The organism is Burkholderia singularis (assembly GCF_001718875.1).
In the GTDB taxonomy this organism is placed as follows: Bacteria; Pseudomonadota; Gammaproteobacteria; order Burkholderiales; family Burkholderiaceae; genus Burkholderia; species Burkholderia singularis.
The window spans coordinates 3099782-3157452 of the sequence record NZ_CP013448.1 but is presented as its reverse complement, the minus strand read 5'-3'; the positions used below and the strand labels follow the sequence as shown (position 1 = coordinate 3157452).

The 57671-nt window shown below is 67.1% G+C and carries 43 protein-coding genes and 1 pseudogene (2 of these 44 running past the window's edge); 18 read left to right on the top strand and 26 right to left on the bottom strand.

What is annotated here, in order from left to right; genetic code table 11:
* The 3 genes in view from cobD to cobU are tightly spaced (each overlapping or abutting the next) and all read right to left on the bottom strand, a layout consistent with a single transcriptional unit that may run on beyond the window.
* Nucleotides 1–519: the 5' portion of a threonine-phosphate decarboxylase CobD gene (cobD, locus tag AQ611_RS13940; RefSeq protein ID WP_069234855.1), read on the bottom strand. 507 nt of this gene lie to the left of the window's left edge; the window shows 519 of its 1026 coding nt (coding positions 1–519); the start codon lies at nucleotides 517–519; its stop codon lies beyond the left edge, outside the window.
* A complete protein-coding gene (gene cbiB / locus AQ611_RS13935) occupies nucleotides 512–1456 on the bottom strand; it encodes an adenosylcobinamide-phosphate synthase CbiB (protein WP_069234854.1) in 945 nt (314 codons plus the stop codon). The genes cobD and cbiB overlap by 8 nt, the downstream gene beginning before the upstream one ends.
* Nucleotides 1450–2007, bottom strand: coding sequence for a bifunctional adenosylcobinamide kinase/adenosylcobinamide-phosphate guanylyltransferase (gene cobU, locus AQ611_RS13930; RefSeq protein ID WP_069234853.1), 558 nt, complete (start codon nucleotides 2005–2007; stop codon nucleotides 1450–1452). Before cobU ends, cbiB begins: the two co-directional genes overlap by 7 nt.
* A 553-nt stretch (nucleotides 2008–2560) precedes the next feature.
* On the opposite strand from cobU, the gene AQ611_RS13925 reads away from it, so the two are divergent.
* Entirely contained in the window at nucleotides 2561–4084 is a 1524-nt protein-coding gene (locus AQ611_RS13925; RefSeq protein WP_069235312.1) for a cobyric acid synthase, read from the top strand.
* Nucleotides 4085–4445: 361 nt separating this feature from the next.
* Here AQ611_RS13925 and AQ611_RS13920 read toward each other — a convergent pair whose 3' ends face one another.
* The 3 genes from AQ611_RS13920 to AQ611_RS25590 all read right to left on the bottom strand — a co-directional run bounded on the left by AQ611_RS13920 (nucleotide 4446) and on the right by AQ611_RS25590 (nucleotide 7225).
* Nucleotides 4446–5339 (bottom strand): DMT family transporter, encoded by an 894-nt coding sequence (locus AQ611_RS13920; protein ID WP_069234852.1) that lies wholly within the window; start codon nucleotides 5337–5339, stop codon nucleotides 4446–4448.
* 111 nt (nucleotides 5340–5450) lie between these two features.
* On the bottom strand, nucleotides 5451–6566 hold the full coding sequence (gene asd, locus AQ611_RS13915; protein WP_069234851.1) for an aspartate-semialdehyde dehydrogenase: 1116 nt from the start codon (nucleotides 6564–6566) through the stop codon (nucleotides 5451–5453).
* A gap of 320 nt (nucleotides 6567–6886) precedes the next feature.
* A complete protein-coding gene (locus AQ611_RS25590; protein WP_146011760.1) occupies nucleotides 6887–7225 on the bottom strand; it encodes a hypothetical protein in 339 nt (112 codons plus the stop codon).
* A gap of 450 nt (nucleotides 7226–7675) precedes the next feature.
* Between AQ611_RS25590 and AQ611_RS13910 the strand changes: the two are divergent.
* Nucleotides 7676–8062: pseudogene (locus AQ611_RS13910) on the top strand (LysR family transcriptional regulator); the annotation flags it as partial.
* Between the two features lie 334 nt (nucleotides 8063–8396).
* On the top strand, nucleotides 8397–9032 hold the full coding sequence (locus tag AQ611_RS13905) for a ParA family protein (protein WP_069234850.1): 636 nt from the start codon (nucleotides 8397–8399) through the stop codon (nucleotides 9030–9032).
* A 298-nt stretch (nucleotides 9033–9330) separates the two neighbouring features.
* Here AQ611_RS13905 and panD read toward each other — a convergent pair whose 3' ends face one another.
* The 4 genes from panD to AQ611_RS13885 form a co-directional block, all read right to left on the bottom strand.
* The gene (gene panD, locus AQ611_RS13900; RefSeq protein WP_069234849.1) at nucleotides 9331–9717 is read right to left on the bottom strand and encodes an aspartate 1-decarboxylase; all 387 of its coding nucleotides are present in this window, start codon (nucleotides 9715–9717) and stop codon (nucleotides 9331–9333) included.
* Between the two features lie 55 nt (nucleotides 9718–9772).
* Nucleotides 9773–10612, bottom strand: a complete 840-nt coding sequence (panC, locus tag AQ611_RS13895; protein ID WP_069235311.1) for a pantoate--beta-alanine ligase — start codon at nucleotides 10610–10612, stop codon at nucleotides 9773–9775.
* Nucleotides 10613–11189: 577 nt separating this feature from the next.
* Entirely contained in the window at nucleotides 11190–12074 is an 885-nt protein-coding gene (locus AQ611_RS13890) for a segregation and condensation protein A (RefSeq protein ID WP_069234848.1), read from the bottom strand.
* A 4-nt stretch (nucleotides 12075–12078) separates the two neighbouring features.
* Nucleotides 12079–12267: a DUF3460 family protein gene (locus tag AQ611_RS13885; protein WP_059520589.1), complete on the bottom strand. Its 189-nt coding sequence runs from the start codon at nucleotides 12265–12267 to the stop codon at nucleotides 12079–12081.
* Nucleotides 12268–12521: 254 nt separating this feature from the next.
* Between AQ611_RS13885 and AQ611_RS13880 the strand changes: the two genes are divergently transcribed.
* The gene (locus AQ611_RS13880) at nucleotides 12522–14378 is read left to right on the top strand and encodes an autotransporter assembly complex protein TamA (RefSeq protein WP_083237325.1); all 1857 of its coding nucleotides are present in this window, start codon (nucleotides 12522–12524) and stop codon (nucleotides 14376–14378) included.
* A 14-nt stretch (nucleotides 14379–14392) separates the two neighbouring features.
* Nucleotides 14393–18526 carry a translocation/assembly module TamB domain-containing protein gene (locus AQ611_RS13875; protein WP_069234847.1) on the top strand — a complete coding sequence of 1378 codons (4134 nt, stop codon included), beginning with the start codon at nucleotides 14393–14395 and terminating at the stop codon, nucleotides 18524–18526.
* A gap of 145 nt (nucleotides 18527–18671) precedes the next feature.
* On the opposite strand, the gene metG is transcribed toward AQ611_RS13875, so the two are convergent.
* Both metG and AQ611_RS13865 read right to left on the bottom strand, forming a co-directional pair.
* Nucleotides 18672–20834, bottom strand: coding sequence for a methionine--tRNA ligase (gene metG / locus AQ611_RS13870; protein WP_069234846.1), 2163 nt, complete (start codon nucleotides 20832–20834; stop codon nucleotides 18672–18674).
* A 916-nt stretch (nucleotides 20835–21750) separates the two neighbouring features.
* Nucleotides 21751–22398, bottom strand: coding sequence for a YiaD family glycine zipper/OmpA-like lipoprotein (locus tag AQ611_RS13865; RefSeq protein WP_059520588.1), 648 nt, complete (start codon nucleotides 22396–22398; stop codon nucleotides 21751–21753).
* 369 nt (nucleotides 22399–22767) lie between these two features.
* Between AQ611_RS13865 and apbC the strand changes: the two genes are divergently transcribed.
* The 5 genes from apbC (at nucleotide 22768) to AQ611_RS13840 (ending at nucleotide 28392) form a co-directional block, all read left to right on the top strand.
* Nucleotides 22768–23856 (top strand): iron-sulfur cluster carrier protein ApbC, encoded by a 1089-nt coding sequence (gene apbC / locus AQ611_RS13860; protein ID WP_059520388.1) that lies wholly within the window; start codon nucleotides 22768–22770, stop codon nucleotides 23854–23856.
* Nucleotides 23857–23988: 132 nt separating this feature from the next.
* Complete coding sequence (locus AQ611_RS13855; protein ID WP_059520587.1) at nucleotides 23989–24528, top strand: superoxide dismutase family protein; 540 nt, start codon at nucleotides 23989–23991, stop codon at nucleotides 24526–24528.
* Nucleotides 24529–24673: 145 nt separating this feature from the next.
* Nucleotides 24674–25243 carry a dCTP deaminase gene (gene dcd, locus AQ611_RS13850; protein WP_006398615.1) on the top strand — a complete coding sequence of 190 codons (570 nt, stop codon included), beginning with the start codon at nucleotides 24674–24676 and terminating at the stop codon, nucleotides 25241–25243.
* 90 nt (nucleotides 25244–25333) lie between these two features.
* Nucleotides 25334–27613, top strand: coding sequence for an arginine/lysine/ornithine decarboxylase (locus tag AQ611_RS13845; RefSeq protein WP_059520387.1), 2280 nt, complete (start codon nucleotides 25334–25336; stop codon nucleotides 27611–27613).
* A 2-nt stretch (nucleotides 27614–27615) separates the two neighbouring features.
* Complete coding sequence (locus AQ611_RS13840; RefSeq protein WP_069234845.1) at nucleotides 27616–28392, top strand: lysozyme inhibitor LprI family protein; 777 nt, start codon at nucleotides 27616–27618, stop codon at nucleotides 28390–28392.
* On the opposite strand, the gene AQ611_RS13835 is transcribed toward AQ611_RS13840, so the two are convergent.
* From AQ611_RS13835 to AQ611_RS13815, 5 genes are all read right to left on the bottom strand, one after another.
* Nucleotides 28389–28793, bottom strand: a complete 405-nt coding sequence (locus AQ611_RS13835) for a hypothetical protein (protein WP_059520385.1) — start codon at nucleotides 28791–28793, stop codon at nucleotides 28389–28391. The genes AQ611_RS13840 and AQ611_RS13835 overlap by 4 nt on opposite strands.
* 303 nt (nucleotides 28794–29096) lie before the next feature.
* Entirely contained in the window at nucleotides 29097–30533 is a 1437-nt protein-coding gene (argH, locus tag AQ611_RS13830) for an argininosuccinate lyase (RefSeq protein ID WP_069234844.1), read from the bottom strand.
* A 299-nt stretch (nucleotides 30534–30832) separates the two neighbouring features.
* Nucleotides 30833–33337 (bottom strand): fimbria/pilus outer membrane usher protein, encoded by a 2505-nt coding sequence (locus AQ611_RS13825; RefSeq protein WP_069234843.1) that lies wholly within the window; start codon nucleotides 33335–33337, stop codon nucleotides 30833–30835.
* 42 nt (nucleotides 33338–33379) lie between these two features.
* Entirely contained in the window at nucleotides 33380–34069 is a 690-nt protein-coding gene (locus tag AQ611_RS13820; protein ID WP_231935974.1) for a fimbrial biogenesis chaperone, read from the bottom strand.
* A 60-nt stretch (nucleotides 34070–34129) separates the two neighbouring features.
* Nucleotides 34130–34663 (bottom strand): Csu type fimbrial protein, encoded by a 534-nt coding sequence (locus tag AQ611_RS13815; protein ID WP_059520383.1) that lies wholly within the window; start codon nucleotides 34661–34663, stop codon nucleotides 34130–34132.
* A 428-nt stretch (nucleotides 34664–35091) separates the two neighbouring features.
* Between AQ611_RS13815 and AQ611_RS13810 the strand changes: the two genes are divergently transcribed.
* Entirely contained in the window at nucleotides 35092–36078 is a 987-nt protein-coding gene (locus tag AQ611_RS13810) for a Csu type fimbrial protein (protein ID WP_069235309.1), read from the top strand.
* A 201-nt stretch (nucleotides 36079–36279) separates the two neighbouring features.
* Here the strand turns inward: AQ611_RS13810 and AQ611_RS13800 are convergent, their stop codons facing one another.
* A complete protein-coding gene (locus tag AQ611_RS13800; protein WP_059520382.1) occupies nucleotides 36280–37086 on the bottom strand; it encodes a helix-turn-helix transcriptional regulator in 807 nt (268 codons plus the stop codon).
* A gap of 220 nt (nucleotides 37087–37306) precedes the next feature.
* Here AQ611_RS13800 and AQ611_RS13795 point away from each other — a divergent pair, with 220 nt between their 5' ends.
* Nucleotides 37307–38062, top strand: a complete 756-nt coding sequence (locus AQ611_RS13795; protein WP_059520381.1) for a class I SAM-dependent methyltransferase — start codon at nucleotides 37307–37309, stop codon at nucleotides 38060–38062.
* Nucleotides 38063–38333: 271 nt separating this feature from the next.
* On the opposite strand, the gene ppc is transcribed toward AQ611_RS13795, so the two are convergent.
* Entirely contained in the window at nucleotides 38334–41309 is a 2976-nt protein-coding gene (gene ppc / locus AQ611_RS13790) for a phosphoenolpyruvate carboxylase (RefSeq protein ID WP_069234840.1), read from the bottom strand.
* 429 nt (nucleotides 41310–41738) lie between these two features.
* Here ppc and hemC point away from each other — a divergent pair, with 429 nt between their 5' ends.
* From hemC to AQ611_RS13775, 3 genes are read left to right on the top strand one after another with little or no spacing between them, the layout of a single operon-like run.
* Nucleotides 41739–42725, top strand: coding sequence for a hydroxymethylbilane synthase (gene hemC, locus AQ611_RS13785; RefSeq protein WP_069234839.1), 987 nt, complete (start codon nucleotides 41739–41741; stop codon nucleotides 42723–42725).
* Nucleotides 42722–44698: a fused uroporphyrinogen-III synthase HemD/membrane protein HemX gene (hemDX, locus tag AQ611_RS13780; protein WP_069234838.1), complete on the top strand. Its 1977-nt coding sequence runs from the start codon at nucleotides 42722–42724 to the stop codon at nucleotides 44696–44698. The genes hemC and hemDX overlap by 4 nt, the downstream gene beginning before the upstream one ends.
* A 4-nt stretch (nucleotides 44699–44702) precedes the next feature.
* Nucleotides 44703–45893, top strand: a complete 1191-nt coding sequence (locus AQ611_RS13775; RefSeq protein WP_059520375.1) for a heme biosynthesis protein HemY — start codon at nucleotides 44703–44705, stop codon at nucleotides 45891–45893.
* 111 nt (nucleotides 45894–46004) lie between these two features.
* Here AQ611_RS13775 and AQ611_RS13770 read toward each other — a convergent pair whose 3' ends face one another.
* The 3 genes from AQ611_RS13770 to AQ611_RS13760 form a co-directional block, all read right to left on the bottom strand.
* Nucleotides 46005–47312 carry an MFS transporter gene (locus AQ611_RS13770; protein WP_069234837.1) on the bottom strand — a complete coding sequence of 436 codons (1308 nt, stop codon included), beginning with the start codon at nucleotides 47310–47312 and terminating at the stop codon, nucleotides 46005–46007.
* A gap of 166 nt (nucleotides 47313–47478) precedes the next feature.
* On the bottom strand, nucleotides 47479–48237 hold the full coding sequence (locus tag AQ611_RS13765; protein ID WP_069234836.1) for an SDR family oxidoreductase: 759 nt from the start codon (nucleotides 48235–48237) through the stop codon (nucleotides 47479–47481).
* A gap of 63 nt (nucleotides 48238–48300) precedes the next feature.
* The gene (locus AQ611_RS13760; RefSeq protein ID WP_069234835.1) at nucleotides 48301–49740 is read right to left on the bottom strand and encodes an aldehyde dehydrogenase family protein; all 1440 of its coding nucleotides are present in this window, start codon (nucleotides 49738–49740) and stop codon (nucleotides 48301–48303) included.
* A 220-nt stretch (nucleotides 49741–49960) separates the two neighbouring features.
* Here AQ611_RS13760 and ppa point away from each other — a divergent pair, with 220 nt between their 5' ends.
* The gene (ppa, locus tag AQ611_RS13755) at nucleotides 49961–50488 is read left to right on the top strand and encodes an inorganic diphosphatase (RefSeq protein ID WP_059520583.1); all 528 of its coding nucleotides are present in this window, start codon (nucleotides 49961–49963) and stop codon (nucleotides 50486–50488) included.
* Between the two features lie 55 nt (nucleotides 50489–50543).
* On the opposite strand, the gene AQ611_RS25585 is transcribed toward ppa, so the two are convergent.
* From AQ611_RS25585 to AQ611_RS13740, 3 genes are all read right to left on the bottom strand, one after another.
* On the bottom strand, nucleotides 50544–51401 hold the full coding sequence (locus tag AQ611_RS25585) for a GIY-YIG nuclease family protein (protein ID WP_156789225.1): 858 nt from the start codon (nucleotides 51399–51401) through the stop codon (nucleotides 50544–50546).
* Nucleotides 51402–51515: 114 nt separating this feature from the next.
* Nucleotides 51516–52910: a DHA2 family efflux MFS transporter permease subunit gene (locus AQ611_RS13745; RefSeq protein WP_069234833.1), complete on the bottom strand. Its 1395-nt coding sequence runs from the start codon at nucleotides 52908–52910 to the stop codon at nucleotides 51516–51518.
* Nucleotides 52911–53783: 873 nt separating this feature from the next.
* A complete protein-coding gene (locus AQ611_RS13740; protein WP_069234832.1) occupies nucleotides 53784–55049 on the bottom strand; it encodes a GNAT family N-acetyltransferase in 1266 nt (421 codons plus the stop codon).
* Between the two features lie 156 nt (nucleotides 55050–55205).
* Between AQ611_RS13740 and AQ611_RS13735 the strand changes: the two genes are divergently transcribed.
* Together AQ611_RS13735 and AQ611_RS13730 are read left to right on the top strand one after the other, a co-directional pair.
* Complete coding sequence (locus AQ611_RS13735) at nucleotides 55206–56906, top strand: NAD+ synthase (protein WP_069234831.1); 1701 nt, start codon at nucleotides 55206–55208, stop codon at nucleotides 56904–56906.
* Nucleotides 56907–56964: 58 nt separating this feature from the next.
* Nucleotides 56965–57303 (top strand): P-II family nitrogen regulator, encoded by a 339-nt coding sequence (locus tag AQ611_RS13730; protein WP_059520367.1) that lies wholly within the window; start codon nucleotides 56965–56967, stop codon nucleotides 57301–57303.
* A 300-nt stretch (nucleotides 57304–57603) separates the two neighbouring features.
* Here the strand turns inward: AQ611_RS13730 and AQ611_RS13720 are convergent, their stop codons facing one another.
* Nucleotides 57604–57671, bottom strand: the 3' end of a protein-coding gene (locus AQ611_RS13720) for a porin (RefSeq protein ID WP_059520582.1). The gene runs 1039 nt beyond the window's last position; 68 of the gene's 1107 nt are visible here — the last part of the coding sequence; its start codon lies beyond the right edge, outside the window; it ends in the stop codon at nucleotides 57604–57606.

Sequence of the window (57671 nt, the reverse complement as noted above, 5' to 3'; positions counted from 1 at the left end):
TGCTTCGTCGACGATCAGCGCGCCGCCGCGCGCGGCGAGTTGCGCGTGCCAGCGCAGCAGCCGCGCGCGTTCGATGCGCTCGGCGCTCGGATTGTTCGGATTCGCGACGATCGCATACGTGAGCGATTCGGGCAGCGCGTCGCTGCGGCAATCGAGCGGCGCGAGCGCGTGGCCGTGACGCTCGAATGCCGGCGCGTATTCGCTGTATGTGAGCGGCGCGACGCCCGCGACACCGCGCGCGAACAGCGCGGGCAGCGCGCGGATCGCGGCCTGACTGCCGGCGACGGGCAGCACGTGCGCGGCGCTCGGCGCGCCATAGTAGCGCGCGGCGTGCCCGGCAAGCACGCCGTCGTCCTCGGGCAGCCGGCGCCATGCGTCGGCGGGCACGGGCGGCACGGGATAGCCGAGCGGATTGATGCCGGTCGACAAGTCGAGCCACGCGTCGCGCGCGATGCCGTAGCGCTGCGCGGCCTCGTGCAGATTGCCGCCGTGAACGATCGCGGGCCGGGCGTCAGACATGGCCGAACGTGTTCGACAGCGCCGCGCCGATAATCAGCAACGCGAGCCAAAGCGCCATCGTGCGCGCGACGAGCGACAGCGCGGCGGCAACGTGCGCGGGCGCGGCGGGCGCGCCCGCGCCGAGCAGCGGGCGGGTTTCGAGCTGGCCGTGATAGACGGCGGGCCCGCCGATCACGACGTTCAGGCTGCCGGCGCCGGCAGCCATCACGGGGCCGGCGTTCGGGCTGTCCCAGAGCCGCGCTTGGCGGCGCCAGCAGCGCCACGCGTTCGCGGTGTCGCCGAGCAGCGCGTAGCTCGCCGCGGTCAGGCGCGCGGGCAGCCAGTTGAGCGCGTCGTCGATGCGCGCCGCGGCCCAGCCGAAACGGGCGAAGCGCGGCGTCCGGTAGCCCCACATCGCATCGAGCGTGTTCGCGAGCCGGAAGAGGAGCGCGCCGGGGCCGCCCGCGACGGCGAACCAGAACAGCGCGCCGAAGATCGCGTCGTTGCCGTTCTCCAGCGCCGATTCGACCGCCGCGCGCGACAGCGCCGCTTCGTCGGCGGCGCTGGTATCGCGCGATACGATGCGCGCGGTCAACGCTCGCGCGGCGGCGAGGTCGCGCCGCGCGAGCGCGGCGGCGATCGGCGCGACGTGCTCGGCAAGGCTGCGCGCGCCGAGCGCGAACCACAGCAGCGCGACATGCAGCGCGGCGGCAAGCGGCCACGGCAGGATCGCGATGAGCGCGGCGGCGAGCGCGACGGGCGGCGCGACGGCCGCGAGCCACGCGGCGGCGCCGGCGAGCCGGCCGCACCGCCCGGTGTTCAGTAGGCGTTCGATGCGCACGGCGAGTCGGCCGAAGCCGACGAGCGGATGCGCGGAGCGCGGCTCGCCGACGAGCCGGTCGACGATGCAGCCGGCCAGCGCGAGTAGCGCGACGGCTATGGGCGACAACATCAGCATTGCGCACCGCCCGCCGGTTTGACGCGAACCGGCAGCCCGGCGACGAGCAGCGTCACGCGCGTCGCGAGCGCGGCGATGCGCTGGTTGACGCGGCCGAGCGTATCGACGAAGCGCCGCGTTTGCGCGCCGAGCGGCACGACGCCCAGACCGATTTCGTTGCTGACGACGATCACCTGCGCGCGCGTCGCGCGCAGCGCCGTTTCGAGTTCGGCGATGCGTGCGTCGGCGAGCGCGTCGTCGACGCCCGGGCCGTCGGCGGGGCACAGCAAATTCGTGAGCCAAAGCGTCAGGCAATCGACGAGCACGCACGCATCCGGCGCGTCGAGCCGCGCGATCGCCAACGCGAGTTCGACAGGCGCTTCGACGAGCGCCCAGTCGGCCGGCCGGCGCGCGCGATGATGCGCGACGCGCGCGGCGAACTCGTCGTCGCCGATGCGGGCGGTCGCGATATAGGTGACGGGCCGGCCGCTTTCGGCGGCGAGCCGTTCGGCATGCGCGCTCTTGCCCGAGCGCGCGCCGCCGAGAACGAAGGTGAGGTCGCGCGGAGTCATCGCGTGATTGTAGCGGGCCGCGCGATAATGCGGCTTGCGTGATGTGGCGTGCACGAAGGCGGACGGGTTCGAGGGCGCTTTGCGCGACGCACCGAAGGGGTGTTTCGCGTGCGGTTGCAGTGCGTGTTTTGATCGAGGCGGGGGCAGACGTCATCGTCGAGCGATGTTGTGACGCAGGCGTCGATCGTTTCGATTCGCGCTTGGTTGGCGCTTGGTTTATGTTCGAACCGTGCTCGAAGTCGTGCTTAACCTGGGCCCTATCCGCGCTCAACCGGTGGGCGGATCGCGCCTGGGGCACACTTGGGCCGCTTGGGGCCGCACGCGAGTTGCTCCCGGACCGCCACCGGATCACGCTCGGACCGCACGCAATCCGCGCCCGGGTGCCGCGCATCGAACCGGCATGCCGCTCGGCGGTTCCACGCTCGCGGCCCGGTTCACCGCGCCGTTTTACCGACCCGTTTCGCAACCCGTTTCGCAACCCGTTTCGCAACCCGTTTCGCAACCCGTTTCACCAACCGATTTTGCCGATTCCCATTTCGTCCGCACCGATACGATGACTGCTCACGCTTTTGCTTCGCTTCCACGCCCGCGCGGCACGCTGATGATCCAAGGTACGACGTCCGACGCGGGCAAGAGCACGCTGGTCGCGGGCCTGTGCCGGCTCGCGCGCCGCGCGGGCGTGCGCGTCGCGCCGTTCAAGCCGCAAAATATGGCGCTCAACAGCGCGGTCACCGCCGACGGCGGCGAGATCGGCCGCGCGCAGGCATTGCAGGCGCTCGCGGCCGGCATCGACGCGCATACCGACCTGAACCCGGTGCTGCTCAAGCCCACCGGCGATCGCGGCGCGCAGGTCATCATCCACGGCAAGGCGCGCATGAATCTCGACGCGCGCGCGTATCACGGCTACAAGCCCGTCGCGATGCAAGCCGTGCTCGAATCGTACCGCCGGTTGCAACGCGGTTATGACGCGTTGATCGTCGAGGGCGCGGGCAGTCCCGCCGAAATCAATCTGCGCGAGGGCGACATCGCGAACATGGGGTTTGCCGAAGCCGTCGACTGTCCGGTCGTGCTGGTCGCGGACATCGATCGCGGCGGCGTGTTCGCGCATCTCGTCGGCACGCTCGCGTGCTTGTCGGCGAGCGAGCGTGCGCGCGTGCGCGGCTTCGTGATCAACCGGTTTCGCGGCGATCCCGCGCTGCTCGAACCGGGGCTGCGCTGGCTCGAGCAGCACACGGGCAAGCCCGTGTTCGGCGTGCTGCCGTATCTGCACGGGCTCATGCTCGACGCGGAGGACATGCTGCCGAAGGCCGCGCGCTCGGCCGCGGCGGGCGGCGACGCCGGCGTGCTGCGCGTCGTCGTGCCCGCGCTGCCGCGAATCAGCAACCATACCGATTTCGATCCGCTGCGCGCGCATCCGCGCATCGACTTCACGTATTGGAAGAGCGGCCCGGTGCCGGCCGCCGACCTGCTGATCCTGCCCGGCTCGAAGCACGTGCTCGCCGATCTCGCGTGGCTGCGCGAGGGGGGGTGGGAGGCCGTCGTCAAGCGCCATCTGCGCTACGGCGGCAAGCTGATCGGCATCTGCGGCGGCATGCAGATGCTCGGCGCGACGCTCGACGATCCGCACGGCGTCGAGGGCGCGGCGGGTGCGGCAAGCGCGGGCTTCGGCTTGCTCGATTACGCGACGACGCTCACGCGCGAGAAAACGCTCGTCAACGTGACGGGGCGGCTTGCGGGTCGGCTTGCATCAGGCGGCGCGCCCGCGCGCGTCGCGGGCTACGAGATCCACATGGGGCAGACCCGCGGGCCGGCGCTCGCGTCGCCCGCGCTCATGCTTGCCGGGCCCGACGGCGAGCGACCGGACGGCGCGGTGTCGGCGGACGGACAGATTCTCGCGACCTACGTGCACGGCCTTTTCGACACGCCCGACGCGTGCGCGGCGCTGACCGAATGGGCGGGGCTGGATGGCGCGGAGCCGGTCGATTATCCGGCGCTGCGCGAGGCATCGCTGGAGCGGCTGGCGGATACGCTCGCCGAGCATTTGGATATCGAGCGGGTGTTCGGCGCGTTTGCGTGAGGGCGGGGTGCGGCGAGCTGATGGGGCGCAGCGCAGGTTCGGACGGCGCCCCGGATGGGCGATCTTCGGGTGGCGCTCCCGAATCCCGGAGCGTCGACGACTGTGAGTTCAAGGCCTGCGATTTGAGCCGCCCGTGTGCATTGTCAGACATGGCCTGATGGTTGGGCGGTTAGTGCCATCGAGGCGGCGAGCGGGCATGGCGTCGCAACGCCAGCAATTTCGATGCGCTCTTGGCCTGAGTGACGCAATGGCCGTTGCGAGATGTTGGCGATAGCGGCCGTATCGACAGTCGCCGGTATTGGCTCGGCAGCGTTGAGCCGAGTTCCGACGCTGACGGCGACGGCCCGGCCGAACGAATGCGTCAGCGGCGACCGAGCGTATTGACGAGTGCCACACCGGCAATCGCGAGCGCGCCTCCCGCGAGCGTGAGCCAACCCGGTGTTTCGCCTGTCAGCGCGACGGCCAGCCCGGTCGCGACCGGTGGTACCAAATAGAGAAAGTTCGCCGCACGACTCGCGCCGAAGTGCGCTTGCGCGCTGCCCCAGGTCGCATAGCCGATTGCAGCCGGAAAGATGCCGAGATAGACCACGGCCAGCGTGACGCTTGCCGGCGCGGCTGCTGCTTGACGCAGTGCTGTGGGCAGCCATGGCGCGAGACAGACCGCGCCGAAGCATACGACGAGCGCCGCGCAGACCGGCCCGCCGTACGCAACGACGGCTGGACGCTGCAAGATGAAGAATGCCGCTTGACAGGCGGCCGCAGCCAGCACGAGCGTCGCACCGTTGCCGAAGCGAAGCCCGCCGGGCTGCCCGGACGCGATCACCGCAATGCCGGCAAAGCTGATCGCGGTGCCGGCCCATGCCCAGAACCGGAAACGCTCGCCGAGAAACAGAATCGCGAGCAACGCGGTAATGACGGGAACCGTGTTGACGATGAAGCTCGCTGCTCCTGCCGATACGGTTTGCTGGCCAATGTTGAGCAGCATGTTGTAGGCGGCGACGCCGAACGCTGCGCAGGCGACGAGCCGCGGAATGTGCCGGCTGCTTGGCAGATGCGGCCTGCGCCACGCGATCCAAGCAAGCATCAGCACGGCGGCGATGCTGAAGCGCAATGCGGCGAGCGGAATCGGCTCGAATCCGCGCAGACCGATCCGGATGAACGGAAATGCGCTGGCCCAGAGGAGGACGGTGATGAGGGCGGCTGCGGTGCCGGAAATCGAGGAGGAGATCGCGATGGAAGGCTGATTCGAATTCATCGGTGATAGTCGACGCAGGTCGTACAGTGTTCGGCCATGCGTAAATTGCGGCGGACACCGTTCGCGCGCGAGCGAGTGTCCGCCAGAACCGCACGGGTAACGAGCGCGATTTCAGCGTTCGAGCAAAATACCCAGCATCCGCCGCAGCGGTTCGGCGGCGCCCCACAAAAGCTGATCTCCGACGGTAAACACGCTGTACAGATTGTCCGCGAGCCCGAGCTTGCGCAGACGCCCGACGCCGACCTTCAACGTGCCGCTCACGGCCGCGGGCGACAACCGCTGCAACGTATCCGTCCTGAGATTCGGCACGTACTCGACCCATTCGTGCGCGTTTTGGATGATCGACTCGAGCCGATGAACGGGCAGATCCTCCTTCAGCTTCAGCGTGACGGCAGCCGCATGGCTTTGCAGCACGGGCACGCGGATGCACAGGCCGTCGACGCCGATCGTGCCAGGCGGCAGGCCAAGGATCTTGTTGGTTTCGACTTCGCCCTTCCACTCCTCGCGGCTGATGCCGTTGCCGAGATCCGCGTCGATCCACGGAATCAGGCTGCCCGCCAGCGCGACGCCGCCGAACGCATCGCGCGGCAACGCGGGATCGGCAAGCGCGTCGCGCGCCTGCGCGACGAGGTCGATGACCGGCGTGCCCGGATCGTCGAGCGCGTTTCGCACCTTGTCCGACAGATGCGCCATCTGCGACAGCAATTCGCGCACGTTCGCGGCGCCCGCGCCGGACGCGGCCTGATAGGTCATCGTGCTGAGCCAGTCGACGAGGCCCTCTCTGAACAGACCGGCCAAGCCGAGCAGCGTCAGCGTGATCGAGCAATTGCCGCCGATGAAGTTCTTGATGCCGGAATCGAGCCCCGCGTGGATCTGCTCGTGATTGAGCGGGTCGAGCACGATGATCGAATCGGCGTCCATCCGCTTCGCCGATGCGGCGTCGATCCAGTAGCCGCTCCAGCCGCCGCCGCGCAGATCGTTGTAGACCGCCTTCGTATAATCGCCGCCTTGGCAACTGACGATGACGTCCATGTCGGCGAGTTGCGGAATCGACGTGGCATCGAGCAACGTGCGCCGGGCGCCGAGCGCGTCGACATGCTCGGCGCCGGCCGACGACGTGCTGAAGTAATAAGGCGAAATGCGCTTGAAATCTCCTTCGTCGAGCATCCGCTTGACGAGCACCGAGCCCACCATGCCGCGCCAGCCGATCAAGCCCACTTTTTTCATTTGTTGCTCCTACAGGTAAAGGTTATAGGGCCCGGGTGGGCAATTCGTCGGTTTCGCCGCTGCGCGCCTGGTTTCGGCGCCGCCATCGCCGCGTTGACGCTCTTGTGTTGGCCCGGGGTTGAATCGGTGCGCTATCCGCGTTGATGCGTTTGCCCGGGAGCCGTGCTTCGCTTTGCGCGGGCCATGCATCGAAGTGGATTTTCAAGTGATGCGATTCGGCGAGAATACTTTGTCGCCAATTGATCGTCTATCGGTTGTTCCCGCGATGAAGGGAACCCTACGCGTCGCGTAATGCGGAGCGAGTAAATGATCGCAAGCGGTCAGCCGATCGGCAAGCTGGGGGGACGACGTGCGACATGACGATCAGATCTGGAAAATCCGCCGATTTTTAAGTGAATTCGTGCATTCATGACGATGATGAATAGAGTGGAATGTGGGCTGACTTTCGACATGATTTTTCCGAACTTAAATAATGAAGAAAATTGCGGATTGCGCATCACGTTGCTCCGGTATATAAAGCAAAAAAATGGCGCGCCCGTTGTGGGCGCGCCCTGGGCATGGCGCACCTTCCCAAAAAACGGCGCTTCTCCTTGGGCCGCAAGGAGGTGGCGAGAGAGGCAGGGCCCGCCACAGTAGACGCCGCAAACCGATATCGTCATCGCCTCTCTAAGGCTCGCTTGCGTTTTATAGATCGCCCGTGCCGGAGGCGTTTGACGCAGAGGGGCTGAAGCTGAGGCCCGGCATTCGAATTCTTCGCTTTAAGTCGGGTTTTCCACTCGCAGAAAATGGTTTGATGCATCTTGGCACGGAAGCGTTGCCGATTAACTTTGAATGCCGTATCGACAAACCGAGGCGCGAGGTCCATGCGGATGCCGGGAACGGCCCGATGCGTTGCGCATGAAAAGCCGTGCGCTTATTTTCGTGAGGGCGAGTCGTGCACAGTGAGACTATTTGCATTAGAAGATCTGTTATTTCACGGCATCGTTGTGAATTCGAGCAATGTGCCGACGGTTTTTCCCAAGGCGCCGGAAACCCGTGACTCATGCTTTGATCCACTATTTTTGCGCAGCGGCCCACTGTTAAGCTAGCGCATAAATCGCTAGTGAGATATGAACGTGAAACACAGCTCGACTGCGCGGCCACCGCTTGCGAACCTTGAAACCGTCTGCCTGGTCGCCCGGGAAGGATCGCTCAGCGCTGCCGCGAGCGTGAGCGGCATCACGCATGGCGCGGTCAGCCGCCGCATCAGCGCCGTGGAAAACTGGCTCGGCATTCCGCTCTTCGAGCGTCATGGCCGTGGCGTTCGCTTGACTCCCGACGGCCAGCGTTTCGTGGGGCGCATCGAGGAGGCGTTCAGCATCATCGACAACGCAGCGGTCCAATGGCATGCGCATGGCCGCGCTCGTCAGGTGAAGATGAGCGTTCTGCCCGCGTTTGCCGAGCTTTGGCTTTTCGAACGCCTGGGTGCGCTCGAAGCGGGCCCTCCGCCGCTGAGAAGGTAGATAGACGCCGGCGCGACGTCACGCGTCGCGTCGCTTGGCAACGCATCGTGAATGCGATGCGCGCCGTCTGCGATGCCGGTCGAGCGGTATGGCACCGGCGCGCAGATCGAGTGCGAAGGGTGACACGCGATAGTGGTCAGGCCCCATATAGAATGGCGCAGGTGCTCGACGCCGGAACGTTCCGGCGGCCGACCGTTCGTCCGATCAACGCGACGGTCGCTTCGGCGCAACGTCATTTGCCGATATCATCGCTCCCTGTATCCGCTTTTTTTCGCGGCGCGGCGGCGCACGCTCGCCGCCGCGCCGCGCGGCTTCCTCGGGGGAATTCATGACGGTGATCGTGGTGGCGAATCCGAAGGGCGGCGTTGGCAAGAGCACGCTGTCCACCAATCTGGCTGGGTATTTTGCGGCGCAGGGCGCGTGGACCGCGCTGGCCGATCTCGACCGGCAGCAGTCCGCGCATACGTGGCTCGACCTGCGCCCGGCGGCGCTGCCCGTGATCGAGACCTGGGCGCTCGATCCCGATACTCCGTCCAAGCCGCCGCGCGGCCTCGAATACGCGATCGTCGATACGCCGGCCGGCTTGCACGGCAACCGCCTGAACGTCGCGCTCGAGTTTGCCGATAAGGTGATCGTGCCGCTACAGCCGTCGATGTTCGATATTCTTGCGACGCAGCAATTCCTTCAGCGGCTCGCCAGCGAGAAGGCGGTAAAAAAGGGGACGATCGAGGTCGGCGTTGTCGGGATGCGGGTCGATGCGCGCACGCGCTCGGCCGAGCAGCTTCACCGTTTCGTCGAAGGGCTCGATTTGCCCGTGCTCGGCTACCTTCGCGACACGCAGAACTATGTCCAACTTGCCGCACATGGGCTGACGCTTTGGGATGTTGCGAAAAGCCGCGTCGACAAGGATCTCGAACAATGGCTGCCGATTGTCGAGTGGGCGGAGCGGAAAAAGGCGCGATAGCGGCGCATTCGGACGGCGGCATGCCGCCGGGGCAGGATGGGGCGATAGATCTGCGACCTGCCTGCCGAGGCGTTTGATCAGCGCATCATCACAGCGCGATCGCGAATGGCGCTCGCGCAGCGCGGGCGGGCACCGCGAAAAGCGTTTGTCTGCCCGGGAGGTCCGGCGGCGCGTCGCACGTCGCTCGAATGGCGGACCGGGTCACGGCGCGCCGCGCGTCGCGCGTCGTGAGCCGCAAAAAGTGCGGCATCCCGAAGCGCGGGTATCGGCCGGCGCCGCGCCGAGCGCGGCAGCATGGTTACGTCCAGGTCTGCGTCGGCACGTGATCGCGGCTGCCCTTGATCTTGTTATGCTCGTCGACGAACACCAGGTCCGGTTTCCAGCCCGCTTTCAATTCCGCGTCGTCGATCATCGCAAACGCCGCGATGATGACGAGGTCGCCCAGCTGCGCGCGGCGCGCGGCGGAGCCGTTCAGCGAGATCATCCCGCTGCCGCGCTCGCCCTTGATCGCGTAGGTCGAGAAGCGCTCGCCGTTGTTGATGTTCCAGATGTCGATCCGCTCGTTTTCGACGATGTTCGCGGCTTCGAGCAGATCCTCGTCGATCGCGCATGAGCCTTCGTAATGCAGTTCGCAATGCGTGACTGTCGCGCGGTGGATCTTCGATTTCAGCATGTGGCGCTGCATGGTGGCTCCTGGGTGCAACTCGCTCAATATAACGTCGGGTTCGCGCAGACGCGCGTCAGATTTCGAGATTGTCGATGAGGCGCGTCGCGCCGAGCTTGGCCGCCGCAAGCACGACGAGCGGCTCGCCGGCATCGATTTCGGCGTCTGTCGGCGCGACGAGGTTCGCGCGCCGGCGGATCGACACGTAATCGGGCTGCCAGCCGCGCGCGGCAAGCGTATCGTGCGCGTCGCGCTCGAGCGCCGCGAGATCGCGCGTGCCGCCGAGCACCGCTTCGCGCACGCGCGCGAGCGTCTTTTGCAACTCAGGCGCTTGCGCGCGCTCGGCGGGGCTCAGATAGCGGTTGCGCGACGACAGGGCGAGGCCATCGGCATCGCGCACGGTTTCGGCCGCGATGATCTCGACGGGCAGCGCAAGCTGCTGGCACATGCGGCGCACGATCATGAGCTGCTGATAATCCTTTTTGCCGAATACCGCGACGCGCGGTTGCACGCACGCCATCAGCTTCGTGACGACCGTGCACACGCCGGTGAAGAAACCGGGGCGGAATTCGCCCTCGAGGATGTCGCCGAGATCATGCGGCGGCTGCACCCGGTATTCCTGCGGTTCGGGATACATGTCGCGCTCGGTTGGCGCGAACAGCACGTAGACGTTTTCCTTTTGCAGTTTCTCGATGTCGTCCTGCAGCGTGCGCGGATATTTGTCGAAATCCTCGTTCGGGCCGAATTGCAGGCGGTTCACGAAGATGCTCGCGACGACGGGGTCGCCGTGCTGGCGCGCGAGCCGCATCAACGACAGATGGCCTTCATGCAGGTTGCCCATCGTCGGCACGAAGGCCGTGCGGTTCTGGCCGCGCAACTGGTCGCGCAATTCCTGGATCGAGCTGATGACTTTCATGAGTTCGCGGTTCCTCGCGCGGTCGGTGCGTGCGCCGCGTGGGAGCGGCAAGGCAGGGTAAACGTCGCGCGACGCCGGCGGGGCGTCGGGCGTGGGCGATTGTAGAGGATTTGCTGTTTTAACGCATCGATAAAAGCACGATCGTTCATTTTAATCGGACGGATGAGCGCGACAACGTCGATCAGCGAATGGAAAATGGGGCTGAATCGAAACGGCGCCGACCATTTGTCTGGCTGGGCGCTTAGCCGGATGGTCCGCGGCGGTGGAGACGGCAGGCGCGGGCAGGCCGGCGGCGGAGGATGTGCGTCGAAGTCGAACCGCCAAGCGGACGGCGGCGGCCACGTCAGACGAAAGCGCCGAACGGCAGCGGCTACGGTTACGGCAAACCGCAATAGCGAGCGGAAAACGGCAAAAGGGCGGCGGACCCACACACGGATGGCCGCGACGATACATTCGGCGGACAACCGCGTCATGCCAAATGATGGCGGCCGGCATTGCGCGGCGATCGTAGGCGGCACGCGGCGTGCCATGCGCCACGTGCCGCACGCACACGCCGCGCCTGAACCTCGAACTCCACTCAGGCGGGCAGATACGCGAGCCGCACGTAGATCGGCGCGAACGGCTCGGCTTGCGTGATTTCGACGAGCGATTCGCGCGCGAGTTCGAGCATCGCGATGAAGTTGACGACGACGACGGGCACGCCGCGCGACGTATCGAACAGATCGGCGAATTCCATGAAGCGCGCGTTCTGCAGCTTGCGCAGGATCAGGCTCATATGCTCGCGCACCGACAGCTCCTCGCGCGAAATTTTATGGTGCTGAACGAGCTTCGCGCGTTTGAGCACATCGGCCCATGCGACGCGCAGGTCGTCGGCGTTCACGTCGGGAAAGCGCGGCGTGATGCTCTGCTCGATGTACACCTCGGCGCGCAGGAAATCGCGGCCGAGCTGCGGGAGCTGGTCGAGACGTTGCGCGGCGAGCTTCATCTGCTCGTATTCGAGCAGGCGCCGCACGAGTTCGGCACGCGGGTCCTCCGCTTCCTCGCCGGTGTCCGCCTTCTTCACCGGCAGCAGCATGCGCGACTTGATCTCGATCAGCATCGCCGCCATCAGCAGATATTCGGCCGCGAGTTCGAGATTCGATTCGCGGATCTGGTCGACATAGCCGAGATATTGCGCGGTGACTTCCGCCATCGGGATGTCGAGCACGTTGAAATTCTGCTTGCGGATCAGGTACAGCAGCAGGTCGAGCGGGCCTTCGAACGTCTCGAGAAAGACTTCGAGCGCGTCGGGCGGAATGTACAGATCCTGCGGCAGCTTGAAGAGCGGCTCGCCGTACAGGCGCGCGAACGCCGCGACGCCGTCGACCGTGTCCGGCGTCGAATCGGTGCCCGCGGGCGCGGCGAGCGCGTCTTCGGGCGGCGCGCCCGCGGCGCCCGCGCTGGCCTCGTCGGCGGCGCTCACGGCGTCAGAAGTTTTGATAGTAGACGTAAGGGGTCTGTTGCACGCGCGATTGCTGCTGCTCGGCGCGCTCGTCGAGATCGATCGGCTGCTTGTCCCACAGGAGCGCGCGCCCCTTGCGCTGCTCTTCTTCGAGCGTCGGCTTTTGCTGCTTCAACTGATTCAGGAATTGCGTGATGTCGGACTGGTACGGCATGGCTGGCTTTCCGTTCAAGGCAGGCGTTCAAGGCAGGCGTTCAAGGCAGGCGTTCAAGGCGGGCAGGCGCCCGCGAATACGATCGGTCGAATTCTACCGCAACGTGGGGAACGGTCGGCGGCAAAACAGCGTCGAAAGCGCGGCCGCCGCATTTCGCGATGCGGTGCAACGCGGCCTGTCATACGGTTCGCGGGCGCTGCAGTGTGGTCAAATGGCGGTGGTCCGAAGAAACATTCTTGTCACGGAGGTCATGTTTGGCTGGGCGGGTATCACGGCAGCAAGCGCTCGCGCGCGCCGCACGCGGCGTGCCGGGGTGGGATTTCGCGGAGCCCGCCGGCGGCGGCCTCGCGCTTCGTTTCGCGCCGCGTCCGCTTGCGCGGCTCGGTTTGCGGGTGTTTTTCGCCGGCTGCGCGAGCGTGTCTTTCGCCATGCCGGCTTGCGCGAAATACACAGTCGAAATCGATGCGCCGCGCTCGGTCAAAAGTTTGCTCAAGCAGCATCTCGACCTCGCCCGTTTCGCGAAACGCGACGACCTGAGCGAGGATCAGTTCGAATTCCTCGTGACGGCCGCGCCGCAGCAAGTGCGCGATCTCACGGCGACGGCCGGCTATTTTTCGCCTGTGGTGCGTACCGACGTGCGCACCACGGACGGCAAGCGCAAGGTGACGGTGGCGGTCGATCCGGGGCCGCAGACGAGCGTGTCGGCGGTCGATCTGACATTTGCCGGGCCCGTCGAACAAGAAGACCCGAAGCAGGAGGCGGCGGCGCGCGGGGCGTTTTCGCTGAAACCGGGCGACGCGTTCACGCAATCCGGCTGGGACGACGCGAAGCAGGCAGCGCTCACGCAGTTGCAGTCGCGCCGTTATCTCGGCGCGAAGATCGCGTCGTCCGAAGCACGGATCGATCCGCGCACGCGCAGCGCGAAGCTCGCGGTGACATTCGACAGCGGCCCGACGTTTACGCTTGGCGAGCTGGACGTGTCCGGTGTGCGCCGCTATCCGGAGAAGATCGTGCGCAACGTGAATCCGCTCGCGGCCGGCGAGATTTACGATGCGAGGCGCATCGCCGAGTTGCAGCGGCAGGTGCAGAACACGCCGTATTACGCGAGCGTGGCGATCGACGTGTCGAGCGACGTGGAGCATCCGCAGCATTCGCCGGTCCACGTGAAGGTCAGCGAATATCCGTACAACAACGTGCGCGGCGGGATTGGCTACGCGACCGACACGGGCCCGCATGTTCAAGGCTCGTACACGTACCTGAACACGTTCGGCGCCGCGTGGCCGCTGTCGTTTTCGGGGCGGGTCGACCAGATCCAGCAGTACGGGCAGATCCAGCTGTCGATGCCGCCGGGCGCGCGCGGGTGGACGAACAGCGCGCTCGCGTCGTACACGAACACCAACGTGTCGGACACGCGGATCTACAGCGCGCGGGCGGGCCTGCAACGCACCCGCAACGGCCAGTTCATCGATTATTCGTATTCGCTGATGTTCTACCAGGACCGGCTCGACCGCAACGGCGCCAGCCCGACCACGAGCCGCGCGCTCGTGCCGCAGTGGGCATGGACGCGGCGCAACGTCGACGATCCGCTGTTTCCGCGCTCGGGCAACCTGTTGCACGCGGAGGCGGGCTTCGCGGTGAAGGGCGTGCTCACCGACCAGACGTTCATCCGCGGCTACGCGCGCGGCCAGCAATACGTGCCGATCGGCAAGCGCGACCTGTTCGTGTTCCGCGCGGAGCTGGGCGGCGTGTTTACGAGCGGCAGCTCGTCCGGCGTGCCGGCGTCGCTGCTGTTTCGCGCGGGCGGCTCGAACTCGGTGCGCGGCTATGGCTATCAGAGCATCGGCAACACCGTCAACGGCTCGACGCTGCCGACCAAATATCTGATGACGGGCACGGCCGAATATCAGCACTGGTTCAACCGCGACTGGGGCGCCGCGACGTTCTTCGACATCGGCACAGCCACCGACGCATGGGGTGAGAAGGTGTTCTATCCGGGCGCGGGCGTCGGCGTGCGCTGGCGCAGCCCGGTCGGCCCAGTCAATTTCGATCTCGCATATGGACTGAAAAACAAGAGCGTGCGTCCGTATTTGACGCTTGGCATCGCATTCTGATTTTTTGATTTCGCATGACGAAGGACGTGTCCGAACCGACCCCCGACCACGCGCCGAGCGGCGCTCCAGCCGGCTCGACGCCCGACGCGCAAACGCCCGACGGCGGCGGCCCGCGCGCGCCGCGGCCGAAGCGCTCGCGCGCGCGCCGCGCGTGCGCCGCGCTCGGCTGGACGGCACTCGTCGCGCTTGCGCTCGTCGTCGCGGCGGCGGGGGCGCTCGTTGCCGCCGCGACGACGCAGCGCGGCACGCAGCTTGCGTGGCACGCGGCCGTGAAGCTGCTCGGCGGGCGCCTGTCGGGCACGCTCGACGGCGGCGCGCTTGCCACCGGCGTGAGGCTGTCGCATTTCGCGTGGACGAGTCCGGACGGCTCGGGCACCGAAGTGCGGATCGACCGGATCGCGGGCCGCTGGGCGCTCACGCGCGCACCGTTGCGGCTCGCGATCGCGTCGCTGCGCGCGGGCACGATCGACGTGCGGATCGCGCCGTCGCCGCCGTCGCCCGCCTCCACGCCGCGCGATCTGCGCCTGCCGCTGCAACTCGCGATCGACGATCTGCGCTTCGACAAGCTGTTGATCCACGATGCCGGCTCGACGACCGAACTGAATCGGCTGATCCTGCGCGGCAGGAGCGACGGCCGCATCCACGACGCGACGCTCGAGCGCCTCGATACGCCGTTCGGCGCGCTGAGCGCGCGGGCCCGGCTCGACGGCGTGCGGCCGTTTCCGATCGACGGCGACGCAACTTACGCCGGCAAGCTCGCGGGCGAACCGGTGGATGCGCGCGCACGCGTGTCGGGCTCGCTCGAGGCGCTCGTCGCCGAGCTTGACGCATCGGGCATGAAGCTCGCGGGGCGCGCGCATGTCGAAGCCGCGCCGTTCGCCGACGTGCCGCTCAAGCGCGTGAGCGCCGCGTTCGATCACGTGAATCCGCGCGCGCTGTCGCCGGGCGCGCCCGTTGCCGATCTCGCGGTGCGGGCCCAGCTCGAGCCCGCGACGCCCGATCCGAAGGCGCCGAACGCGTTTGTCGTCGCCGGGCCGGTGTCGGTCGTCAATGCGAAGCCCGGCACGCTCGGCGACGGCCTGCTGCCGCTCGTCGACGCGCACGCGAACGTGCGGCTCGACGCGAATGCGCAGCGCATCGACGCGCTTGCCGTGCGCACGATCCGCGACGGCAGCGTGACAGGCGGCGGCGCGCTCGCGCACGGCCGCGGGCGGTTCGATCTGAAGGTCGCGAATCTCGATCTGAACGCGTTCGTCGCCGCGCTCAGGCCGATGCGGCTCGCGGGGCCGGTCGGCGTCGCGCTCGAACCCGGCAAGCAGAACATCGATTTCGATCTCGCCGACGCGAAGCTCGCGCTCGGCGCCAAGGCGAAGGTCGCGCTCGACGCACGGCAGACCACGATTTCCGATGCGCGCGTGACGGCCGGCAAGGGACGCGTCGAACTTGCGGGCGTGCTCAAGCACGATGCGCGCTCCACGTACGATCTGAAGGCGAAGCTCGTCGATTTCGATCCGCTCGCGCTCGCCGCGGCTGGCTCGGCATCGGGAGCCAAGCGTGGCGGCAGCGGCGGCGCGCACGGGTCGAATCCGGCTGCGGGCGCGCCCGCGCGCGAGGCGGGGCGCGGCAGCCGGCCCGTACAGGCCGCGGCCGGCCCGCGCGCGGGCCACGCGCGCGTGAACGGCACGCTTGCCGCGACCGGCGCGTTTGCGCCCGGCTTTTCGACGAAAGCACAGTTCAAGCTCGGCGATAGCGTCTACGACGGCTTGCCGATGACGGGCGAGGGCACGGTGCAGGTGGCGGGCGAGCGCATCCTGCCGAGCAACGCGAATCTGTCGATCGCGGGCAACCAGGTCGATCTGCGCGGCAGCTTCGGCGCGCCGGGCGACCGGCTGCGCTTCGACGTCGACGCGCCGCAGCTCGATCGTCTCGGCTTCGGCCTCGCCGGCCTCGTGCGGGCGCACGGCGATCTCACGGGCTCGTTCGCACACCCGAACGTGAGCGCGGAGTACACGGCAAGCGGCGTCGTGTTCGGCTCGAACCGGATCGGCGCGGCGCAAGGCCGCGCGGACATCCGCGACGGCGCGCAAGGCGCACTCGTGTTGAGCGCCGACGCAAGCGATCTCGCATTCGGCGGCATCGGCCTGAAGACACTGTCCGCGCGCCTCAATGGCACGCGCGCGAAGCACACGTTCGATGCGGCCGCGCTCGGCAATGCGGACGGCCGTGCGATCAACTTCACCGTCGCGGCCAACGGGGGCCTCGTCGATACGCGCGACGGCGTGCGCTGGGACGGCACCGTCACGCGCTTGTCGAACCGCGGCACGCCGTCGGTGTCGCTCGACGCGCCGGTCACGGTGTCGGCGGGCGCGCAGCGCGTGATGCTGTCCGCGGCGAAGCTGTCGATCGAGGGCGCGCTGCTCGATCTGAAGTCGTTCGCGCTCGAGCACGGCCGGCTGCGCACGGCCGGCTCGATCACCAATCTGTCGGTTGCGCGCGCGCTCGAAATCCGCGCGGAGCTGACGGGCCAGCGCTCGCCGTTGCGTACCGATTTGATCCTTGACGGCGATTGGGATATCGCGCTCGCCGACGCCGCATCCGGGCATCTGCAGATCAAGCGCAGGAGCGGCGACGTGACGCTCGAAACCGGCCGGGGGATCGCAGCGCTCGGCATTGCCGATCTATCGGCGCGCGCGGCGTTCGCGCCGGGCAATCGGCTCAACGTGACGGCGCATGCGCAGGCCACCCGGATCGGCACGCTCGATGCGAACGCCGCGGTGCCTTTCGCGCTGCGCGACGGCGTGTTCGGCATCGCGCAGGATGCGCCGCTCGCGGGCCGCATCGATGCCGATATTCCCGCACTCAAGGTCACGGGCGGCCTGTTCGGGCCGAGCTATCTGCTCGACGGGCGCGCGTCGCTCAGGCTCCTGCTTGCCGGCACGCCGGCCAAGCCGAATCTGTCGGGCATGCTCACGGGCGACAATCTGTCGGCCACGCTCGTCGATCAGGGCGTGCAGTTGAAGGACGGGATCGTGCGCGTGAAGCTGACCGAGAATCTCGTCGAGTTCCAGCAGGTGGAGTTTCATGGCGGCAACGGCACGCTGCGCGCGCTCGGCCGCGTGCGGCTCGACGGCAGCGAACCCGATCTGACGGCGAGCATCGTCGCCGACAAGCTTGAGCTGTTCGCGGCGCCGGACCGCAAGCTGTCGCTGTCGGGCAATGCGACCGTCGGGAACGACGCGCCGCGCGGCGGCATCGCGATCAACGGCAAGTTCGCCGTCGATCATGCGCTGTTCGACTTGCCGGAGGCCGCCGCGCCCCATCTGTCCGACGACGTGGTGATCGTGCGGCCGGGCAGCATCGAGCGCGGCGACGTGAAGTCCGGCACCGCGGCGGCGAAGTCCGTAGCGGCGTCCGACAAGCGCGCGCCGTCGCTCGCGCCGCGCGCGAACATCGACATTTCGCTCGGCGACGATTTCCGCTTCAAGGGGCACGGCGCGGACTTGAGGCTGCGCGGCACGGTCACGGTGATGAGCGCGCCCGGCGCGCCGCTGCGCGCGGTCGGCAACGTGCGCGTGACTGAGGGCTCGACCTATACGTCGTTCGGCCGCAAGCTCGCGATCGAGAACGGCTTTTTCACGTTCAACGGGCCGGTGTCGAACCCGGGCATCAACATTCTCGCGATGCGCCGCAATCAGGAGGTCGAGGCGGGCGTGCAGGTGACGGGCACGGTGCAGTCGCCGAGCGTGAAACTCGTGTCGGAGCCGAACGTGACGGACAACGAGAAGTTGTCATGGTTGTTGTTCGGCCACGGCACCGATCAGGGCAACAACCTCGGCCAGCAAAACGCGATGACGACGGCGCTCGCGCTGCTCGGCAGCGCGACCGGCAAGCGCGTCGCGCAGAGCGTCGGGCTCGACGAAATCTCGATCGGGCGCAGCGACGTCGGTCTGACCGATCCTCAAGTGGTGCAGATCTCGAAGGCGATCAACGAACGCTTCGTGCTCGGTTACGAGCAGGGGCTCCAGTCGGCGAGCAATGCGTTCAAGGTGACGATCAACCTGACGCGTTTCTGGGCGGTGTCCGCTTACGGCGGCACGTTCCAGGGCGTCGATCTGAACTACACGCGGCGTTTCGATCGATGGTGGTGATGGCGCGCTTAGGTAATCGAGCCGCGTCGATCCATGACGAAGACGCAACGTTGCGCGCCGACGCGTAAGAGAAAAGCGCGAAGGGCCGCGCAAACGCGGCCCTTCTTTTTCGTTTCCGACGCGGCGGCGCGGCCGCCGCCGACGCTCAACTCACGCGCATGCCAGGCTTCGCGCCGCTATGCGGCTCGAGGATATAGAGGCCCGGCTCGGCCTTCTCGTCGGCCGCCGACGCGGCGAGCACCATCCCTTCGGACACGCCGAACTTCATCTTGCGCGGCGCGAGATTCGCGACCATCACCGTCAGCTTGCCGACGAGATCCTCCGGCCGGTACGCGGACTTGATCCCGGAGAACACGTTGCGGGTTTTTTCCTCGCCGACGTCGAGCGTGAGGCGCAGCAGCTTGTCCGAGCCGTCGACCGCCTCGCACGCGACGATCTTCGCGATCCGCAGATCGATTTTCGCGAAATCGTCGATCGCGATGAACGGCGATGCGTCGCCGGCGGACGCGGCTTTGGCGTCCGTCGCGTCTTTTCCGCCCTTCGCGCTTTTCGCGCCTGCCGCGCTCGCGGCCGCAGCGGCCGCTGCCGCGTTGGCGCCGTCCAGCGATCCGCGGTTCGCGGCGAGCAGCGCATCGATCTGCTTCGGATCGACGCGCGTCATCAGGTGCTGATACGCGCGGATCGGCTGCGCCGACGACAGCGGCTTGTCCGCGTCGGCCCACGCAAGCGGTGCGATGCCGAAGAACGCCTCGACATTTTCCGCGACGCGCGGCAGCACCGGCTTGAGCGCAAGCGACAACAGCCGGAACGCTTCGAGGCTCACGCTGCAGGTCTCGTGCAGTGCGACGGCGTTCGCCGGGTCCTTCGCGAGATCCCACGGTTTCGCGGTATCGACATAGCTGTTGACCGCGTCGGCAAGCTCCATCGTCTGGCGCAGCGCACGGCCGTACTCGCGTGCCTCGTAGTGCGCGGCGATGTGAGGAATCGCCGCGCGCAGCGTTGCGACGAGCGGATGATTCATCGCGCTGTCCTGCACGCGCCCATCGAAGCGCTTGATCAGGAAGCCCGCCGCGCGGCTCGCGATGTTCACGTATTTGCCGACGAGATCGCTGTTCACGCGCGCCTGGAAATCCTCGAGGTTCAGATCGAGATCTTCCATCGTCGCGTTGAGTTTCGCCGCGAAGTAGTAGCGCAGCCATTCTGGGTTCAGGCCCGTGTCGATATAGCTTTGCGCGGTGATGAACGTGCCGCGCGATTTCGACATCTTCGCGCCGTCGACCGTCAGGAAGCCGTGCGCGAACACGTTGGTCGGCGTGCGGTAGCCGGAGAATTCGAGCATCGCGGGCCAGAACAGCGTGTGGAAATACAGGATGTCCTTGCCGATGAAATGGTACTGCTCGGCCGTCGCGCCCTTGCTCACCCACGCGTCGAAATCGATGCCGCGCTGCGCGCACAGATTCTTGAAGCTCGCGTAGTAGCCGACGGGCGCGTCGAGCCACACGTAGAAGTACTTGCCGGGCGCGCCGGGAATCTCGAAGCCGAAGTACGGCGCGTCGCGCGAGATGTCCCAGTCGGCGAGCTTCGCGTCGCCCGCCTCGCCGAGCCATTCGCGCATCTTGTTGATCGCCTCGGGTTGCGCGAGCCCGCTTACCCATTGGCGCAGGAACGCCTCGCAGCGCGGATCGGACAGGCTGAAGAAGTGATGAGTGGAACGCTTGCGCACGGGCGTCGCGCCCGAGACGACCGAGTACGGATTCAGCAATTCGGTCGGCTGATAGGTGCTGCCGCATACTTCGCAGCTATCGCCGTATTGATCCTTCGCGTGGCACTTCGGGCATTCGCCCTTGATGAAGCGATCCGGCAGGAACATTTCCTTGACGGGATCGTATGCCTGCTCGATTTCGCGCTCGGCGATCAGGCCCGCGTCTTTCAATGCAAGATAAATCTTCTCGCTGAGTTCGCGGTTTTCTTGCGAATCGGTCGTGTAGAAATTGTCGAACGAGATCGCGAAGCTGTCGAGATCGCGCTTGTGCTCTTGCCACGCGCGTTCGATCAGTTGCTTCGGCGTGACGCCCGCCTTCTCCGCGCTCAGCATGATGGGCGTGCCGTGCGTATCGTCCGCGCCGATGTAGTACACCTCGTGGCCGTGCATTCGCAGCGCCCGCACCCAGATGTCGGTCTGGATGTACTCGACGAAATGGCCGAGGTGGAGTTGCCCGTTCGCATAGGGCAGCGCGGACGTGACGAGGATCTGGCGGCGGCGTTGCGGCGCGCCGGCCTGCACGGAAGTGAGATCGGATGCGGACATAGGGGGCTGTAAAAGGACTGCGAGGAAAACGTCGGGAAGCAGCGATTCTAGCAGGGTGGCGGCCGGTGTATCGCGGGCTGCGCGCGGCGTGGCGGCGGCGGAGGAGGGCGCGCGGGCCGACTTTGGCGCGCAGTCTCGGCTTGGTGGCCTGGCAGGGCGGTTGGCGGGAGCCGGGAGCGGATACCGGCGCGCCGCATCCGGCGGCCGGCGTGCGAGCCCGTTGCGGATACGGGCGATGCCATGTCCTGTCGCTCTGACGAGATCGAATGGCGTATCGGCTGCGATCGGATTCTAATCGGAAGACGATCCGAAACACGCCCGTGTTTGGCGTTTGGTTCAGGTGCCGGCGTTCAATGCTCGGGCCGGTGCCGATTTCATTCAGAGGCGACGCATAAGCGACGGGGCGCGGTAGAGCGCAATCGATCGATAGATAGGGTTGAAAGAGACGCAATAGTCGGCTGGAACGAATCGCCCGGAGCGAACCGCCATTGAACAGCGCAGGGCTGACCGCACACCGCCATGCGCTTACGAAACGTAATGAAGCGCGTAATAAAGCGGGGCGACGCCGTTGCCGGACAGCCGATGTGTGATGGAAGCGGAAAAGCGGGACGAATGCTGGAAGGCAGCGCCGGTTCGGCGGTGCCCGCACGACTGCGCCGGCTCTCCGGCACCGCGCGGGCCGAGCGGCGGACCGCTGTAAGCACGGCGAAAACGGCAGACAAAAAAAACCGGGGCGAATGCGGCCCCGGAGCAACAACGACAAGAGGAGAATGGTGACGCGCCGGCAGCACCAGCCGCGTACCGTAAAGACAGACTGCGCGGCGCCCGGGAAGTTCGAAAAATTTTTCGATTTGTTACGGGGCGCCGCGAGCGCCTTGGCCGGCGGGCCTCGAGCGCCGCTCTCCAGTGTCCGTGCTTACTGCTGGGCTTGCGGTGCGCGCAGATAGATCTCGACGCGACGGTTTTGCGCCCGGCCTGCTTCGGTCGAGTTATCTGCGATCGGGTTCGATGCGCCCATGCCTTGCGCCGACAGACGGCCCGACGCGACGCCGCGCTGCGCGAGCGCGTTCACGACGCTCTGCGCACGATTTTGCGACAGCGTCTGGTTATGCGCGGCCGAGCCGGTGCTGTCGGTGTAGCCGACGACCGACGCGGTGATCTGCGGGTTCTGGTTCAGCGTCGACGCGAGGTCGTTCAACAGCGGCGTGAACGCGGGCGTCACGGCGTACTGATTGGTCGCGAACGTGACCGAACTCGGCACGTTCAGCTTGAGCGAGCCGTCCGGCTGCTCGGTGACCTGCGTGCCCGTCTGCTGCGCGGACGGCGCGAGCTTGTTCTTGATCGCTTGCCAGTTGTAGCCGGTCACGCCGCCGACGAGCGCACCGACCCCGGCGCCGATCGCCGCGCCCTTGCCGCCGCCCGCCAGTGCGCCGATACCCGCGCCGAGCGCCGCGCCGGTGCCCGTGCCGACTGCCGTGTTGGTACCCTGCTGGGATGCGCAGCCCGCCAGCAATGCGCCGGCGAGGGCGAAGACGGACAAGCGCGTCGCGATTTTGGTATTCATGTTGATTTCCTCTCTGTATTGATTCGACAAGAACAAAAAAAGAACTGCTCTTTCGGCGGGGCGATTCCTGCCAACTGCGCAGCATGCGAGTCTCATGGTTGGCCAGGCATCCGGCGCGGCGGCCGGCCGCTTTCGCGGCATGCCCCGTTCGCCAGGATGGCTGTTCGAACCATGTCCGCCCCAGCCTCTACAATATAGGCGGTATAAAGCCGATGTGGCCCCGAAGTGTGCTGCCCGCGAAGATTGCGCCGCAAGCCGGCTTTACGCAATGGCAGGCAATAAATTTTTTCACTTTTTCCGCTTTCGTCCCCGTTATTTGAATATTCTTTACATTCAAGACACTTCAAGCGTTATTTTCACGGAGTTTTGATGAGTATCGACAGGGCGCTCGTCGACGCCGCACTCGCGGCAGTCGTCGACCCGAACACAGGTCGGCCGTATGCGGCCCACCGCGGTATCCGCAACGTCACGATCGACGGCGACGTGCTCGCCGCCGACGTCGTGCTCGGCTATCCGGCGAAAAGCCAGTTCGACGATGCGCGCGCGCGCATTGCCGCCGCGCTTGCCGCGGTGCCGGGCGTGCGCGATACGCGCATCGGCGTGTCGCAGGAAATTGTTGCGCATGCGGTGCAGCGCGGCGTGCAGCTTTTACCGAACGTGAAGAACATCGTGGCTGTGGCGTCCGGCAAGGGCGGCGTCGGCAAGAGCACGACCGCCGTGAATCTTGCGCTTGCGCTCGCGGCGGAGGGCGCATCGGTGGGCATTCTCGATGCCGACATCTATGGCCCGTCGCTGCCGACGATGCTGGGCGTGCACGAGCGCCCCGAATCGCCCGACGGCAAATCGATGAATCCGCTCGTCGGCCATGGCCTGCAGGCCAACTCGATCGGCTTTCTGGTCGACGAGGACAACCCGATGGTCTGGCGCGGCCCGATGGCGACGTCGGCGCTCGAACAACTGCTGCGCCAGACTGCATGGCGTGATCTCGACTATCTCGTCGTCGACATGCCGCCCGGCACGGGCGACATCCAGTTGACGCTCGCGCAGCGCGTGCCGGTGACGGGTGCGGTGATCGTCACGACGCCGCAGGACATCGCGCTCGTCGATGCGAAAAAGGGCCTCAAGATGTTCGAGAAGGTGAACATTCCGATTCTCGGCATCGTCGAAAACATGAGCATTCACGTGTGTTCGAATTGCGGACACGAGGAACACGTGTTCGGCGCGGGCGGCGCCGAGCGGATGGCGGCGCAATACGGCGTGACCGTGCTCGGCAGCCTGCCGCTCGACATCCGGATTCGCGAGCACGCGGACCGCGGCGCGCCGACCGTCGCCGCGGACCCGCACGGCAAGCTCGCCGGGCGCTACCGCGCGATCGCGCGGGGCGTGGCGATCGCGATCGCCGAGCGGGCACGCGACATGACGTCGAAATTTCCGACGATCGTTGTTCAAAATACGTAAAATGCCGGGCTGGTTTGGGGCCGGGGATGTTGGTAGCGTGGCGAGTCACGGTATCATGACGGCTTTCCCGATGGTCCCCTTTTCTGTCCGGCGTCTTGCCAGTCGATGCATGCCGCCCGGCATGAGGAGCGCATGAAACGACGATTCGACGGCGGGCCAGGCTGGTTTGCGCTGAATGCGCCGCTTGTCCTGGTCGCTTGCGGCCTGCTGGCCGGTTGTACCTCCTTTGGCTCGCCGCGCGACAAGCGCGCCGACGCGCTGCTTCTGCCGACGGTCGGCAGCCAGGCGCGCGGCACCGTCACGCTCGTCGAGCGGCCGGACGGCGTGCAGGTCACGTACAACTTCTCGGGCCTGCCGCCCAATAGTGATCATGCGCTGCAGATCCACGAGCGCGGCGACTGCAACGCCGCCGACGGCTCGAGCGCGGGCCCCGTGTTCGCGCCCGCGGCCGACCGGCTGCGCGCGGGCGCGCGCGTCGGCGGCGATCTCGGCAATATTCATGCTGATGCGAACGGCGTTGCCGCGGGCTTCATCGTCGCGCCCGACGTCGCGCTCGACGGCGTGCGCTCGGTGCTCGGCCGCTCGGTGCTCGTGCATCGCGATCCGGGCGATCCAGCGTTCCCGCAGCACGGCACGGGGCCTGGGCTCGCGTGTGGAGTGGTCAGGCAGTAGGCGCGCGGCCGGTCGCGATCGCGTAAAATGTGCGCCTTTCGTGGCGTCGTGCGGGTTCGACGGCGTTTGTTTCGCGCACTCCCCGTGCTTTTTCCACGCTTTTTCCTCGCTTTTTCCTGTTACGCAGCGTTTCCGGCGCCTTTTTATGAGCATCAAGTCCGACAAGTGGATTCGGCGCATGGCCGAAGAGCACAAGATGATCGAGCCGTTCGTGCCCGATCAGGTTCGCGCGTCCGAGGACGGCCGCAGGATCGTCAGCTACGGGACGTCGAGCTACGGCTACGACATCCGCTGCGCCGACGAATTCAAGATCTTCACGAACATCAATTCGACGATCGTCGATCCGAAGAACTTCGACGAAGGCTCGTTCGTCGATTTCAAGGGCGACGTCTGCATCATTCCGCCGAATTCGTTCGCGCTCGCGCGCACCGTCGAGTATTTCCGCATTCCGCGCACCGTGCTGACCGTCTGCCTCGGCAAGTCCACCTATGCGCGCTGCGGAATCATCGTCAACGTAACGCCGTTCGAACCCGAATGGGAAGGCTACGTGACGCTCGAGTTCTCGAACACGACGCCGCTGCCCGCGAAGATCTATGCGAACGAGGGCGTCGCGCAAGTGCTGTTCTTCGAGAGCGACGAGGTCTGCGACGTGTCGTATGCCGATCGCGGCGGCAAGTATCAAGGGCAGCGCGGTGTCACGCTGCCGAAAACCTGATCTGTTTCGATACCGCCTACCTACTGTCAGTCAGTGACCGGGTGACCGCTGCGCAATCGCGCCGCGGTCGTTCTTTTTGGAGATTCGCCGATGAAGTTTCGTTTTCCCGTCGTCATCATTGACGAAGATTTCCGCTCCGAGAACATCTCGGGCTCCGGCATCCGGGCGCTGGCCGAGGCGATCGAGAAAGAAGGCGTCGAGGTGCTGGGCCTCACGAGCTATGGCGATCTGACGTCGTTTGCGCAGCAGTCGAGCCGTGCGTCGTGCTTCATCCTGTCGCTCGACGACGACGAACTGATGCTCGGCGAACTCGGCCCGGACGGCGAACTGCCCGAGCTTGCGAGCGCGATCATCGCGCTGCGCGCGTTCGTGACCGAAGTGCGCCGCCGCAATGCGGACATCCCGATCTTCCTGTACGGCGAGACGCGCACGTCGCGCCATTTGCCGAACGACATCCTGCGCGAGTTGCACGGCTTCATCCACATGTTCGAGGACACGCCCGAGTTCGTCGCGCGCCACATCATCCGCGAGGCGAAGGTGTATCTCGATTCGCTCGCGCCGCCGTTCTTCAAGGAACTGGTCAAGTACGCGGACGAAGGCTCGTATTCGTGGCACTGCCCCGGCCACTCGGGCGGCGTCGCGTTTCTGAAGAACCCGCTCGGCCAGATGTTTCACCAGTTCTTCGGCGAGAACATGCTGCGCGCGGACGTGTGCAACGCGGTCGACGAGCTTGGCCAGCTGCTCGATCACATCGGGCCCGTCGCGGCGTCCGAGCGCAACGCGGCGCGCATCTTCAGCGCCGATCATCTGTTCTTCGTGACGAACGGCACGTCGACGTCGAACAAGATCGTCTGGCACGCGACGGTAGCGCCGGGCGACATCGTGCTCGTCGATCGCAATTGTCACAAGTCGATCCTGCATGCGATCACGATGACGCACGCGATTCCCGTGTTCCTCACGCCGACGCGCAATCACTTCGGGATCATCGGCCCGATTCCGCGCGACGAGTTCAAGCCCGAGAACATCCGCAAGAAGATCGAGGCGAATCCGTTCGCGCGCGAGGCGCTCAAGCGTAACCCGAACGCCAAGCCGCGCATCCTGACGATCACGCAGAGCACGTATGACGGCGTGGTCTACAACGTCGAGATGATCAAGGATCTGCTCGGCGATCTCGTCGATACGCTGCATTTCGACGAAGCATGGCTGCCGCATGCCGAATTCCATCCGTTCTACCGCGATATGCACGCGATCGGCGCGGACCGGCCGCGCACCGGCGCGCTCGTGTTCGCGACGCATTCGACGCACAAGCTGCTCGCGGGCATCTCGCAGGCGTCGCAGATCGTCGTGCAGGATTCCGAACACCGCACGTTCGACAAGCACCGCTTCAACGAGGCGTACCTGATGCACACGTCGACGAGCCCGCAGTACGCGATCATCGCGTCGTGCGACGTCGCCGCGGCGATGATGGAGCCGCCCGGCGGCACCGCGCTCGTCGAGGAATCGATCGCGGAGGCGATCGACTTTCGCCGCGCGATGCGCAAGGTCGACGCCGAATACGGCGACGACTGGTTCTTCCAGGTCTGGGGCCCGGACGATCTCGCCGAAGAGGGGATCGGCTCGCGCGAGGCGTGGCTGCTTCGCCCGGACGACCATTGGCACGGCTTCGGTCCGCTCGCCGAAGGCTTCAACATGCTCGACCCGATCAAGGCGACGATCATCACGCCGGGCCTGAACGTCGACGGCGAGTTCGGCGAGACGGGCATTCCGGCCGCGATCGTCACCAAGTATCTGGCCGAGCACGGGATCATCGTCGAGAAGACCGGGCTGTACTCGTTCTTCATCATGTTTACGATCGGCATCACGAAGGGTCGCTGGAACTCGATGGTCACCGAGCTGCAGCAGTTCAAGGACGATTACGACAACAACCAGCCGCTCTGGCGCGTGCTGCCGGAGTTCGTCGCGCAGTATCCGATCTACGAGCGCGTCGGCCTGCGCGATCTGTGCACGCAGATCCACGACGTCTATCGCGCCAACGACATCGCGCGCCTGACGACCGAGATGTACCTGTCGGACATGGAGCCGGCGATGAAGCCGTCCGACGCGTTCGCGAAGCTCGCGCACCGCGAGATCGACCGCGTGCCGCTCGACGAACTCGAAGGCCGCGTGACGAGCATTCTGCTCACGCCGTATCCGCCCGGCATTCCGCTGCTGATTCCGGGCGAGCGCTTCAACCGGACGATCGTCGACTACCTGCGCTTCGCACGCGATTTCAACGCGCGCTTCCCAGGGTTCCATACCGACATCCACGGGCTCGTTGCGGAAGAGGTCAACGCGCGCATCGAGTATTACGTCGACTGCGTGCGTCCCTGATGATGGCGCGGCTCGGCAGAACGTGGGCGCGCTGGGCCGCCGCCGTGCTGGCCGGATGGCTGCTCGCGGGGGCGGCGCGCGCGGAGGTCAGCGCGGCCGATCCGATCGACGTCGCGATGCGGCAGTGTCTCGCGCGCCGCGATCGCTCGTCGACCGCCGGTCAAATTCAATGCATGGACGACGCGCAGCAGAAGTGGCTCGTCGAAGTCGATAACGCCTACGCGCGCGTCGAGAAGATCGCGCCTGCCGACAAGCGGCGCGGCTGGCAGGAGAGCCAGCGCCGCTGGCTCGAATGGCGCAAGGACGAATCGCACCTGGTGCATGCCGTCTACGAGACGACGCAAGGCACGGCGTACCTGATGGCGAGCGCCGACATGCGGTTGCAGCCGGTGCGCGACCGCGCGCTCGCGCTGCGCGATGCGGCCGAGCGCTACGCGCAGCAGGCGGCCGGCCGGCATGCGCAAGCGGGCGGCGGCAAGCGTGGCGGGCGGCGCGTGCAGCCGTGTTCGCGCGATGCGGCGTGCGAGCACGCGCTGTTCGATATGAACCGCTATTACACGAAGCTGCGGACGCGGATGCCCGCCGCGTCGCTGCCGACGCTCGGGGCGGCGCAGCGCGCGTGGGTCGCGTTTCGCGATGCGACGACGCCGCTCGTCGGCGCGGACGAGCGCGTCGATCTGATCGGCGCGCGCGTCGCGACGCTCAAGCGGCTGTCGGAGACGGTGAACAACCGGGCAGCGCCGGCCAGTGCGGGACCGGGCGGCGCGCCCGGCGCTTAAAGCCCCTTTTTGATGATCCCGCCGGCGCCGAGCTCCATCAATCCGGCGCCGATGAATACGCCGGCGCCGTAGGCCACGCCGGTCGTGCCCTCCCACGCGGCAACCCAGGTGATGGCGCCCAGCAACGCGATGATCACGTAAAGCACGATCGAGAACAGCCGCAACCATAGATTATCTTCGATCGCCGCGAGCCCGCCTTGCTTGACCTTGGAGTAGAGGCTTTGCAACGTCGCCCATGAGAACGCGCCGACGGTGCCGAGCAGGAATCCCGCGACGGCCCGGTAGACCCAGACCGGTGCGTGAATGCGGATCGTTTCGGCCAGTGGGAAGAGGATGAGAATCAGAAGCAGGCTGATGAACGCGCAGGCGAGTTCTTGCGGCGCGGGTTGTGGTTTGGCCATTGGCGCCCCCGTATGGTCTTTGATGTGGTTGGATGTCGGACGCTCGATGCGAACAGCGTCTCTGTGCTGGATGATGCGGCGTCAATTATGTCGGGGCGGCCGGGGGGCGGGCAAGATGATCTTGGCGACGCACGCCGGAGGTTCCGCGGCGCGCGATGCGCGTTTGTCGCGCAGCGCGGTGGGCGCGGTATCGGCCGGCGGCAACCGAGACAAAATAAGCGCGCCAATAAACGACAAAGGCGGGCGTCTTGCGACGTCCGCCTTTGTTTTGGTGGGGGCGATCCGCGACGGTGGCCGCGCGGGTTACTCGCCGACTGCGCTGGTTGCGCTGGCTACGCCGAGTGCCGCGCGCGCCGCCTTCGCCGCCGCGCGCACCTGATCCGGCGCGGTGCCGCCCGGATGATTGCGGCTCGCGACCGAGCCTTCGAGCGTCAAATAGCCGAATACGTCGTCGCCGATCAGATGTGCGACGTTCGGCAACTCGCGCTTCATCTCGTCGATCGACAGATCGGCGAGATCGCAACCGCGCGCTTCGCACACCTTCACCGCGTGCGCGACCGCCTCGTGCGCGTCGCGGAACGGCAGCCCGCGCTTGACGAGGTAGTCGGCCAGATCGGTTGCGGTCGCGAAGCCTTGCAGCGCGGCCGCACGCATCGCGTCCGGCTTCACTTTGATGCCGGGCACCATTTCCGCGAAAATCCGCAGCGTGTCCGCGATGGTGTCGACCGTGTCGAACAGCGGCTCCTTGTCTTCCTGATTGTCCTTGTTGTACGTGAGCGGCTGGCCCTTCATCAACGTGAGCAGCGCGACCAGATGGCCGTTCACGCGGCCGGTCTTGCCGCGCGCGAGTTCGGCGACGTCCGGATTCTTCTTCTGCGGCATGATCGAGCTGCCGGTGCAGAAGCGGTCGGCGAGATCGATGAAGCCCACGCGCGGGCTCATCCACAGCACGAGTTCTTCGGAAAAGCGCGACACGTGCGTCATCACGAGTGAGGCCGCGGCCGTGAATTCGATCGCGAAATCGCGGTCGGACACGGCGTCGAGCGAGTTCGCGCAAATGCCGTCGAAGCCGAGCGCTTTTGCGACTGCGTGGCGGTCGATCGGGTAGCTGGTGCCCGCGAGCGCGGCCGCGCCGAGCGGCAGGCGGTTCACGCGCGCGCGGCAGTCGCGCATGCGTTCGGCGTCGCGCGAGAACATCTCGACATACGCGAGCAGGTGATGGCCGAACGTGACGGGCTGCGCGACCTGCAAGTGCGTGAAGCCGGGCAGGATCGTGTCCGCGTGCTGCTCGGCAAGATCGATCAGCGCGCGGCGCAGATCGGTCAGCAACGTGCCGATCCGGTCGATCTCGCCGCGCAGCCACAGGCGGATGTCGGTCGCGACCTGGTCGTTGCGCGAGCGGCCGGTGTGCAGCCGCTTGCCGGCATCGCCGATCAACGCGGTCAAGCGCGCCTCGATGTTCAGATGGACGTCCTCGAGATCGAGCTGCCATTCGAATTCGCCGCGCTCGATTTCGCCGCGGATCTGCGCCATGCCGCGTTCGATCGCGGCGAGATCGTCGGCGCTGATGATCTTCTGCGCGGCGAGCATGCCGGCGTGTGCGAGCGAGCCGGCGATATCGACGAGCGCGAGGCGCTTGTCGAAAAATACCGACGACGTGTAGCGCTTGACAAGCTCGGACATCGGTTCCGAGAAGCGAGCCGACCAGGCCTCGCCCTTTTTATGCAATTGGGACGTCATGGCGAATCGTGAGAGAGCGGAGTGAGACGGCGCGTGCCGCGGGGATTGGATAGACAAAACGATAGACCATTCTAGCATTCGCGCGGCGGCGCAGCGGCCGCGGGCGGTGGCTTGGCGGCGCGGCGGCCGTTCGCGGTGGCGCGGTGCGCGGTGCGGGGCGTGTGGTGTGCGAGGCGTGTATGGCGTGCGCAGCGTGCGCGTCGCCTCTGGCATGCGCGACGCGGCGCGGCCGAGGTCTGAGCGTGCGGCCCGCGTGCAGCCGGCGGATCGCGCGTTTGGTCGCGCGTGCGGCCGCGCCGCTACTTCAGATCGCAGGTGAGCGGCCCGATCGTCGGCGGTGCGCCGTCGGCGGGGCGCGTGTAATCGAACGAGACCGTGCAACGCTTGCCGCCCGCCTCGATGTCCAAGTGATTGACGGGCGCCAGCGCGCTGACGAACGTGAGCCCGTCATAGCCGACGATCGTGCGCGTTGCGCTTTCCCGATGCGTGACCGTGAGCCCCGGCGGCAGCGGTGCGCCGGCCGCATCGCGCAGCGCGATCGACGCCGATTGCTCGCGCGCGATCGCGAAACGCGCGAGCACGCCGGAGCGCGATTGCGGCACGATGGTTTGCGTCGTGGCGGATACGCGCGCATCGAGCGGCAGCTTTAGCGCATCGATGCCGATCCGGTTGTTCTGGTACGCGTTCAGATCCGGGATCAGCAAATGGCCGTTGCGGTCGGTCGCGCCGATCACCCGATTCTCATGCAGCACCGGCACGCCCGCCGACGCGTCGGTCGAAACGAGCGCGAAGCCGTCGTCGATACGGCGCGACAGAAGCGCGTTGCCGTCCATCAGCACGATCGCGCCCGTGACGTCGAGCGCGGCATTGTGCTGGCCCGCGACGGTTTGCGCGAGCGCCGTCACTTCGCCGGCCCGGCCGAGGTACTGCGCCTGGGCTTGCGCGTAGCGCGTGCCGCCCGCGTCGCCGGCCTGCGCAGCCCAGCCGAAGCCGCCGCCATAGTCGGGCGCGCGCGTCGCGCTCAGGCTGTAGGCGGCCTTGCCGTTCTGCCGGCCGGCGTTAGCATTGAGCGACGTGCGATTGCCGAGCGACACGTTCAGGCTGACGAACACGCCGTTCGAGTCGTGCTGACGGAAATCGCGAAACGCGCTGATGCTGATCGACGAGAGGCCGCCGATGCTCGCCGAATACGCCACGGAACCGATGCGCGAGGCCCGTGTGCCGGGATACTTGAAGCCGACGTAGCTGAGCGCGAAAGTCTGCGCATGCGCGAGCGGCAGCGACAACGTGACGCGATCGGTCGCGCTCGGCACCGGCGTGCCGTCGCGCGCGGCGAGGTCGCCGTAGCGCGCGAACGCGCGCAACGTCGCGGCGTCGATTGACCAGCGCGGCTGGATGAGCTGATAGCCGAGGCCGACCTGTGTGCCGGCGAGCCGCCCGGTGCTTTGCGCGACCGATGCGCTTGCGACGCCCGCGCCGCCCACGCGCGTGAGCGCGCCTGCGCCTGCGCTGTAAAGTCCGGGCGTCGCCTGTGCGTAAGCTTCGAGCGTCAGACGGTCGTTCACGCCGTAGCGCAGCGTGGCGCTCGCGGCCGGGCGGCTCGCGTAGTCGAACGAGCGCAGCCCCCATGCGCGCCGCAGGAAGCCGGCCTCGACCGAGTAGCTGGAGAGGCCGGCGGCGAGCAGCCGCGTATCGACGTAAAGCGGCATCGACGTCGCGATGGTGCGTCCGAGCGCGTCGTGCGTGATGACGGTCGCGTTGCCCGCGCCGGTGATGCCGGGCACGCTGTTGATGACGAACGGGCCGCTCGGCACGTCGCCGCTGAATTGACGCACGCCGTTCACATACAGGTCGACGCTCGACGGCACGACGGCCGTGCCTGCGAGCGCCGGCACCGGAAACGTCACGAGATCCGGGCGCAGCGCGAAATTGCTGCGCCATTGCCAGCCGCCGATACGCAGCGAGCGGGTCCATGCGAGCGACGACGAGATCGTGTCGCCGATTTGCATCGTGCTCAGCGAAGCCGGATTGGACCGGCTCCACGACGTGTCGTAGCGTGTATAGCGCTGCCCGGCGTGCTGGAACGCGGCGACGCCCGTGCTGCTGAACACGCCCGCGGGATCGAAGTAGCGCGCCTCATGCCAGAGCGCGGCGCTCGCGCCGCCCGCCGTCTGCGTGTAGAGATCGTAGTTCAGCACGACGCCCCGGCCGGCGCTCGCGGGCGGGCTTGGCGCGAGCGCGCGCGTGTCGAGCGTGTGCGGGATGCGCAGCGCATCGGGGACGACGAGCGCCATTGTCTGCCGGGTGGCGTCGTAACGGTAGCGCAGGCCGTCCAGCGCATCGAGTGCGACGAGTGCGTTCGCCGGCTGCCGCAAGCGCGACGTGGCGATGCCGAGGTCGTTCAGGTCGTCCTCGCTCGCGAAGGCGCGGCCGTCGACGATCGCGAAATGGACGATCAGATGCGTCGGTTCGCCGTTCAGCGATACGTCGAGATACAGGTCGTTCGCGGGCGCGGCACCGGCTGCGGGCGCGGGATCGTCGGCGCGGCGGGGGAGCGCCGAGGTGCTCGGCTGCGCCGGGGATCGCGTATCGGCCGCGGCTGGCGGCGCCCATTCGCCCGACGTGTACGCAGAGGCGGCACGCGCGGCGGCTGCGTCCGGTGCGCGCGCTTGCGGCGGCGCGTTGCGGCTCTGCGCGCGTGCCGCCTGGTCCGGCGCCATCGCGCAGAGCACGATGGCCAATTCGACGAGCCGTCGATGCCGTGCGGATTGCGTCGAACGGTGCGTGGGGCGGTCAGTCGGCACGTTCGGGCGATAGGTGAGTGCGCGTGGCCCGGCCGGCGTCAATCAGCGCGGGTCCACGTCGGCCTGCGTCGGTTGCGTGTTGACCGTGGCCCGCACCTGGCGAATGCGCGGCGCGGCCTGCGCCGCGTCGACGCTCAACGGCCATTGCCGCATGCTGCCCGCGAGCGCGTAGCCGAGGAGGCCCGGCGCGACGTCGTGGGTCCGGCCCGCGTCGTCGACGAGCTGCACGGCTGCGATCTGCGCGTGGCGCCCGCCATCGTTCGTCACGCGCAGCAGCCAACCGGCCGGTTCGCGCACGAGGTGCCAGGTCAGCTTGGGCGGCGTAAGCGCGGCGTCGGGCTCGACGAATACCGGAATCGAATAGCGCAGCCGGATCGCGATGCCGTTGACCACCGGCGCATCGGGCGTGGGCAGTTCGTCGATCAACACGCGATAGCTCTCTTCGCGCAGCGGCTTGTCGCGGGCGAGCCGCACGAGCCGCACCAGTTGCTCGCCGTGCGTGCCGATCTGCACGAGCGGCGGGCTAGCGGCGAGCCCAGGGGCGGGCGTGAGCACGTCGTCGCCTTGGTCCTGGCTCCACTGGTAGGTGCGCACTTGGCCGTAGATCGGCCGTGCGCCGGGATTGCGCAGTGTGATGCCGGTGGCCGGGGTGTCGGCGCTCAGCTCGACGGTGACGGGCGAGATCTGCAGCGTCGCGGCGCGCGCGCACGCTGCAGCGGCCAGCGCGGCAATGGCGGCGAGCGCGACGAGAGGCGCGCCGACGCGTCGGCGGAGGAGCGTCGTCACGGCCGCTTAGAAGTAGACGGTCGCGGTAACGGTGGTTTGATAGAGATCGGGCTTGGGCGTCGCCTGGGACGGCACCTGGCCGTAGACGGTCAGCGTCTGCGCCGAGCCGGTGCCGGTGCCGCCTACCGTGTTGGTGCCTTGGGTGTTGCCCCAGACCGTCGTGTGGCCGGCGTCCTGATACAGCTGGAAGTCGACGAGCGTGCCGGTATTGCCGGTCGAGGTGCCGGCGAGCAGCCGGGTGGCGACGGTCGAGCCGCTCACGTTGCCTGCGTCGAGCCCGACGTTGTAAGGCGTCGTATTCGAACACGTGACGGACAGCGTCGTCGTTTGGTTGACGGCGGACGCGAGTATGCCGTTCGTGCCGAACGACAGCGGGTTCGCGGAAATCGTGCAGTTCGCCTGGATCGTCAGCGACACGGTAAACGTCGCCGTGGCGGTGCCGTTCGAATAGACGGCCGCTGCCGCAGGCCGGAACGACGGCGCGGCGGCAAGCAGCAGGGCGGCGGCAACAGACGTCGGAATGCGTGGGCGAAAGCGCATGGCGTTGTGACTCCCGTAGACAAGGGTTTTTTTATGCTGTCGCACGATCAGGATACCGAACAGCTTCCGATGAGCTTACGGCGGCTGGCTCCGTTAGCTTTTAATAATAAAGTTACTCGATAAATTAGCGCGAAACAAAGGGAAAATATCTGAATGCGCTTGGGAAATAAACCTAAGTATTAATCCTGATCGGAGTAATGGTTCCATCCTTTGTTGCTTGATCGTGCGTCATTCATGCTTCGGTGCACGCGACGATACGTCGAGGCCGGATTGGTTTAGGCCGAATCGCGGCCGCAGGTCGTCGAGTTGCGTTTATTGGGCGCATCGAATAAAAAGCAGCATGATGCATTTCAATAAGTCATTGGATTGACCTGCGCCGGCGCGCGAGCAAGCACGTGTGCGAAATCAATCAGGATTTCAAAACCGATATGACATTCGAAATCAAATGGCGGCGCATCGGGCGATGCGTGCTCGCGATATGCGCGGCGCTGCTGCTTGCCGGGCCCTGGGCCGCCGCGCGCGCCGAGACGTGTTCGGTGAGCGCGCCCGCGCCGGACTTCGGCTCGGTGAATCCGATTGCGCTGACGGCAGTGCCGACGAGCGCGACGATGACCATCACCTGCACGTGGTCGGCCGTCACGCTGACGCCGAACGTGCTCGTCTGCCTGAATCTCGGCGGTACGCCGCCGCGCTATTTGACGAACGGCACGAACCAGATGCTGTACGACTTGTATCAGGATGCCGGCCATACGCAGAGTTGGGGCGCGGTCTCCGCCGGCACGACGCCGATTTCCGCGACGCTGGTGAAGCCGTTGCTCGGCACGACGGCGAACGCGACCGTCACGGTCTATGGCCAGATCGCCGCGAACCAACCCACCGTGCCGACGGTAGGCAATGCGAACACCGTGTATGCGCAGAGCTTCGCCGGCAATCAGACGTCGCTCAGCTACAGCTTCTATACGCTTGCGCCGACGCCGTGCGCATCGCAGACATCGGCCGGCACGTTTGCGTTCACGGCGACGGCCACGGTCGTCAATGATTGCTTCATCAATGCGACCAATGTTGCGTTCGGCACGGCTGGCGTGATCAGCGGCGCGTTGACTGCCACGGGCACGCTCACGGTGCAATGCACGAACGGCGATGCGTTCCGGATCGCACTGAACGGCGGCGCGAGCGGCAACGTGGCGGTGCGGGCGATGCAGCGCACGGGGGGAGGCGCGCAGATCGGCTATCAGCTTTATCTGGATGCCGGCCATGCGGCGGCGTGGGGCGACGGCACGGCCGGCACGTCGATGGCCACCGGAACAGGCAGCGGCGTTGCGCAGACGTTGACCATCTATGGGCAGGTGCCCGCGCAGACAACGCCCGCGCCAGGCAGCTACAGCGATACGATCACCGCGACGATCGCGTTCTGAGCCGCAGGGCCGTGGCCCGCCGGCGCATGCTTGGGGCGCCGCGGCGTTGTGCGTGACGCGGATCGCGGATCGCGGCGGCGCGTTGCGCGGGGCGAAGCGTCACGGGGCCGGCAAACGATTGGCGCGCGCTTGCCCGGCTCGCGGGCGGCGGCGCGCCGGCCCGTGCCGGCCGCGCGTGCCATGCGTGCGTTGCGCGTCGCGTTACCCGCGCACCAGCACCACGAGCTTCAGATCGTCGCGCTGCACGGGCTTGAGCGTCATCTGCTGATAGACGACGCGGCCGTCGCGTGGATGATCGAACGCGCGCTCGCCGCCTTCGCGTTCGCCGACGTCTTGCGACGCCCAGTAATGCGCGAACGCGTCGCTTGCGGCGACGAGCGAGTCGATCAGCGCGCGGGTGGGCGCGTCGTTCAGGTGGCGGATCGTGTCGGCGCGGAACTCGGCGACGAGCCGGCGCGAGCGCGCCTGCCAGTCGACGATCAGCGCGCGCGCCGCAGGCGACGTGAACGTGAAGCGCAGCAGGTTGCGCTCGTCGCGTTCGCCGTCGAGCCAGCCGGCGAACAGTGCGCTCGCGGCGTCGTTCCACGTGAGCGCGTTCCACTGGCGATCGAGCACGTAGGCAGGCGTCGCGAGCAGCTTCACGGTGGCCACGAGCGTCGCGGGCACGTCGCTGGCCGCGAGTTCGGGTTCGGCCGGGTCGCGCTGCGCGGCCAGCTCGAACAGATACGCGCGCTCGGCGCGCGACAGTTGCAGCGCGACCGCGATGCGCGCGAGCGCATCGGCGGACGCCGACACCTCGCGCCCTTGCTCGATCCACGTGTACCAAGTGGCGCTCACGCCGCAGAGTTGCGCGACCTCCTCGCGACGCAGCCCCGGCGTTCTGCGCCGCGGGCCGGGCGGAAGGCCCGCGGCTTGCGGCGACAGCCGCTCGCGGTGGGCGCGGATGAAATCGCCGAGCGCGCGGGCCGGCGTGGTGTCGAGCAGAGGCGGGGAGGCGGGATGGCTCATGTTGCGTCGGGTGTGGCGGGTAAAGCGCGGGTTCGAATCAGCGGGCTGGCTGGTGGACCCGATACCAGGATAATTGATTGACTTGTACCGGTACAAATCGGGCTCTATTGTAGCGGTTCGCGGCAGCTGCTGCCGCTGTGCGATCGCCGTTGCGGCGGCGGTTTTTTCACGAATTCCTGACTTGGATGCGCCATCTGCTTCACGACAAGGAGCCCAGCCGATGAAACAGCACGACAAGGTCGCCGACGCGTTTGGCGCGACGGCCGCCGCCTATTTGACGAGCACTGTCCATGCGACGGGCGCCGATCTCGATACCCTCGCCGCCGAGATCGGCGCGACGCCCAATGCACACGTGCTGGACCTCGGGTGCGGCGCGGGGCACGCGAGCTTCGCGGCGGCGCGCGGCGGCGCCGCGCAGGTGATCGCATACGATCTCGCGCCGCAGATGCTCGCCACGGTCGAGGCGGCCGCGCGCGAGCGCGGCTTGTTCAGCGTGCGCGTCGAGCAGGGTGCGGCGGAGCGTTTGCCGTTCGCCGACGCGTCGTTCGACTGGGTCGTGAGCCGGATGAGCGCGCATCACTGGCGCGACGTGCGGCGCGCGCTCGCGCAAGTGCGCCGCGTGCTGAAGCCGGGTGGCCGGGTGCTGTTCATCGACGTCGCGGGCGCCGACGATCCGCTCATCGACACGCACTTGCAGGCGGCCGAAGTGCTGCGCGACGCGTCGCACGTGCGCAATTACCGCGCCGATGAATGGCTGCGCATGTTCGACGAAGCGGGCTTGGCGGCCGAGGTGCGCGAGCGTTGGCGCCTGCCGATCGAATTCGCGAGCTGGATTGCGCGCATGCGCACGCCGCAGGTGCGTGCGGATGCGATTCGCGCGCTGTGGGCCGGCGCGCCCGACGAAGTGCGCGCGTACTACGACGTGCAGCCGGACGGCTCATTCAAGCTCGATGCGCTGATGATCGGCGCGCATTGACGGCCGCGGCCGTCGGCGCGGCGCCGTGCGCGGGACGGCAGAGCAACTGTCGTTCGGTCAAGGCAAAAGGCCGCTGCGGTAAATGCCGCAGCGGCCTTTTTGTCTCGCGGCCGATTTCCGGCCCGGCCGGGCGCAGAGCCGGCCGGTGATGCGCGATTGAAACGGCGGCCACGGCAAGCGGCCGCCGGCTGCTTGCCGCCGCCCGCCGCCCGCCGCCCGCCACGCGCCGCTGCGGCACGCGGTTTGACCGCGCGCACCGCGCCGTGCCGGATCAACCGGTATTGCGCAGCCCGGCCGCGATTCCGTTGATCGTCAGATGAATCCCGCGCCGCAGCCGCGCGTTCGTATCGCCCGCGCGGTGCCGCTTGATCAACTCGACTTGCAGGTGGTTGAGCGGATCGAGATACGGGAAGCGGTTTTTGATCGACCGCGCGAGAAGCGGGTTCGCCGCAAGCCGCTCGCCGTGGCCTGTGATCTCGGCAAGCGCGTCCGACGTGCGATGCCACTCGGCGACGATCCGCTCGAACACGTGCTTGCGCAGCTTCTTGTCGGCGACGAGCTGCGCGTAGCGCGACGCGACCGCGAGATCGGTTTTCGCGAGCACCATGTCCATGTTCGACAGCAGATGCGCGAAGAACGGCCAGGTCTTGTTCATCTTCTTGAGCTGCGCGACGCGCCGGGCGCGCTCGGTGGCGTCCGTCGCACCGTCGAGGTACGCGGCGACCGCGCTGCCGAAGCCGTACCAGCCCGTCAGCAGCAGCCGGCACTGGCCCCACGAGAAGCCCCACGGAATCGCGCGCAGATCCTCGATCTTGCGGTTCTTCGGGTCTTGCAGCTTGCGCGATGCGGGCCGGCTGCCGATGTTGAGTTCGGCGATCTCGGTGATCGGCGTCGACGAGAAGAAATAGTCGGTGAAGCCGGGCGTTTCGTAGACGAGCGCGCGATACGCGGCCATCGCGGCGTCGGACAGCGTCTGCATCACCGCCTCGAATGCCGCAAGCTGCTTGGGCGCATTGGTGTGCGGCAGCAGCGTCGCCTCGAGCGTCGCGGCGACCACCGTTTCGAGATTGCGCCGGCCGATCTCCGGGTTCGCGAACTTGCTCGCGATCACTTCGCCCTGCTCGGTGAGCCGGATCTGGCCGTTGACCGTGCCGGGCGGCTGCGACAGGATCGCCTGATAGGTCGGGCCGCCGCCGCGGCCGACCGTGCCGCCGCGGCCGTGGAACAGCCGCAGCCTGATCCCGCGCTCGCGGAACAGTTCGACGAGCGCGAGTTCGGCGCGGTAAAGCTCCCAGTTCGACGTGAGGAAGCCGCCGTCCTTGTTGCTGTCGGAATAGCCGAGCATCACTTCCTGCTCGTCGTCCTGATGCGCGAGCAGATCGCCGACGCCCGGCAGCGCGAAGAATTCGCGCATGATGTCGGGCGCGTTGCGCAAGTCGGCAATCGTCTCGAAGAGCGGAATGACCATCAGGTCATTGCGCGCGTGGCTGCCCGGCGTGCCGAGCGTGCCGTCGAACAGACCGGTTTCCTTCTGCAGCAGCAGGACTTCGACGAGATCGCTCACCGTCTCGGTGTGCGAAATGATGTAGTTGCGCACCGCGCGCGGGCCGAACTGCGCGCGGATCGCGCGCGCGCGCTCGAGCACGCCGAGTTCGCTTTTCGCGAGATCCGAATAGTCGAGATACGGCGAGCGCAGCGGCCGCGGATCGGCGAGCGCGGCGAGCAGCACGCGCAGTTTGTCGCGCTCGGCGAGCGCCGCGTAATCGGGCTCGATGCCCGCGCGCGCGAACAGCTCGGCGATCACCGCTTCGTGGATGTCGGAGCTTTGCCGCAGGTCGATGCTCGCGAGGTGAAAGCCGAATGCCTCGGCCGCGCGCACGAGGGGCGCGAGGCGCGGCGCCGCGAGCGATTCGCCGTGATGCTCGGCGAGCGAATCCATCAGCACGCGCAGATCGGCGGCGAACGCTTCGGCGTCCGCATAAGGCGTCGCGCGCACGGGCGCGGCGCCCCGGCCCGCGCTGCGCACCGGCACCGCGCCTTCGCCGAGCCGCACGCGCGCGCTTGCCGCCACGCGCGTGTAGACGCCGATCAGCGCGCGGCGGTACGGCTCGTCGACGCGGTGCGGCGACTGGTCGGGCGATGCGGCCGCGAGCGCCTTCAGCGCGTCGCTTGCGCCGACGAGCAGGTTCGATACCGACAACTCCGCGCCCAGCTTGTGCACCTGCTCGAGGTAATGCTCGAAGATCACCGCGGCCTGGCGGTTGATCGCTTCGTCGAGCGTCGCGGCGGTGACGTTCGGGTTGCCGTCGCGATCGCCGCCGATCCAGCTTCCCATCTGGAAAAACGCCGGCACGCGCGCGGGCAGGCCGTGCTCGGCGAGCGCCTCCTCGATGTCGGCGTAGAGCGCGGGCAGCTCGTCGAGGAACGTCGCGCGGTAGTACGACAGCGCGTTCTCGATTTCGTCGGCGACCGTCAGCCGCGCATCGCGCAGCATCCGGGTCTGCCAGAGCGTCGTCACGCGCGCGCGCAGCAGCGCTTCGTTGTGCGCGCGCTCGCGCGCGGTGAGCGGCTGATCGCGCTCGGCCAGCAGGCGCGCGATGTCGTGCTGCGCGTCGAGGATGCTCTTTCGCTGCACTTCGGTCGGGTGCGCGGTCAGCACGGGCACGATCAGCGCGTCGTCGAAGAATTGCCTGATGGCTTTCGACGATGCGCCGCCCGCCTCCTTCAGTTTGGCAAGCGCATACGCGACGGTGCCCGCCTGCGGCGCGGAGCCCGCGAGCGCGTGGATGCGGCGGCGGCGATTGTGATGGCGGTCCTCGGCGATGTTCGCGAGATGCGAGAAATAGCTGAACGCGCGCACCACGCTCACGGTTTGCTCGGGCGTGAGCTTCCTCAGCATCTTCTCGAGCGTTTGCGCCGCCGCGTTGTCGTCTTCGCGGCGGAATTTGACGGCTGTCTGGCGGATCGTCTCGACTACTTCGAACACGGCGTCGCCTTCCTGCTCCCGAACCACGTCGCCGAGCAGGCGGCCGAGATAGCGGATGTCCTCGAAGAGCGGGCGGTCCTTGTCTTCGCGCGTGCGGCCGTTCGGTTTGGCGGCGGCGTTTGCATGGCCGTTCGCGCGCGCCGCGCCTTTCGGCTCGCGCGGGGGCGTCTGGCTGCGGGCGCGTGCGGCGGCGGATGCCGGCGCGGGGGAGGGCGAGACTGCGTTGCGGCGCGTCGAGCGCGCCGATCCGGAAGACTTCACGATCGATTTCCTTGGGAAAGCACGAGTGAACGGGAACAACGGTCCTGCAACAGCGCGATCGGCGCGCGGCTCGTCTCGTCATGCGCGATCCGGCCGAGCCGTGCGGACGCGCAGCGCGGACACGCGCTCCGGCGGGCGGCGCGCCTGGCCTGGCGGTGCGCGTCCGCGCAGCGGATCGGCGCTCCACCAGGCCAGGCCGAGCGAGGGGCGAGCGCGGTCGTGTGGCGGCCGCGCTCGCGCATCGGCTGGCACGCCGATCCTCGCGGCGGTGGCGAGCCGCCGGGGCGACCGAGCAGACCGGCCCAGCAGACCGGCCCAGCAGACCGGCCCAGCAGACCGGCCAAACCGCGCCCGCTTGGCCAAGCGGGCCGGCCAGGCCCGCGTGCTACCATTGCCTGCTCCTGGTCCCACCGGTGATATGCCAGTCAGATGAATTCCGAGACTTTTTCGGCCGAGCTTCCCGCGACGCTGACGATCGCTTCGCGCGAGAGCCGCCTCGCCATGTGGCAAGCCGAGCACGTGCGTGATGCGCTGCGCAAATTATATCCAGCTTGTGACGTAAATATCCTCGGGATGACGACACGAGGCGATCAAATTCTCGATCGCGCGCTGTCGAAAGTAGGCGGCAAGGGGCTGTTCGTCAAAGAGCTCGAGCACGCGCTCGCCGACGGCCGCGCCGATCTCGCCGTGCATTCGCTGAAAGACGTGCCGATGGTGCTGCCCGACGGCTTCGCGCTCGCGGCCGTGCTGCATCGCGAAGATCCGCGCGACGCGTTCGTCTCGAATGCGTATGCGTCGCTCGCCGAATTGCCGGCCGGCGCGATCGTCGGCACGTCGAGCCTGCGCCGCGAGGCGATGCTGCGCGCACGCTATGCGCAGCTCGACGTGCGGCCGCTGCGCGGCAATCTCGATACGCGCCTTGCCAAGCTCGATCGCGGCGATTACGCGGCGATCATTCTCGCCGCCGCAGGATTGAAGCGCCTTGGCCTTCAAGCGCGCATCCGCGCGCACCTCGACGTCGGCGACAGCCTGCCCGCCGCCGGGCAGGGCGCGCTCGGCATCGAGATCGCCGCGCACCGGGCGGACGTCGCCCGCTGGCTCGCCCCGCTGCACGATGCGCGCACCGCGCTCGCGGTCGAGGCCGAGCGGATGGTGTCGCGCTCGCTCGGCGGCAGTTGCGAAGTGCCGCTCGCCGCGCATGCGGTATGGTACGGCGACGCGCTGCATCTGACGGGCAGCGTCTCGACGACGGACGGCCGCCACGTGCTGCGCGCGAGCGCGAGCGCGCATGCCGCGACGCCCGCCGACGCGCTCGCGCTCGGGCGCACGGTCTCCGACGCGCTCGAGCAGCAGGGCGCACGCGAAATCGTCGACGCGCTCGTCGCGGCGAGCGCGCAAAAGGGCGGCGCGCAATGACGCGCGCGCCGCGCGGGTTCACCGCAGTGCTCACGCGGCCCGACGGTCAGTCGTCGGGACTCGCCGCTCAGCTCGCGGCGGCGGGCATCGACGTGCTCGACTTCCCGCTGATCGACATCGCGCCGCTCGCCGACGACGCGCCGCTTGCCGGCGCGCTCGCGCGGCTCGATGCATACGCCCTCGTCGTGTTCGTGTCGCCGAACGCGATCGACCATGCGCTCGCGCGGCTCGACGCGATCTGGCCGCATCCGCTGCCGATCGGCGTCGTCGGGCCGGGCAGTGTCGCCGCGCTCGCGCGGCACGGGATCGTCGCGGGTACGCACCGGGTGATCGCGCCGCGCGAGTCCGGCAATGGCGGCACGCCGCGCTACGATTCGGAAAGCCTGTTCGTGGAGATCGAACGCGCGTTCGGCGGCGCGCTCGCGCTTGCCGGCAAGCGCGTGCTGATCGTGCGCGGCGACGGCGGCCGCGAGTGGCTCGCCGAGCGGTTGCGCGAAGCGGGCGCCGAAGTCGAGCTGGTCGCCGCGTACCGGCGCATCATGCCCGAGCCGTCGATCCGCGCGTGGGAGCGCGTGCATGGGCTGTTGTCGGGCGAGCCGCACGCGTGGCTCGTGACGAGTTCGGAGGGCGTGCGCAATCTGCAGGAACTCGCGCACGCGCATTTGACCGAAGCGGAAATCGACGCGCTGACGCGCGCTCGGTTCGTTGCGCCGCATCCGCGGATCGCCGAGACCGCGAGGGCGCTCGGTTTTGATAGGATTACGCTGTCCGGCGCGGGCGATGAGCGCATCGTCCACGCGTTTCGTACGTTGGCCGAAGAGGCCGATCAACCGGCGACCGCCGCACCGATGCCTTCACGCATGACAGACACCAACGATACCAAAGACACTTCCTCCAGGCCGGCCACGGCGGCCACGCCGCCGAATCAGCCATTTACGCCGTTTGAAACGAAGGCGCGGCGCGGCGGCTCGACCGCGGCGCTGTGGCTCGTGACGATCGCGATCGCGGCGGCGGCGGGCGCGGGAGGCTATGCGCTGAACCGTAAGGTCGACCGCGTCGACCAGCACGCGGCCGAGCGGCAAAAGACGCTCGATGCGCAGACGGCCGAGCTACGCGCGAAGGCCGACCAGGCGCTCGCGAGCGTGCACGACACCGGCGCGCAGCTTTCCCAGCTCGACGGCAAGCTCGCCGACGCGCGGGCCGCGCAGCAGGCGCTGCAAGAGCAATATCAGGATCTGTCGCGCAACCGCGACGCATGGATGATCGAGGAAGTCGGCCAGATGCTGTCGAGCGCGAGCCAGCAGCTTCTGCTGACGGGCAATACGCAGCTCGCGCTGATCGCGCTGCAGAACGCCGATTCGCGGCTTGCGTCGTCGCAGAGCGCGCAGGCGGTCGTGGTGCGCAAGGCGGTTGCGCAGGATATCGAACGATTGAAGGCCGCGCCGTCCGTCGATCTGACGGGGCTCGTGATCAAGCTCGACGATGCGATCGCGAAAATCGACGGGTTGCCGCTGTCGGGCGAGGTGCTCGCGCCGCACGAATCCACCCGCCCCGAAGCCGCGCTCAGTGCGCTGCGCACGGCCGAGGCCGCCGGCGAGCCGCGCTGGAAGGCGTGGTGGCGCGGTTTTTCGGCGGGTATCGGCGAACAGGTGAAATCGCTCATCGAGGTGCGCCGTATCGATCATGCGGACGCGATGCTGGCGTCGCCGGAGCAGGGCTACTTCGTGCGCGAGAACGTGAAGCTGCGGCTGTTGAGCGCGCGGCTTTCGCTGCTCGCGCGCAACGACAGCGCGATGAAATCCGATCTGCATGCGGCACAGGCGGCGCTTTCCCGCTACTTCGACGGCAGCTCGAAGGACACCCAGACCGTTCAGGATCTCGTCAAGCAGGTGGATGCCGCGTCGCTGGCGGTCGCGACGCCGAACCTGAACGCGAGCCTGAACGCGGTTCAACAGTTCAAGAGCCGGGGTTGACGACATGACGCTGCGTGGAATCATCTGGCTTGCCGTGCTGTTCGCGATCGCAGCGGCGCTCGCGACGCTCGGCCGCTTCGACACCGGGCAGGTGCTGATCGTCTATCCGCCTTACCGGATCGACCTGTCGTTGAACTTCTTCGTGCTGGCGATCATCGTCGTCTTCATCGCGCTGTATGCGTTGACGCGAATCGTGCGCAATATCTGGCGCATGCCGCGGCGTGTTGCCGCGTATCGCGCGAAAATGCGCGCGGAGCGGGCGCAGGCGTCGCTGCGCGACGCGCTCGCGAATCTGTACGCGGGCCGCTTCTCGCGTGCCGAGAAGGCCGCGCGCGATGCGCTCGCTGTGGATGCGAACCAGAGCGCGGCGAGCCTCATCGCCGCCTCGGCCGCGCACCGGATGCACGAGTACGCGCGGCGCGACGAATGGCTCGCGAAGATCGACGGGCAGGACTGGCAGGATGCGCGGCTCCTCGCCACCGCCGATATGCGCGCGGACGGCCGCGACGCGCAAGGCGCGCTCGCCGCGCTTGCCGAAATGCAGGCGTCGGGCGGCAAGCGGATTCATGCGCAGCAGATCGCGCTGCGCGCGCAGCAGCAGTTGAAGAACTGGCCCGAGGTGCTCAAGCTGGCGAAGGCGCTCGAAAAGCGTGAAGCGCTGCATCCGGCCGCGGCCGTGCGCCTGCGTCAGCAGGCGGCCGAGCATCTGTTGCGCGAGCGCCGGCACGATGCCGATGCGTTGCTCGAGGTGTGGCAGTCGTTGTCGGCGGCCGAGCGGCAGTCGCCGCGGCTTGCCGATCTCGCCGCGGAGCTGCTGATCGCGCTCGAGCGCAGGCAGGAGGCGCGGCGGATCGTCGAAGAGGCGCTTGCGCACAATTGGAACGCGCGTCTGTTGCGTCGCTATCCCGATACCGCGGATGCTGACGCGCTGCCGCTGATTCAGAAAGCCGAAGCGTGGCGCAAGGATCGGCTGGAGGACGCGGATTTGCTGTTTGCACTCGGCCGCCTGTGCCAGCGCCAGCAGCTGTGGGGCAAGGCGCAGTCGTTCCTCGAGGCGGCGCTCAAGCTCGCCGACGAGGAATCGCTGAAGATTCGCGCGCACCGCGCGCTCGCGCGCCTGTTCGAACAGTTGGGTGAAACCGACAAGGCCGCGCAGCACTATCGGGAAAGCGCGCTCGCGATCACGGTGGTGTGAATCGCCGCGATGCGCGGCGCTCGATGCGCGTGTTTATTCGATGCGCTTGCTACTCAGGCGCGGCAAACGGCGGCCCTTGCGGCCGCCGTTTTACATTGAGCGGCCGCCGGTTCAGCGATCGACGAGCGCCTTCGGCACCGATAGCACCAGCAGGCCGCCCAGCACCATGAACGCGGCGAGCATGATCATCCCCGCATCGTTCGTTCCGGTTGCCTGCTTGAGCCAGCCGATCGCATAAGGGCTCAGGAAGCCGGCGAGGTTGCCGATCGAATTGATTATCGCAATGCCCGCTGCCGCCGCGCCGCCGCCGAGGAACGCGGTCGGCAGGCTCCAGAAGAGCGGCAGCGCGCTCAGGATGCCGATCGTCGCAAGCGTGAGGCCGAGCATGGCGAGCGGCGTATCGTGCGCCCAGACGACCGACAGCGCGAGCCCGATCGCGCCTGCGGCGGCCGGCAGCGCGATGTGCCAGCGCCGTTCGCGACGGCGGTCGGCGCTCGATGCGATCGCCAGCATCGCGACGACGGCCGCTGCGTAGGGAATCGCCGATAGAAGCCCGATCGTGAACGCGTCGGTCACGCCCGTCGACTTGATCAGCGTAGGCAACCAGAAGCCGACGCCGTACAGCCCCGTCACGAACGAGAAATAGATCGCGCCCATCAGCCATACGCGCGGGCTGGCGAACACGGCGGCAAGCGGCGGGTCGTCCTTGCGCGCGGCTTCGAGCGCGACGTTGCGCGCAAGCAGCGCTTTTTCGTCGTCGTCGAGCCAGCTCGCGTCGTCGATGCGGTCGTCGAGCACGACGAGCAGCAGCATGCCGACGGCGATCGACGGGATGCCTTCGAGCAGGAACAGCCATTGCCAGCCATGCCAGCCGTTCGCGCCGTCGAACGCTTTCAGGATGTAGCCGGAGATCGGCCCGCCGACAATGCCCGACAGCGCGACGGCCGTCATGAACAGCGTCGTCATCCGGCCCCGTCGATGCGCGGGATACCAATAGGTCAGATAGAGGATTACGCCGGGGAAGAAACCCGCCTCGGCCGCGCCCAGCAGAAAACGCATCGCGTAGAACGCGCTCGGCGTGGTCACGAACATCGTGAGCGCCGAGAGGATGCCCCACGTGATCATGATCCGTGCGATCCAGAGCCGTGCGCCGACCCGGTGCAGGATCATGTTGCTCGGGACTTCGAACAGAAAATAGCCGATGAAGAAAATTCCGGCGCCGAGCCCGTAGACGGCGTCTGACAGATGCAGGTCGGCCGCCATTTGCAGTTTCGCGAACCCGACGTTGACGCGGTCGAGATACGCGACCACGTAGCAGAGCAGCAACATCGGCGCGAGCCGCCACGAGACCTTGCGGTAGGTGGCCGCTTCGAACGCGGACGGCGTGTTCGGCGTGATCGCCGGCATTGGACTGGCCATGATGTCTCCTCTGGTGTTTTATCTGGTGACGGTGCTTCGGTCTTCAGCGTGCAGTGCGCAAACGTGTTTGCCGCGGCTTGCGTTGCGCACGCGCCGCGTGCCGTGGGCTGCTGCGCTTGCAGCGTGCCACGCAGAGGTCCGCGTGGTGCCGCTGCACTCGCGCGGCTCAAACGCAGCGGCCGCCGTCGACTTCGATGCACGCGCCCGTGACGAACGCCGCTTCGTCGGATGCCAGGTAAAGCGCGGCATTCGCGACGTCCTGCGGCGTCGATAGCCGCCCGAGCGGGATCGTCGCAATGAAGCGTGCGCGGTTTTCCGGCGTATTGGCCGCTCCCATGAATTCGGCCGTGAGCCCGGTGTCGCCGAGCACCGGGTTCACGCAGTTCACGCGGATCCGGTCGCCGCCCAGCTCGGCGGCAAGCGCCTTGCTCGCGGTGATCATCGCGCCTTTCGTGCTGTTGTACCAGACGAGGCCGGGGCGCGGCCGCACGCCTGCCGTCGACGCGATGTTGACGAACGCGCCGCCGCCCATGCGGCGAAAGTGCGGCACGAAAGTTTGCACGCAGAAGAACAGGCTTTTCATATTGACGGCATACACCCGGTCGTATTCGGCCTCGGTCACGTCGAGCACCGGCTGGTTGCGGTGGGTGGTGCCCGCATTGTTGACGACGATCTGCACGCTGTCGAACGTGTCGAACGCGGCGTGTGCCAGCGTGCGCCAGTCGTCGCCGCGCGACACGTCGGCCGCGACGGCGATCGCGCGCCCGCCGGCAAGCGCGATCTGGCTCGCGACGCGCTCGGCGGCCACGCCATTCAGATCGTTGACGACGACGTTCGCGCCTTCGCGCGTGAACGTAGCCGCGATACCTGCGCCGAATCCCGAGCCTGCGCCCGTGACGATGGCGGTCTTGCCGCTCAGCCGCATCGGTAGTCTCCTGAGTGGGATGTCATGATCCGCGTACAGGGCGAAACGTGTTGCGCCCGCCCGTCAGCCGTGTTTGAGCGCGATGGTCTTGAGCACGGTGAAGCCGTACAGCGCCTCGAAGCCTTTCTCGCGGCCGTGACCGGAGCGGCCCACGCCGCCGAACGGCAACTCCGCGCCGCCGCCCGCGCCGTAATCGTTGACGAAAACCTGCCCCGCGCGCAGCTTGCGCGCGAGGCGCAACTGGCGCGCGCCGTCGCGCGTCCAGATGCCCGCGACAAGCCCGTAGCGCGTGCCGTTCGCCAGCGCGAGCGCCTCGTCCTCGTCTGCAAACCGCATCGCGGCGAGCACGGGCCCGAACACTTCCTCCTGCGCGAGACGGTGCGTATGCGGGACGTCGCGCAGCAGCACGGGCGCCTGATAGAAACCCGTTTCGGGCGCATCCGGCGCAACTTCGCCATGTGCGGCCATCGCGACGCCGTCGTGCTGCGCATCGGATAGGAAATCCCACACGCGTTGTTGCTGCTTCGCGCTGATGAGCGGGCCGCAATCGAGATCGGCGCCGGCCGGGCCGACCTTCAGCGCGCCGAACGCGGCTGCCAGGCGCTCGACGAGCGGCTCGTAGATCGCCCGCTCGATCAGCACGCGGCTGCCGGCCGAGCAGGTTTGCCCGCTGTTCTGGATGATCGCGGACACGAGCACGGGCAGCGCCGCGTCGAGATCGGCATCGGCGAATACGATTTGCGGCGATTTACCGCCCAGCTCCAGCGTGACCGGCGCGTGGTGCTCGGCCGCCATTTGCGCGACGGCGCGGCCGGTGTCCGGCGAGCCCGTGAACGACAGATGATCGATACCCGGATGACGCGCGAGCGCTGCGCCTGCTTCGAAGCCGTAACCTGTCACGACATTGAGCGCGCCTGCGGGCAGCCCGGCTTCGGCCGCGAGCGTCGCCACCCGGAGAATCGACAGGCACGCGTCCTCGGATGGTTTCACGACGCACGCATTACCGGCCGCGAGCGCCGCGCCTACGCTGCGCCCGAGGATCTGCATCGGATAGTTCCACGGCACGATGTGGCCGGTCACGCCGTGCGGCTCGCGCAGCGTCAGCACCGTGTAGCCCGCGCGGTACGGCAGCGTGCTGCCGTGCAGCTTGTCCGCCGCGCCTGCGTAGAACTCGAAATAGCGGGCGAGCGCGTCGGCGTCCGCGCGGGCCTGCGACAGCGGCTTGCCGGTGTCGCGCGATTCGATCAGCGCGAGTTCGTCGCGGCATGCGGCCACGAGCATCGATAGCCGATATAGCATGCGTCCCCGTTCGGCCGCGCTTGCCGCCCCCCACGGGCCGTCGAATGCCGCGCGTGCCGCGTGCACCGCCGCGTCGACGTCGGCTGCGGTGCCGCGCGCGATCCGCGCGAATGGCTCGCCATCGGACGGATCGATGACGGCGATCGTTTCCCCGCCGGCGGGCGCTGCCCAAACGCCCGCGATGAAGTGCTTCGCTTCTTCCATGTTCGCTCCCGGCCTTTGGCCGCTCGTTGCGCGCATTGCCTGCGATCTCTCGATGCGCCATCGACGCCGGGCCGGCACGCGCCGCGCTGCATCGTTGCCGGATTATCGCGCCGATCGCGATGCGAGCGCCATCGGGCGATTGGCTATAATGCTCGTTCCATCGGACAGGCGGCGGGCCGCCTTCCGTCCCGATTCCCATCCGCACTGCAAGAGAACGCTCATGAGCTTTAGCAATGTCCCGGCGGGCAAGGACCTGCCGCACGACTTCAACGTGATCATCGAAATCCCGGCGCAAAGCGAGCCGGTCAAATACGAGGCGGACAAGGAGCTAGGCCTCCTCGTGGTCGACCGCTTCATCGGCACCGGCATGCGCTATCCGGTCAACTACGGCTTCATTCCGCAAACGCTGTCGGGCGATGGCGATCCGGTCGACGTGCTCGTCATCACGCCGTTCCCGCTGCTCGCAGGCTCGGTCGTGCGCGCGCGCGCGCTGGGCATGCTGAAGATGACCGACGAGTCGGGCGTCGACGCGAAGCTCATCGCCGTGCCGCACGACAAGATCAGCCCGATGACGGCCGGCATCCAGTCGCTCGACGACGTGCCCGGCTATCTGAAGGACCAGATCAAGCACTTCTTCGAACAGTACAAGGCGCTCGAGAAGGGCAAGTGGGTGAAGGTCGACGGCTGGGACGGCATCGAAGCCGCGCACAAGGAAATTTCCGAAGGCGTCGCGAACTTCAAGAAGTAAGCGCCGTCGCGGCGCTCGATGTGCCGCTCGCTGTACCGGAACCGCGCGTGCCTCGTCATGAGGCCGCGCGGTTTTGTTTGGCGCGCACGCGGCGCGGGGCGGCTGCGCGTGCGTTTTCGTCTCCGGTTTCGCTTGCGGCGGCGGCTGGGATGGGCTTTGCTCCGTTGGAGGCGGGTGAACGCTTCGACGGCTTCGACGGCTTCGACGGCTTCGACGGCTTCGACGGCTTCGACGGCTTCGACGGCTTCGACGGCTTCGACGGCTTCGACGGCTTCGACGGCTTCGACGGCTTCGACGGCTTCGACGGCTTCGACGGCTTCGACGGCTTCGACGGCTTCGACGGCTTCGACGGCTTCGACGGCTTCGACGGCTTCGACGGCTTCGACGGCTTCGACGGCTTCGACGGCTTCGACGGCTTCGACGGCTTCGACGGCTTCGACGGCTTCGACGGCTTCGACGGCTTCGATGGCTTCGACGGCTTCGATAGCTCCGACGCGCCGCGCGCCCGTCTTGAGCGTGGACTCCGGGTCACGGCAGCACCGTCGGCCGCTTCGTCGGCCGCCGCCGCCGTCGTGCCGTTTTCAGCCGCATCCGTTCCGCTTGCGGCATGCCCGACATCGACATCGCGTCCGCCGGCCGCTGTGGCCGGCAGCACCGACATGAGCGGCAGCGCGCCGCTCGCCAGCGCCCGCTTCTGCGTGGCCGTCAGTTGCTTGACTCGATATTCGGCCCGCGACGCGCTTGACCGGTCGGCAAGCTCGAACGATGCGAGCACGGCTCGCGGCTTGCGCGCGCGCGTATAGCGCGCGCCCTTGCCTTGCGCGTGTTGGGCGAAGCGGGCGGCAACATCGGTCGTGATGCCCGTGTAGACACTGCCGTCGGCGCATTCGATCAGGTATAGGTACCAGGACATGAGAGGCGGCGTGATGCGAAGCCGCCAGTGTCGCAGAAAACGCGCGGTGCGAACGCATCGAGCCGCCGGCGAAAGCCGATACGGTTTGCCCGATGATTCGCGCCGCGCGCCCGCTTAGCGCTGCGCGACCGCGTGATTGGGCGGGGTGCGCGACGAGCGCGATTCATGAACGCGCCAGAAAATCGCCGCGGACGCGAGCGTGATCGCGCCCACGCAAATGAAGCTCAGCTTGAAGCCGAGCAGCGTCGAACCGGTTTGCGTGCCGAACAGCGCCGCCAGCCCGCTGCCCACCGATGCGCCAAGCCCCATCGACAGCATCTGCACCATCGAATAGAGGCTGTTGCCGCTCGCGGCGTCGCGATGCGGCAGGCTTTTCAGCGTGACGCTGTTCATCGCCGCGATCTGCACCGAATTGGTCGCGCCGAAGATCGCGATCAGCGCCATTTCGAAGACGAGCGGCGTGTCGGGGCCGATCGTCGCGAACAACGTGATCACCGCGCCGACGATCAGCGTGTTGACGAACAGGAAAGTCCGGTAGCCGTGACGGCGAACGAGCGGCGTGATCCACGGCTTCGCGACCACGCCGGCGATCGCGGCCGGCACGAGCAGCAGCCCCGAGCGCAGCGGTGCATAGCCGAACTCGAGCTGCATCATCAGCGGCAGCAGGAACGGCGTCGCGCCGATGCCGATGCGCGAGACCAGATTGCCCGCCAGGCCGACGGCGAAGTTCGGTTCGCGAAAGAGTTCGAGCCGGAAGAGCGGATTCGCGCGTTTGCGCGCATGCGCGACATAGGCGAGCGTCGCGGCCACTGCGGTCGCGGCGATGCCGAGCGTCCATATCGTGTAGCCGCCGTCCGACGATGCATCAATCGCGAGCGAGCCGGCGATCATCGCGCTCGACAGCAGCGTGTAGCCGGTGTAGTCGAACGGCGGCGGATCGATCGGTTGGTCTTGCGGCATGTAGCGGTGAACGGCGACGAGGCCGATCGCGCAGATCGGCAGATTGACGAGAAAGATCCAGTACCACGACATCGATTGGGTGATCCAGCCGCCGAGCGTGGGCCCCAGGATCGGCCCGATCTGGCCGAAGATCGACACGAACGCGAGCGCGGCGACATATTCGTCGCCGGGCACGCCGCGCAGCACCGCGAGCCGTCCGATCGGCAGCAGCATCGAGCCGCCGATGCCTTGCAGCACGCGGGCGACGATGAGTTGAGCCGGGGTTTGCGCGGCCGCGCAGCACAGCGAGCCGAGCGCGAACACGACGATCGCGGTGAAGAATACGCGACGCGTGCCGAAACGGTCCGCGAGCCAGCCGGACGCGGGGGTGAGGGTGGCCATCGTCAACGTGTAGGCGGTGACGACGCTATGCATCGAGAGCGCGTTTTGGCCCAGCGCATGAGCGATCGACGGCAACGCCGTGTTGACGATGGTCGTATCGACGGCCTGCATGAAAAAGGCCGTGGCGACAATCCAGAGCAGCGTCGTGCGAGAAGTAGTATTGGACATGGCGCGGACGTTGAAAGTGAGCGTCGCGGGTGGCCGCGCGACGCGAGCCCCGCGAGCCCGGGCAGGGCTCGCGAAGAACATGGTTATTGGGATAGGGTCGTGCCGCGTGGAATGGGCAAACACCGGCCCTGCCCGGCGAGGGCAACCGGCGGCTTGCTCGAATGTGACGGCGCGAATGGCCGATATTTCTGCTTTATTTCTAAAATTTCCGGCTCGAGCAACCTATCCGGGCAGATGCCGAATGGCGCGACATTTGGCGAAAGCGGCTGCTTTTTGCCGTTTCCGACGAATGGAGAGATTAGATGCATTTAATACTCCTAATTGATAATCTGAAAAAAGATCGTCAACCAAAAGATCAAAATGTCTCCCCATCCTCTTCGGCCGCGATGAACCATGCCGCGCGGTATACCGAAGGACGGAACTGCAAATGCGCCTCGGAATATGAAGTTTTTATTTCAATTCCCCGAACCGAAATTCGAGAAACCGGAAACAGGGCCGAAACCGAATGCAATTGATCTCAACCGTTTCATTAGACTTTATTAAGCATGCCGAAAGTCTAGGGGATTTACCTACCAAATGGCAACTGAATAATCTTTCGATTTCCAAACGGAAATGAATGGTATCCAAATCGCCGATATAACATTGCGCCGGCGCGAAATGACCGTGCCCCATCCGAAATGGCGTCAGATGATTCGGTGTGTTAAGCAACTCGGATGGCGGCACGCTGCTTCGTGACACGCAAGAGCGCCGCGTGCGCGGGTTCCGTACCCCGGCGGCCCTGGGTCGGCTCACGCGCGAGTGCTTCGTCGCTTCGCAGTCCGATGCTCGGGCGGGTTGCCGCAGCTGATAGCGCCTAACGGTGCGCGCCCGTTGTCAGCGCCCGCCGGACTTGAACGGATCGTGCTCGCGCAATTCGTCGACGTAAGCGTGAATTTGGTTCGCCTCGTGCTCGAGGAAGCGGCCGACCGCATCCGCGAACGCCGGATGCGCGAGCCAGTGCGCGGAGCGCGTGACGGTCGGCAGAAAGCCGCGCGCCAGCTTGTGCTCGCCTTGCGCGCCGCCTTCGAATGTCGCGAGCCGCTCGTCGATGCAGAATTCGAGCAATTGATAGTACGCGGTTTCGAAATGCAGGCATCGCACATGCTCGACCGCACCCCAGTAGCGGCCGTACAGCGTACCGCGCGGCGCGCGGCCGGCGGTGGCGTCTCGCTTCGCTTCGCGCCCGTTCGCGAGAGCCGCGCCGGTATCGTTGTCGGCATGTGCGCTCGCATCGGCATCCGCGTCGCGTTGATAAAACGCCAGCGCGCTCGCAATCGGCTTGCCGCCGCGCTCGGCGATCACGAGCAGCAGGTTCTGCGGCATCGTCGAGCCGATTTCCTTGAAGAAGTCGAAATTCAGGTACGGGCTCGAGAAATGCTCGCGGTAGGTCTGCCGATAGCAGCGCGTGAAGAAACGCCAATCGGCGTCGGTTGCGTCCTCGCCGCGCACGCGGCGGAACGTGACGCCCGCGTCGGCGACCTTGCGGCGCTCCGCACGAATGTTCTTGCGCTTTTTTTGTTCGAGCGTCGCGAGAAAATCTTCGAAATCGCGATAGCCGTCGTTCAGCCAGTGGAACTGCACGCCTTCGCGCTGCATCATGCCCATGTCGGCGAGCGTGCGCGCTTCGTCTTCGGTCGGAAACAGCACATGCAGCGACGACACGTCGCTTTGTTCCGCGAGCGCGATGAGCGTCGCGGCCAGCCGGCGGCGCGCGTGATCGTCGACGGCGAGCAGCCGGCTGCCTTGCACCGGCGTGAACGGCGTGGCGCAGACGAGCTTCGGATAGTACGGCAGCCCGTTGCGCTGGTATGCGTCGGCCCACGCCCAGTCGAATACATATTCGCCGTATGAATGGGCTTTCAGATAGACGGGCGCGGCCGCGGCGAGTGCGCCGCTTGCGTCGGTCAGCGTGACGAAGCGCGGCGCCCAGCCGGTATCGTCGAGCGCGCAGCGGGCGCGGTGCAGCGCGCTCAGGAACGCGTGCTTCAGGAAGGGCGTCGGCTGCGCGGCGCGCGCGACGAGCGCGTCCCACTCGGCGGCGTTCGCGTCGAGCGGTGATGACAGGAGGCCCATGCGATAATCGCAACGTTCGTGTTTCAACGATCTGAATCCTTTTCGTCGGTACTCGTTCGTGCCCGTTCGCACCTTGTTCGTACCCGTTCGTATCGTCCGGCATGCGCGCCGTAGCGCGCCGCCAGCCGGTACGTTTGCTCAAAGCCGTTCGTGCAGCGGCCAACCGGCCGCGTTGATTCCGTGATGAAGACCCGTATTGCTCTTGCCCAACTCAACGTCACTGTCGGCGATTTTGCCGGCAACGTCGCCAAGATCGTCGCCGCCGCGCGCGCCGCGCACGCCGCCGGCGCGCAGCTTATGATCGCGCCGGAGCTTGCGCTGTCGGGCTATCCGCCCGAGGATCTGCTGCTGCGCCCGGCGTTCTACGCGGCGTCGGCCGACGCGCTCGCCGATCTCGCCGCGCAACTGAAGCCGCTCGCGGGGCTCGCGGTGCTGGTCGGCCATCCGTTGCGCACGGCCGGCGCGGGCGCGCCAAGCGCCGATGGTAATGCAAACCGCCCGATCGAGCGCGGCATCGACCCGGTCGACACCTACAACGCGGCCTCGCTGATCGTCGGCGGCGAAGTGGTCGGCACGTACCGGAAGCAGGATTTGCCGAACACCGAGGTGTTCGACGAGAAACGTTATTTCGCGACGGATGCAGCGCCTTACGTATTCGAGCTGAACGGCGTGAAGTTCGGCGTCGTGATTTGCGAGGATGTGTGGCACGCGTCGGCCGCGCAGCTTGCGAAGGCAGCGGGCGCGCAGGTGCTGATTGTGCCGAACGGCTCGCCGTATCACATGAACAAGGAGGCGGTGCGCGTGGACATTCTGCGCGCGCGGATTCGCGAAACGGGCCTGCCGATGATTTACGTGAACCTGGTGGGAGGGCAGGACGAACTGGTGTTCGATGGCGGCTCGTTCGTGCTCGACGGGGCCGGCGAGCTGGTTGCGAAGATGCCGCAATTCGACGAAGGCAATGCGATCGTCGAATTCGACGGCGCGCGGCCGGTGCCCGCGCGCATCGCGCCGGAACTGCCGGTCGAGGCGCAGGTGTATCGCGCGCTCGTGCTCGGCGTGCGCGACTACATCGGCAAGAACGGCTTTCCGGGGGCGATCATCGGGCTGTCGGGCGGCGTCGATTCGGCGCTCGTGCTGGCGATCGCGGTCGACGCGCTCGGGCCCGAGCGCGTGCGCGCGGTGATGATGCCGTCGCGTTACACGGCCGACATGTCGACGACCGATGCGGCCGACATGGCGCGGCGCGTCGGCGTGCGCTACGACGAGATCGCGATCGCGCCGATGTTCGATGCGTTTCGCGCATCGCTTGCGGCCGAGTTCGCGGGGCTGGCGGAGGATGCGGCCGAGGAGAATATCCAGGCGCGAATTCGCGGCACGCTGTTGATGGCGCTGTCGAACAAGTTCGGCTCGATCGTGCTGACGACCGGCAACAAGAGCGAGATGGCAGTCGGCTACTGCACGCTGTACGGCGACATGGCCGGCGGTTTCGCAGTCATCAAGGACATCGCGAAGACGCTCGTATACCGCCTCTGCCGCTACCGGAACGCGAGCGCCGATTATGGCGTGCGCGACGTCATCCCCGAGCGGATTCTGACCCGCGCGCCATCCGCCGAGCTGCGCGAGAACCAGACCGACCAGGACAGCCTGCCGCCATACGACGTGCTCGACGCGATCATGCGGATGTACATGGAGGAGGACCGGCCGCTCTCGGAGATCGTCGCGGCCGGCTATGCGCAGGATGACGTCAAGCGCGTCACGCGGCTCATCAAGATCAACGAGTACAAGCGGCGCCAGGCGCCCGTCGGAATTCGCGTCACGCATCGCGCGTTCGGGCGCGACTGGCGCTATCCGATCACGTCGCGTTTCGCCGAGCGTATCGACTGACGCGGCGCGCGGCTAGAATCGACCGGCGATTTCCACTCATTCGAAGCAGGGGGACACCATGAAACGCATTACTGCCATCATCAAACCGTTCAAGCTGGACGAGGTGCGCGAGGCGCTCGCCGAAGTCGGCTTGACGGGGCTTACCGTAACCGAGGTGAAAGGGTTTGGCCGGCAAAAGGGCCATACCGAGCTTTATCGCGGCGCCGAATATGTCGTCGACTTTCTACCGAAGATCAAGATCGAGGTGGTGGTCGCGAGCGATATCGTCGATCGCGTGATCGACGCGGTGATCGGCGCCGCGCGCACGGGCAAGATCGGCGACGGCAAGATCTTCGTGTCGGACGTCGAGCGTGTGATACGAATCCGCACCGGCGAGGAGAACGAGGCGGCGGTCTGATCGACGGCCGTCGCGGCCGCGGATGAAGCACGCGCCGTGCGGCGCGCGCTTCATTCTGCGTCGCGTCCGCCCGCGCGGGGGCGCTCACGTGTGGTTGCGTTGGCCTCTCGCAGCCCCGCGCAGGCGGGTTTGTCTGTACCGCATCGGGTTCGCCGTGAGCAACGCGCGAGCGCGGAACAAGCAGAGCCGTTCCGCAGCCGGCAAAAAAAACGGCGCGGTGCCCGTGTGGGCATCGCGCCGGTACGCGCCTCTCGCAGCAGCGTAAAAGACTATCGATTCAAGTTGTCAGACATTCCGGCATTAGAACAGATGCTGGATGCCGGCATAGAAGCCCGTCTGGCTGTGGCCGGGCAGCGGATTGTCGTTGT

Bases quoted from the DNA above. Each gene is read 5' to 3' on its own strand.
- cbiB (WP_069234854.1), bottom strand. From the start codon at position 1,456: ATGCTGATGTTGTCGCCCATAGCCGTCGCGCTACTCGCGCTGGCCGGC.
- AQ611_RS13875 (WP_069234847.1), top strand. From the start codon at position 14,393: ATGACGAAGGACGTGTCCGAACCGACCCCCGACCACGCGCCGAGCGGC.
- AQ611_RS13800 (WP_059520382.1), bottom strand. From the start codon at position 37,086: ATGAGCCATCCCGCCTCCCCGCCTCTGCTCGACACCACGCCGGCCCGC.
- AQ611_RS13735 (WP_069234831.1), top strand. From the start codon at position 55,206: ATGAAGACCCGTATTGCTCTTGCCCAACTCAACGTCACTGTCGGCGAT.
- AQ611_RS25585 (WP_156789225.1), bottom strand. From the start codon at position 51,401: ATGTCCTGGTACCTATACCTGATCGAATGCGCCGACGGCAGTGTCTAC.
- AQ611_RS13840 (WP_069234845.1), top strand. From the start codon at position 27,616: ATGGCGCGGCTCGGCAGAACGTGGGCGCGCTGGGCCGCCGCCGTGCTG.
- apbC (WP_059520388.1), top strand. From the start codon at position 22,768: ATGAGTATCGACAGGGCGCTCGTCGACGCCGCACTCGCGGCAGTCGTC.
- ppa (WP_059520583.1), top strand. From the start codon at position 49,961: ATGAGCTTTAGCAATGTCCCGGCGGGCAAGGACCTGCCGCACGACTTC.
- AQ611_RS13765 (WP_069234836.1), bottom strand. From the start codon at position 48,237: ATGCGGCTGAGCGGCAAGACCGCCATCGTCACGGGCGCAGGCTCGGGA.
- AQ611_RS13855 (WP_059520587.1), top strand. From the start codon at position 23,989: ATGAAACGACGATTCGACGGCGGGCCAGGCTGGTTTGCGCTGAATGCG.
- dcd (WP_006398615.1), top strand. From the start codon at position 24,674: ATGAGCATCAAGTCCGACAAGTGGATTCGGCGCATGGCCGAAGAGCAC.
- AQ611_RS13865 (WP_059520588.1), bottom strand. From the start codon at position 22,398: ATGAATACCAAAATCGCGACGCGCTTGTCCGTCTTCGCCCTCGCCGGC.
- AQ611_RS13905 (WP_069234850.1), top strand. From the start codon at position 8,397: ATGACGGTGATCGTGGTGGCGAATCCGAAGGGCGGCGTTGGCAAGAGC.
- AQ611_RS13770 (WP_069234837.1), bottom strand. From the start codon at position 47,312: ATGGCCAGTCCAATGCCGGCGATCACGCCGAACACGCCGTCCGCGTTC.
- AQ611_RS13925 (WP_069235312.1), top strand. From the start codon at position 2,561: ATGACTGCTCACGCTTTTGCTTCGCTTCCACGCCCGCGCGGCACGCTG.
- AQ611_RS13745 (WP_069234833.1), bottom strand. From the start codon at position 52,910: ATGTCCAATACTACTTCTCGCACGACGCTGCTCTGGATTGTCGCCACG.
- AQ611_RS25590 (WP_146011760.1), bottom strand. From the start codon at position 7,225: ATGACGATATCGGTTTGCGGCGTCTACTGTGGCGGGCCCTGCCTCTCT.
- AQ611_RS13845 (WP_059520387.1), top strand. From the start codon at position 25,334: ATGAAGTTTCGTTTTCCCGTCGTCATCATTGACGAAGATTTCCGCTCC.
- AQ611_RS13730 (WP_059520367.1), top strand. From the start codon at position 56,965: ATGAAACGCATTACTGCCATCATCAAACCGTTCAAGCTGGACGAGGTG.
- cobU (WP_069234853.1), bottom strand. From the start codon at position 2,007: ATGACTCCGCGCGACCTCACCTTCGTTCTCGGCGGCGCGCGCTCGGGC.
- AQ611_RS13775 (WP_059520375.1), top strand. From the start codon at position 44,703: ATGACGCTGCGTGGAATCATCTGGCTTGCCGTGCTGTTCGCGATCGCA.
- asd (WP_069234851.1), bottom strand. From the start codon at position 6,566: ATGAAAAAAGTGGGCTTGATCGGCTGGCGCGGCATGGTGGGCTCGGTG.
- hemC (WP_069234839.1), top strand. From the start codon at position 41,739: ATGAATTCCGAGACTTTTTCGGCCGAGCTTCCCGCGACGCTGACGATC.
- metG (WP_069234846.1), bottom strand. From the start codon at position 20,834: ATGTCCGCATCCGATCTCACTTCCGTGCAGGCCGGCGCGCCGCAACGC.
- AQ611_RS13885 (WP_059520589.1), bottom strand. From the start codon at position 12,267: ATGCCGTACCAGTCCGACATCACGCAATTCCTGAATCAGTTGAAGCAG.
- argH (WP_069234844.1), bottom strand. From the start codon at position 30,533: ATGACGTCCCAATTGCATAAAAAGGGCGAGGCCTGGTCGGCTCGCTTC.
- AQ611_RS13920 (WP_069234852.1), bottom strand. From the start codon at position 5,339: ATGAATTCGAATCAGCCTTCCATCGCGATCTCCTCCTCGATTTCCGGC.
- AQ611_RS13810 (WP_069235309.1), top strand. From the start codon at position 35,092: ATGACATTCGAAATCAAATGGCGGCGCATCGGGCGATGCGTGCTCGCG.
- AQ611_RS13795 (WP_059520381.1), top strand. From the start codon at position 37,307: ATGAAACAGCACGACAAGGTCGCCGACGCGTTTGGCGCGACGGCCGCC.
- panC (WP_069235311.1), bottom strand. From the start codon at position 10,612: ATGAAAGTCATCAGCTCGATCCAGGAATTGCGCGACCAGTTGCGCGGC.
- panD (WP_069234849.1), bottom strand. From the start codon at position 9,717: ATGCAGCGCCACATGCTGAAATCGAAGATCCACCGCGCGACAGTCACG.
- AQ611_RS13760 (WP_069234835.1), bottom strand. From the start codon at position 49,740: ATGGAAGAAGCGAAGCACTTCATCGCGGGCGTTTGGGCAGCGCCCGCC.
- AQ611_RS13815 (WP_059520383.1), bottom strand. From the start codon at position 34,663: ATGCGCTTTCGCCCACGCATTCCGACGTCTGTTGCCGCCGCCCTGCTG.
- AQ611_RS13835 (WP_059520385.1), bottom strand. From the start codon at position 28,793: ATGGCCAAACCACAACCCGCGCCGCAAGAACTCGCCTGCGCGTTCATC.
- hemDX (WP_069234838.1), top strand. From the start codon at position 42,722: ATGACGCGCGCGCCGCGCGGGTTCACCGCAGTGCTCACGCGGCCCGAC.